The sequence below is a fragment of the Pantoea sp. S62 genome (assembly GCF_016658625.1).
Lineage (GTDB): Bacteria > Pseudomonadota > Gammaproteobacteria > Enterobacterales > Enterobacteriaceae > Pantoea > Pantoea vagans.
Genome location: NZ_JACVVI010000008.1, coordinates 1 through 57,671 on the forward strand (window position 1 = coordinate 1; position 57,671 = coordinate 57,671).

Consider the following 57,671-nt stretch of genomic DNA (forward strand, 5'->3'; position numbering starts at 1 on the left):
GCTTTCCTCCTGCAGAGTCAACCTCTTTCTCAGAAGTTTTTCTCCGGCGGCCCAGTCTCCTGTGCCTCTCAACCCGTTTCCCGTTGCCGGTTTGCCGTGTCAGTGGAGGCGCATTATAGGGAACGGCTCAGATAGCGCAAGTGCAAATTGAGACTTTTTTGCTGTTCGTCTGAAATTTGCACAAAAGCGCCGTTTTAGCCGTGTTTAATGCGTGCTGGCAGCTCTGCGAGGCTATTAATCACCCAGTCTGCTGCAGCTTCACCTTCAGCCGTGACGGGTTTACCGCTACGCACCAGCACTTTGGTGCCAACACCGGCAGCCTTTCCTGCCAGCATATCTTCCAGCTTGTCGCCCACCATATAAGAAGCAGCCATGTCAATATGCAGCTCTTCCTGTGCGGTCAGCAGCATGCCTGGCTGTGGCTTACGGCAGTCACATTCCTGACGGAACTCTTCTACTGTTGCTTCGGGATGGTGAGGACAGAAATAGATGCCATCAAGGTCGACGTCGCGATCGGCCAGCGACCAGTCCATCCACTCTGTCAGACGCATAAAGGTATCTTCGGTAAACATACCGCGCGCTATGCCAGACTGATTGGTCACGACCACCAGCGCATATCCCATTGCCTTCAGTTGCTGCAGCGCTTCAATTGTGCCGTCAATAAACTGGAAGTCATCGATCTCATGAACATAGCCACTGTCGACATTAAGGGTGCCATCACGATCAAGAAAAATAGCGGGGACTTTATTCGCCACGTAGAAACTCCTGCTGTAAAAATTGCCGATCAGTATCGCATGATTGCTATAAAAGGGAGAATGTCAGATTGAATCACTTCCATTGATTCAGACGTCTGGATGCCTTAACATCCATCCAGCTTTTATAGCGATTAAAAGTGACGAGGCTTCCCACACCACGGACAACGCAACACGATAATTAATAACATAATGATTAAACTAGAAAATATTACTAAGGTGTTTCAGCAGGGCTCGCGGACTATTCCAGCATTAACGGATGTCAGCCTGCACGTGCCTGCCGGACAGATTTATGGCGTTATCGGCGCTTCCGGTGCCGGTAAAAGTACATTGATTCGTTGTGTGAATCTGCTGGAGCGCCCCACTTCAGGCCGCGTACTGGTCGACGGAGCCGATCTGACTGCACTTAATGAGCGTCAGTTAACCCAGGCGCGCCGCCAGATTGGCATGATCTTCCAGCACTTTAACCTGATGAACTCACGCACTGTCGCGGGCAACGTTTCTCTGCCACTGGAACTCGGTAATCTCTCCCGCGCCCAGATCAACGCTCGCGTTACTGAGCTGCTGGAACTGGTGGGATTGTCCGATAAACATGATGCCTGGCCTGCCAATCTCTCGGGCGGTCAGAAGCAGCGTGTCGCGATTGCCCGTGCGCTGGCCAGCAATCCTAAGGTTCTGCTGTGTGATGAAGCCACCAGCGCACTGGATCCCGCAACAACCCGCTCTATTCTGGAATTGCTGAAAGATATCAACCGCCGGCTTGGACTGACGATTCTCCTGATCACGCATGAGATGGATGTGGTGAAACGCATCTGCGATCAGGTTGCGGTCATCAGTCACGGTGAGCTGATCGAGAAAGATAGCGTCAGTGAAGTGTTCTCACACCCTAAGACGCCGTTAGCACAGCAGTTTATTCAGTCGACTCTGCATCTGGATATTCCGGATGATTACCAGCAGCGTCTTTCAGCCACGGCCGCTGAAGGCACCGTGCCCCTGCTGCGACTGGAGTTCACCGGTAAATCAGTTGATGCGCCGCTGCTTTCCGAAGCGGCCCGCCGTTACAACGTGAATAACAACATTATCAGTGCCCAGATGGATTACGCCGGTGGTGTGAAGTTCGGCATTATGCTGGCCGAAATGCACGGCGCAGAAAGCGATACGCGCGAGGCGATAGCCTGGCTGAAAGAGAATCATGTGAAAGTAGAGGTGCTAGGTTATGTCTGAAGCGATGATGTGGTTGCTGGGACGGGGCGTATGGGAAACGCTGATGATGACCTTCGTCTCAGGCTTTTTCGGTTTTGTACTGGGCCTGCCGGTCGGCGTTTTACTTTATGTCACCCGTCCAGGGCAGATTCTACAGAATCAGGGGCTGTACCGCGTGCTCTCCGCGCTGGTGAATATCTTCCGCTCCATTCCTTTCATTATTTTACTGGTCTGGATGATTCCTTTTACCCGCGTTATCGTTGGCACCTCCATCGGACTGCAGGCAGCCATCGTGCCGCTGACCGTTGGCGCTGCACCGTTTATTGCGCGTATGGTTGAAAATGCCTTGCTGGAACTGCCTACCGGTCTGATTGAAGCATCACGTGCCATGGGCGCTACGCCAATGCAGATCGTCCGTAAGGTCCTGCTGCCGGAAGCGATGCCGGGCCTGGTGAATGCAGCCACCATTACCCTGATTACGCTGGTCGGTTACTCTGCCATGGGTGGCGCAGTGGGTGCCGGTGGTCTGGGTCAGATCGGCTATCAGTATGGTTATATCGGATACAACGCCACGGTGATGAATACGGTATTGGTGTTGTTAGTGGTTTTGGTGTATCTCATTCAATTCTGTGGCGACCGCATCGTGCGTGCAGTGTCCCATAAGTAAGCCAGCAATCTCACATTATTAAGAAGGAAAGGATATGTCTTTCAGATTCAAAAAAATTGCCGCTGTGGGTGCACTGATTGGCGCGATTGCGCTGGCAGGATGCGATCAAAAAGAGAAAGACGCAAACCACATTAAAGTGGGCGTCATTGTCGGTGCTGAGCAGCAGGTTGCTGAAGCCGCACAGAAAGTGGCTAAAGAGAAGTATGGTCTGGACGTTGAGCTGGTCACGTTTAACGACTACGTGCTGCCGAATGAAGCGCTGAGTAAAGGCGATATCGACGTCAACGCCTTCCAGCACAAACCGTATCTGGATCAGCAGATCAAAGATCGTGGTTACAAGCTGGTTTCAGTGGGTAACTCTTTCGTCTACCCAATCGCGGGCTATTCGAAGAAGATCAAGTCACTGGATGAGCTGCAGGATGGCGCACAGGTTGCCATTCCGAATGACCCGACCAACCTGGGTCGTACGCTGCTGCTGCTGCAGAAAGTGGGGCTGATCAAACTGAAAGATGGCGTGGGCTTGCTGCCAACCTCACTGGATATCACTGAGAATCCTAAGCATCTGAAAATCGTTGAGCTGGAAGCACCACAGCTGCCGCGCTCATTAGACGATCAGCAGATCGCACTGGCCGTAATCAATACCACTTACGCCAGCCAGATTGGCCTGACCCCGGCTAAAGATGGCATTTTCGTCGAAGATAAAGATTCACCTTACGTGAACCTGATTGTTGCCCGCGAAGATAATAAAGATGCGGAAAACGTGAAGAAGTTCGTTCAGGCTTACCAGTCTGACGAAGTGAACGAAGCCGCTAACAAAGTCTTTAACGGCGGCGCGGTTAAAGGCTGGTAATTCAGCTATTCATCTCCTTAAGGGCGACGCTATGTCGCCCTTTCTGTTATTGGGTACCCTGCCCGACTTGTTATTTATTCCCGTCCTTGTTTCAATAACGCCACTTTTTGAAACCTGAGGATGTTGCCATGCGTTTTTTACCGCTCTGCTTGTTAGCATTGATGCTGACAGGGTGTGTTCATGAGTATCACCCGATAAGCAGCGCACCGTCCCGGCCGCAGCAATCCAGCCAACCGACCCGCAAACCCGTGGTACGACCGGCCCCGGTTAAGCTCTATACCGATGCCGCCGATCTGGTCAGCAAACCGTTCCGCGATCTGGGTGAAGTCTCCGCTGAAGATTGCCAGATCAGTAATCAGAACTCCCCGGCCAACATCGCCACAGCACGTAAACGTCTGCAGATCAAAGCCTCACAGATGAAAGCCAATGCGGTGCTGCTGCATCAGTGTGAAATCGTCACCGGCACGCCGGGCTGCTATCGTCAGGCCGTCTGCCAGGGTTCAGCGCTGAAAGTCAGCAATCAATGAGTGAATTCGCCTTTGCGCAAATTGGGGTAATCCGTTCACCGTGGAAAGAGAAGTTTGCCGTGCCGCGCCAGCCAGGTCTGGTGCAGGATGGCGGCGGCGAACTTCACCTGCTGCCCCCCTACAATCAGCCGGAAGCCGTTCGCGGGCTGGAAGACTTCAGTCACCTCTGGCTGCTGTTTGTCTTCCATCAGACGATGGCGGGCGGCTGGCGTCCTACGGTTCGCCCTCCCCGGTTGGGCGGCAATGCGCGCATGGGTGTTTTTGCGACACGTTCAACGTTCCGTCCTAACCCGATTGGTATGTCGCTGGTTGAACTGAAAGGGATCAGGATTGAAAAACAGCAGGTAATCCTGCAGCTTGGCAGTCTGGATCTGGTCGATGGCACGCCGGTGGTAGATATCAAACCTTATCTGCCCTTTGCTGAAGCGCTGCCTCATGCGCAGGCCGGGTTTGCTCAGACGGCACCGGCGGCGGATATGCCGGTTCGCTTCTCCGCGCTGGCCCAGCAACAGCTTCAGCAGCAGTCGCGCTACCCCAATCTCGCACGCTTTATCAGTGAGGTGCTGGCACAGGACCCTCGTCCCGCTTACCGTCAGGGTGAAACGCAGGAGCGGGAATATGCGGCCTTGCTGATGGATTTTAATGTACGCTGGCGCATTGACGATGCCGGTACTGAAGTGATCGCTATCGACCCGCGTTAAAACCCGCTTTTGAGCCGGTGATCTCGCTGGTACACTAGCCGCCAGCAAAATTCTGTCTGTGACTTTCCGATCAACTGGAACCGTAATCAATGCGTACTACTCAATATCTGCTCTCTACTCAGAAAGAGACGCCTTCCGACGCTGAAGTGATCAGCCACCAGCTGATGCTGCGCGCCGGTATGATCCGCAAACTGGCTTCTGGCTTGTACACCTGGTTACCGACCGGTGTTCGCGTGCTGAAGAAAGTCGAAAATATCGTGCGCGAAGAGATGAACAACGCGGGCGCGGTTGAGATTTTAATGCCGGTTGTGCAGCCCGCCGACCTGTGGCAGGAGAGCGGTCGCTGGGAGGAGTATGGCCCGGAACTGTTACGTATTGCCGATCGCCACGAGCGTCCTTTCGTGCTGGGTCCGACGCATGAAGAAGTAGTCACTGACCTGATCCGCAATGAGCTGAGCTCTTATAAGCAACTGCCGCTCAACCTGTATCAGATTCAGACCAAATTCCGTGATGAAGTGCGTCCACGCTTTGGCGTGATGCGTTCACGCGAGTTCATCATGAAAGATGCTTACTCATTCCACGTTTCACAGGAGTCGCTGCAGGAAACGTATGATGCGATGTATCGCGCCTATAGCCAGATCTTCAGCCGTATGGGCCTGGATTTCCGTGCCGTGCAGGCCGACACCGGCTCTATCGGCGGCAGCGCATCACATGAGTTCCAGGTGCTGGCGCAGAGCGGTGAAGATGATGTGATCTTCTCTACCGATTCTGATTACGCCGCCAACATTGAGCTGGCCGAAGCTGTCGCCCCCGCCGGTGAACGTGCCGCGCCGTCGCAGGAGATGCAGCTGGTCGAGACGCCAGACGCAAAAACCATCGCGGAGCTGGTTGAGCAATTCAGTGTGCCTGTTGAAAAGACAGTGAAAACGCTGATTGTTAAAGGTGCTGAAGAGAGCGGTCATGCACTGGTTGCCCTGCTGGTTCGCGGCGATCATCAGCTGAATGAGATCAAAGCAGAGAAATCAGCTATCGTTGCATCACCGCTGGTGTTCGCGACGGAAGAAGAGATTCGTGCTGCTGTAGGAGCTGGTCCGGGTTCCATTGGACCGGTAGGTCTGCAGATGCCAATCATTGCTGACCGTACCGTGGCGAAGATGAGCGACTTCAGCGCCGGTGCCAACGTCGATGGTAAGCATTATTTCGGCATTAACTGGGAGCGCGATCTGCCGCTGGCGAGCGTGGCGGATATCCGTAACGTGGTCGAAGGCGATTTAAGCCCGGATGGCAAAGGTACACTGCAGATTAAACGCGGCATCGAAGTGGGTCACATCTTCCAGCTCGGCACTAAGTATTCTGACGCGCTGAAAGCCTCCGTTCAGGGTGAAGATGGCCGTAATCAGGTGATGAGCATGGGCTGCTACGGCATCGGCATCACCCGCGTGGTTGCCGCAGCCATTGAGCAGAACCATGACGATCGCGGCATCATCTGGCCAGATGCACTGGCACCGTTCGAGGTGGCGATTCTGCCGATGAATATGCAGAAATCGTTCCGCGTTAAAGAGCTGGCGGAAGAGCTGTATGCCACCCTGCGTGCTAAAGGCGTTGAAGTTATCCTGGATGACCGTAAAGAGCGTCCGGGCGTGATGTTCGCAGATATGGAACTGATCGGTGTGCCACACACCATCGTCATCGGCGACCGCAATCTCGACAATCAGGAGATTGAATATAAATCACGTCGCGCCGGTGAGAAGCAGATGATTAAGCAGGATGAAATCGTTGATTTCCTGCTGAAGGCTCTGAATAAGTAAGCTTTGAAGGAACGGTCAGATGCCTCTCCTGAGGGGCGTCTGATAGCTGAAGAGTTTGCCCGGTTGCTTTGAGACCGGGCCTGCCCAGGAAACAAACGCTCCGCCTGCGGGGCGTTTTTTATTGCACCCTGCCGCGCATCGCTTTCGTCGAACTGCGTCGCGCTTTTCCTTCCAGACGCCGCTCTTTCGAGGCGCGGGTCGGGCGCGTGGCGCGCCGGGCTTTTTCGACAGTGCTCAACTCCTGGATCAGATTGACCAGACGCTGCAATGCCGCTTCACGATTCATTTCCTGACTACGATACTCCTGCGCCTTGATCACCACCACGCCCTCACCGGTAATCAGATGATGGCTGGCGGTGAGCAGCCGCTCTTTATAAAACGCAGGCAGTGAAGAGGCCGCAATATCGAAGCGCAGATGAATGGCGGTACTGGCTTTGTTGACATGTTGTCCGCCCGCCCCCTGGGCACGAATCGCCGTCAGCTCGATCTCACTCTCCGGAATCTCAACCGAACGGGATAGCATAATCATTAGCGCGCTCCCCACACCTTAATCACGTTGACCTCCGATAACCTGTTCATCAAATTAACCTTTTGTGCTCTGATTCATTCCGTCTCAGACAGCGGAATCTGTCACTTTAGCAGTGATTCGCGCACTGATCCTGCTTTACGCAGGCTGATTTCCTCTAAATGGCTATGATATAGTCGCCAGTTAACCAGAGTATTTACGCTCTGCTGAGGAGGGCCACGTGCAAAATTATTGTGAGTTAGTTCGCCGGAAATATGCCGAAATCGGCAGCGGGGATTTAGGTTACATACCGGATGCGATTGGCTGCGCATTAAAGGCGCTTAATGATATTGCCGCAAATACTGAGCTAAACTCTTCTGTCAGGGAACAGGCGGCTTACGCCGCTGCTAACTTATTGGTGAGCGACTATGTTGATAAATGAAGCGTACCAACCTATCAATTGCGATGATTACGATAATCTGGAGCTCGCCTGCCAGAACCAATGGATGCTGTCGCTGGAAATGAAAGATGGCGAGCAGCTCAAGGCAAAGGCTAAAGAGATCTTCTCACGCAAGAATGTGGAATATCTGGCTATCGATCTTTCCGGTGAGCATCGCGAATTACGTCTCGACCATATCGCCAGCTTTACCCATCCCGAACTGGGTACGGTCGTGGTCAGCGCAGAGTAATCCACGTATTCCGGGCGGGACCTTCCCGCCCTGTTAAACGTCAGGGCTGTAACGAACCGTAGTATGCCGCCAGATCCGCCATATCACTATCGCTTAATCCCGCCACAAACGCCTTCATGACCTCAGCCTGACCGCCACTGCGTTCGCCCTTTTTGTACGCCTGCAGCGCATGCTCCAGATAAGGGGCGTGTTGTCCTGCCAGGTTTGGGTAGAGCGGCACCGCCGCTTTGCCCGCTGCGCCATGACACGCCATGCAACTGGCCGCTTTTTCTGCGCCGCGCTGCGCATCACCCGCCGCCCATGCCGGTAATACGGCGGCCACTAAACAGACGATAAGCCATTGCTTCATTGTTATTGCTCTCCTGAGCGGGATGCCCTGTCCCAAATTATCTGCCAGCCCTGCTGATCACTGGTCGCGCCCGCGTGTGTGACAAAGAGATTCGGCACATAGACCAGCGTCTGGTTATAAAAAATTAACGGCAGCCGTTCTCGCTGCCACGGCGGTATCTGTAACTCCTGCCACAGCTTTTTCATTTCTCTTCCGCCATTGCGGCCCACCAGATGGACCTGACCCTGCGCATGGAACCGCACGCTGATCTGCTCATCCGGCAGAGGATAGCGCAACAGGCTCTGCGACATGCTGGCACGCAGCGTACCGAGGTTCTGCGGTAATGACAGCGGCTGGCGGATATCGGGCCATGCCAGCTCGGTGTCGCGCAGCGATGTGAATAACGGCAGCCAGTAGAGTTGCTGACGGAAACGACGCAATTCAGCCTGGCCGAAGCGTAGCCGGGGCTGTGCATCTTCCCGGCTCGCCATCACTTCATCGCGAATACGCTTCAGCGCATCCCGCGATGGCATCGCTCCACCCTGTCCGGCGATCCAGCGGCGCAATAACGCGTTAGCGCGCAGCGTGCTCATGTTCATTAAAGGTGGAAAATAGAGGCTGCCGTCAGGCTGGATCAGCTCGGCCAGTTGCCCGGCAAGCAGCTCATCCAGTAACTGCTCCTGCTCACTGCACAATGCCGCACTTCGGGCAGTTGCCTCAGCAAAATGGGGCCAGCGCTGATTAAGCTCAGGCAGCAGCCGCTGGCGGAGGAAGTTACGATCGTAGCGAAGATCCTGATTACTTTCGTCATCTATCCACACCAGCTGATGGACGTCGGCATAAGCTTCCAGCGACTGTCGCGACTGATTCAGCAGCGGACGCACCAGCTGATGCGTACCCAGCATGCGCGATAAAGGCATTGCTGCCAGCCCGGCCGGACCACTGCCGCGCTTCAGCGCCAGCAGAAAGGTTTCACACTGATCGTCGAGGTGCTGCGCGGTAAGCAATATCTCGCCCGGCTTGAGCGCGGCGCTCAGCGCCTGATAACGGGCGGTGCGGGCAGCTGCTTCAATCCCATTTTCCCTGCCATCCACCGTCACGCGCAGCACGTCACATCTCAGCTGCCACTGTTCGCATATCGTCTGGCAATGGGCGGCCCATGCATCGGCATTTGGGCTGAGACCGTGATGTACATGCAACGCCCGCAGGTGCGACTGAGGATGCTGCTGCTGCCAGCCGAGAAGCTGATGCAGCAACACCGTTGAATCGAGTCCGCCACTGAATGCGACTACCAGCGCGGCATCAGGTTGCAACAGGGCGTCAAAAGCGGGCAAAGGCATGGCAGAATCCGGATAATCGGGCGACCGAATGTCGCCCGCTGAGCGCGCTATTTTACGCCTGATAAAGCTCCAGCGGCAAACCATCCGGATCGGCAAAGAACGTGCATTGTTTACCGGTCAGTTCATCAATGCGAATCGGCTCGCAGACAACGCCTTTATCGGCCAGCGTCGCAACGGCAGCGGCCACATCGGGCACGGTAAAGGCCAGATGACGCAGGCCACACGCCTCGGGATGACTGACGCGTGCTGGCGGCGCGGGAAAAGAGAACAGCTCAATGGTATAGCGATCCTGTAAGGCCAGATCCCCTTTCCAGGAGTCACGCGCCTCGCGGTAAACTTCGCCCATCAGACGAAAGCCCAGCACGTCGCAATAGAACGCTTTGCTGCGCTGATAGTCGGAGGCGATGATGGCGATGTGGTGAATAGCGGTTAACTGCAACATAGTGAATTTCCTGATTGGGGCAGGCTGTCCGCAGACCGCCCGCCACTGATAGTCATTTAAAGGGTTACGCGAGGTCGTTTTTCAGTACGCGGACGCGATACTCGCCCTCTTCCGTCAGGCTGGCACCGTGAATATCGGTTTCGAATCCCGGGTAGTGCCGGCCGATGCTACACAGCATCAGCAGAAAATCGAGCACCGCACGGCTCTTTTCGGTAATCATCTCGCCCGGCATTACCAGAGGAACGCCCGGCGGATAAGGCAGGATCATGTTGGCCGACACCCGCCCGACCAGTTCGCTGAGGTCCACCGTTTCGATGTTGCCCTTCACCTGCTGCTGAAACGCCTGATGCGGCGTCATCTTCATTTCGGGCAGGACATCAAATGCCTGCAGCATCAGACGCGGCAGATCGTGATGGCGGATCAGCTGATGGATCCCCTGCGCCAGCGTCTGAATGCGCATATTGCGATAGAAGTCGGGATCTTCAGCGTAGAGATCCGGCAGCATGTTTTTCACGCGCAGATTGAGATCATAGGCGCGTTTAAACTCAGTCAGACCGCGCAGCACGCTCATCGCTTTGGTTTTGTCAATGCCGATGCTGAACAGGAACAGCAGGTTATAGGGGCCGGTTTTCTCCACTACAATGCCGCGCTCATCGAGAAACTTCGCTACCAGCGCGGCCGGGATCCCTTCTTCTGCCATCTCACCCAGTTCGCTCATGCCTGGCGTCAGGATAGTGACTTTGATCGGATCGAGGTACATGTGATCGCGATCGGCCTGCGTAAATCCATGCCACTCTTCTTCGCCGGGCTGGATCGCCCAGCATTGTGCTTCGTCAATCTGTTCCGGCTGCCAGATATCGAAGAACCAGCTGTCAGACTCTTCGCGCAGGCGCTGGATTTCCCGACGGAAGTGCAAGGCACGTTCCACCGAGCGATTGATCAACCGCTTACCGGGGTTACCGCGCAGCATGGCGGCGGCAGTTTCAATGGAGGAGACAATAGCGTAATTGGGTGAGGTGGTGGTGTGCATCATGTAGGCTTCGTTAAACGTCTGTTCGTCGTAGTCGCCTTTAATGTGAATCATGGAGGCCTGCGAGAACGCCGCCAGCAGTTTGTGGGTCGATTGCGTCTCATATACCACCTTGCCCGGAATACGATCGCCACTCATGCCGCTTTTACCGGCATAAATCGGATGGAAATTGGTATATGGCACCCAGGCCGAATCGAAATGAATCGACGGCACATCCAGCGTCTCTTTAATGTACTGGGTGTTGTAGAGCAGCCCATCGTAAGTGGAGTTGGTGATCACCGCATGCGCTGGCCAGGTAGCGCGATCGGTGGTCGCGATCTTCTGCGTAATGCTCTCGCGGGTGAACTCGTGCTTCGGGATACCGCCGAGAATCCCCAGCGCATTGCGGGTCGGCTTCAGCCAGATGGGGACCAGATCGCTCATCATCAGCAGATGAGTGAGAGACTTGTGGCAGTTGCGATCGATCAATACGGTGCTGCCCGCCGGTGCCGCATACATGCCGACAATTTTATTCGAGGTCGAGGTGCCATTGGTCACCATGTAACTCTGCTCGGCGCCAAACGTGCGTGCGATGTACTCTTCCGCTTCAAGGTGCGGGCCGGTGTGATCCAGCAGCGAACCCAGCTCGGTCACTGAAATAGAGATGTCCGACTTCAGCGTATTGGCCCCGAAGAAGTCGTAGAACAAACAGCCTACCGGGCTTTTCTGAAATGCGGTACCCGCCATATGGCCCGGCGTGCAGAAGGTGTACTTGCCCTCTTTCACATAGGTGAAAAGTGCTTTGGTCAGCGGTGGGGTAATGTGGTCGAGATAGTCATCGGTATACTGCCGGATATGCAGCGCGATATCGTCGGCGGCATTCAGCGCATATTCAAAAAAGTGCAGTGGCATGCGCATCTCATTGATGCTGATGTCCATCTGCGAGTGGGTATTGATAAAGGCATACAGCGGCAGGTATTCATTGAGCTGATTAATCTCGCCGCAAAGTTCCGGACTGTTGTGCGCGTCCCAGTCGAAGATCACGCCACTGATACGCGGATTGTGTTCGATCAGCTTCAGCAGATCGTCACTGTTTTTCGGGTAAAGCAGCTGGAAGCCTTGCAGATTTAACGCCGCGTCGAGTTCGCGTAACGGTTCATCTTTATAAAACACGCCGTGCGCGCCCATGATCGCCAGAATATTCAATGCCCCTCTCCCTGATTGTTGTGGAACCGGACAAGCATAACCGCTAACTCAGGGAAGGTGTAGCAAGGGGACGATCAGATGAGGCTGAAAGGCGTCAGACCGCGTGCGGGGGCTGAACTGGCGGCATAAAAAAAGCGGACCGGAGTCCGCTTTTATGGATGAGCTAAAATCAGGCGTAGCCGTAGCTCATCAGACGCTGATAACGACGATCCAGCAGCTCTTCGGTGGTTAATCCATCGAGGTCGGCCAGGTCAGCCAGCAGCTGCTGCTTGAGTGACTGCGCCATATCCACCGGACGGCGATGTGCGCCACCCAGCGGCTCAGGGATCACGGAGTCAATCAGCTTCAGCTCTTTCAGACGATGCGCGGTAATGCCCATCGCTTCGGCGGCCAGCGGCGCTTTGTCAGCGCTTTTCCACAGAATGGAGGCGCAACCTTCTGGTGAGATCACTGAATAGGTGCTGTACTGCAGCATATTCACTTTATCACCCACGCCAATCGCCAGCGCGCCACCTGAACCGCCTTCACCGATGACCGTACAGATCACCGGCACTTTCAGGCCAGACATTTCACGCAGGTTGCGGGCAATCGCTTCAGACTGCCCACGCTCTTCCGCGCCCACGCCCGGATAAGCACCCGGTGTGTCGATGAAGGTGATGATTGGCATTTTGAAACGTTCAGCCATCTCCATCAGGCGCAGCGCTTTACGATAGCCTTCCGGTGCAGGCATGCCGAAGTTACGGCGAATCTTCTCTTTAGTTTCACGGCCTTTCTGGTGCCCGATGATCATCACCGGACGTCCATCAAGACGCGCAATCCCGCCGACAATCGCTTTGTCATCCGCATAAGCACGGTCGCCCGCCAGCTCATCGAAATCGTCGAAAGCGTTGCGAACGTAGTCAAAGGTGTAAGGACGTAAAGGATGGCGTGCCAGTTGAGCAATCTGCCATGCGCCCAAATCGGCGAAGATTTTACGGGTCAGCTCAACGCTTTTCTCACGCAGACGCTGAACTTCTTCATCCAGATTAACGTGTTTATCATCCTGACGACCAATTGAGGTCAGCGAATCAATCTTCGCTTCCAGTTCTGCAATTGGCTGTTCAAAATCCAGGTAATTAAGACTCATAATGTTCCTGTTCTAGTCAAACTCCAGTTCCACCTGCTCCGATCCAATCAACGAGCGCAGATCGTTAAGTAAACGATCGCTGGGCGAAATACGCCACGCTGCACCAAAGCGCAGCTTCGCTCGCGCGTCGGCTCTCTCATAATAGAGATGCACCGGAATAGTCCCTGATCGATGGGGTTCCAGGGACTGACGGAGTCGGTTTAATAGCTGGTCATCAATTTGCCTGTCCGTCAGCGAGATAGCAAGTCCGCGCGCGTATTTTTCGCGAGCTTCGTCGATGTCCATGACTTCACGCGCGGTCATTTTAAGCCCACCACTGAAGTCATCAAAGCTGACCTGTCCGCTGACGATCAGGATTCGGTCTTTCTCCAGCAACTGCTGGTATTTATCTAACGCATCGGTAAATAACATCACCTCAAGACGACCGGAGCGATCGTCCAGAGTACAGATACCAATTCGGTTGCCGCGTTTGGTCACCATTACCCGCGCGGCGATCACCAGACCGGCCGCCACGGTAATTTTACCCCGATCGGTAGGATGCATATCTTTCAGCCGCACCCCGCCAACGTAACGCTCAATTTCTTTCAGATACTGATTAATCGGGTGGCCGGTCAGGTATAACCCCAGCGTTTCCCGTTCACCATCCAGCTGCACCTGCTCAGGCCACGGCGTGACGCTGGCGTATGATTTCTCCACCTGCTCTGGCTCTTCTGCCAGCACGCCAAACATATCCGCCTGACCAATCGCTTCCGCTTTCGCGTGCTGATCGGCCGCTTTCAGCGCGTCGCTGAGTGCACTCATCAGCGCGGCGCGGTGCGGTCCGAGGCGATCAAAGGCTCCGGACATGATCAGTTTCTCCATCACCCGACGGTTGATCTTTTTGGTGTCGGTACGGGCGCAGAGATCAAACAGTTCGCGGAAATAGCCGCCTTCGTTACGGGCGTCGATGATCGCTTCGATCGGACCTTCGCCCACGCCTTTGATCGCGCCTATGCCGTACACGATCTCGCCCGCTTCGTTAACGTGGAACGGATAGAGACCGGAGTTAATATCGGGCGGCAGGACCTTCAGCCCCATCCGCCAGCACTCATCGACCAGGCCGACCACTTTCTCGGTGTTATCCATATCGGCGGTCATCACCGCCGCCATAAACTCAGCCGGATAGTGCGCTTTCAGCCACAGCGTCTGATAGGAGACCAGTGCGTAGGCCGCAGAGTGTGACTTGTTAAAGCCATAACCTGCAAATTTTTCCACCAGATCGAAGATCTTCATCGACAGTTCGCCGTCGATGCCCATGCTTTCGGCACCGTCGCGGAAAACTGAACGCTGCTTAGCCATCTCCTCGGGTTTCTTTTTACCCATGGCGCGACGCAGCATATCTGCACCGCCCAGAGTGTAACCGGACAGGACCTGGGCGATCTGCATCACCTGTTCCTGATAGAGGATGATGCCGTACGTTGGCTCCAGCACTGGCTTCAGGCTCTCGTGCTGCCACTGGATATCGGGATAGGAGATCGCTTCACGGCCATGCTTACGGTCGATGAAGTTATCTACCATGCCGGACTGCAGAGGACCAGGGCGGAACAGCGCTACCAGTGCGATCATATCTTCGAAGCAGTCGGGCTTAAGACGCTTAATCAGATCTTTCATGCCGCGCGATTCAAGCTGGAATACCGCGGTGGTTTCCGAGCGCTGCAGCATATCGAAGCTTTTCTTGTCATCCAGCGGGATCGCGGCGATATCGATCGGCTCCAGTCCCTCTTTTTCCCGGCGCGGGTTGATCATCTTCAGTGCCCAGTCGATGATGGTCAGCGTTCGCAGTCCCAGGAAGTCGAACTTCACCAGGCCGGCATATTCCACATCATTTTTATCGAACTGGGTGACCGGGAACTGGCCGTGCTCATCGCAATAGAGCGGCGCAAAATCGGTGATCTTCGTTGGCGCAATGACCACGCCACCCGCATGCTTACCGGCGTTACGCGTAACCCCTTCCAGCTTGCGCGCCATGTCGATCAGCGCTTTAACCTCTTCATCTGCGTCATACATCGCAGGAAGTTGTGGTTCAGCAATAAACGCTTTTTCCAGCGTCATGCCGGGATCGGGCGGGATCAGTTTTGAAATACGGTCAACAAAGCCGTAAGGATGCCCCAGCACGCGACCCACATCGCGGATAACCGCTTTCGCCGCCATGGTACCGAAGGTAATAATCTGGGAAACTGCTTCACGACCGTACATATCGGCGACGTGTTCAATCACCTGATCGCGTTTCTCCATGCAGAAGTCGACGTCAAAGTCGGGCATCGAAACACGTTCCGGGTTCAGGAAGCGTTCAAACAGCAGGTCAAATTCCAGCGGATCGATATCGGTGATTTTCAGCGCATAGGCCACCAGCGAACCCGCACCCGAACCACGGCCCGGTCCGACCGGCACGCCGTTATCTTTGGACCACTGGATGAACTCCATTACGATCAGGAAGTAGCCGGGGAATCCCATCTGGTTGATAACGTTGAGTTCAATTTCCAGACGCTCATCATATTCCGGGCGTTTTTCCGCGCGCTCAGCCTCGTCCGGGAAGAGGAACACCAGACGTTCTTCCAGTCCCTCACGGGATTTCACCACCAGATAATCTTCAGTGGTCATATCGCCGGTCGGGAACTGCGGCAGGAAGTACTCACCGAGCCGCACAGTCACGTTACAACGCTTAGCAATCTCTACGCTGTTTTCCAGCGCTTCCGGGATGTCCGAGAATAGCTCGCACATCTCCTCTTCGCTGCGCATATATTGCTGAGGACTGTAGTTGCGCGGGCGCTTGGGATCGTCCAGCGTATAGCCGTCGTGAATGGCAACGCGAATTTCGTGCGCATCGAAATCTTCTGCGTTGATAAAGCAGACTTCATTGGTGGCGACGACCGGAATGCCCTCGGCAATCGCCAGTTCAACGGCGGCATGCAGATAGCTCTCTTCGTCCTGACGACCGGTGCGGATCAGTTCCAGATAGTAGCGATCGGGGAAATGCTGCTGGTAAAACGACAGACACTGCGAAACCAGGGCATTGTTGCCACGCAACAGGCTGCGGCCCACGTCGCCACGTCGCCCGCCCGACAGCAGAATTAACCCTTCCTGCAGTTCAATCAGCCAGTCGCGATCGATGATCGGTCCGTCCACACCATAACCACGCTGATAAGCGCGGGAGATCAACAGCGTCAGGTTCTGGTATCCGGTATCACTGGACGCCAGCACGGTCAGCTGGGTCAGCTCATCTCCCATCAGCTCACTGGCAACGTTAAAATCGGCACCAATGACCGGCTTTATCCCTGCGCTGTGTGCGCCACCGTAAAATTTCACCAGACCACACAGGTTAGTGAAGTCGGTAATCGCGATAGCAGGCATGCCAAGGGCAGCCGCCTTCTTGATCAACGGCCCGGTTTTCGCCAGGCCATCAACCATCGAATAGTCACTATGGACACGCAGATGTATAAAACGGGGTTCAGCCATATCAGTTTCCGGTTAAAACAGCGTCAGGCTATTAAAGCGTAAGGATCTGGCGGGCAGCCAGTACTTCAGCGTCGAGCAGCGCGTTGCGTACAGGCGCAAAACTGCGACGGTGGTGCGGCGTGGCGCCATACTGCGTCAGTTTTTCCATATGCAGCGCCGTCGGATAACCTTTGTGCTGCGCAAAACCATACTGCGGGAACAGCAGATCCAGCTCGGCCATTTCACGATCGCGCGACACTTTGGCGATGATGGAGGCTGCACTGATTTCGGCCACCAGGCTATCCCCTTTCACCACGGCCTGTGAAGGCATTGGCAACGCCGGACAACGATTACCATCAATCAGCACATAGTCGGGCTGAATACTCAGGCCAGCAACGGCGCGCTGCATCGCCAGCATAGTGGCGTGCAGAATGTTGAGCTGATCAATCTCTTCCGGCTCTGCACGTCCCAGACTCCAGGCCAGCGCCTTCTCTTTGATTTCGTCATACAATGACAGGCGGCGCTTTTCCGACAATTTCTTGGAGTCAGCCAAACCGGTAATCGGATTAGCCGGGTCGAGGATGACGGCAGCAGTGACCACCGCGCCGACCAGCGGACCACGCCCCACTTCGTCCACACCGGCAATCAGTCTGGCGACAGGATAGATAAAATCAGGCATTCACCAGCTCCAGTACCGCATCCGCTGCCTGCTCATCGGCGTTCCAGCGGATCTGTTGATGTAATTCATGAAACGTCTGCAGCAGGGTTTCGCGCTCAGGCCCGGCATGCAGCAGCGGATCTAACGCCGCGGCCAGGGCTTCTGGCTGACACTCATCCTGCAGTAGCTCTTTGACCAGCTCACGCCCGGCCAGCAGATTCGGCAGAGAGACATAAGGCGTCTTTACCAGCCGTTTCGCCAGCCAGAACGTGGCCGGCTTCATGCGATAACCGACGACCATAGGGCATTTTGCCAGCATGCACTCCAGTGCGGCAGTACCTGACGCCAGGAGTGCGGCATCGCTCGCAATCATCGCTTCACGTCCCTGACCATTCAGCAGATGCATCGGCAGCTCAGGAGCGACGTCAGCTTTAATTTTTTCAAACTGTTCGCGGCGACGGGCATTAACCAGCGGCACCACGATTTCCAGTGCCGGATAGTGACGACGCAACAATTGCGCTGTTTTCAGGAAATCAGCGCTGAGCATTTCCACTTCTGCGCCTCTGCTGCCGGGCAGCAAAGCCAGACAGAGTGCATCATCGGCAATGCCGAGATGACGGCGCGCAGCCTGCTTATCAGGTTGCAGCGGCATGGCATCTGCCATGGTGTGGCCGATAAAGCGACAGGGAACGTTATAGCGATCGTAGAAAGCTTTTTCAAACGGCAGGAAGGCCAGCACCAGATTGGTGTTACGACCAATTTTAAACACGCGCTTTTGCCGCCATGCCCACACCGAGGGACTGACATAGTGGATCGTGCGAATGCCCGTGCGTTTAAGGTTGCCTTCCAGCGTGATATTGAAATCGGGCGCATCAATCCCGACAAAGACATCGGGTCTGAGTTCGGTAAAACGCCGGGTGAGATCGCGGCGGATTGTCAGCAGACGTCGCAGGCGGCCCAGCACCTCAACAATGCCCATCACCGCCAGCTCTTCCATCTCATACCAGGCTTCGCACCCTTCCGCCTGCATCAGTGGTCCCGCCACGCCGACAAAGCGTGCATCAGGATGACGGGCTTTCAGGGCACGAATGAGACCTGCACCAAGAATATCGCCGGAGGTTTCTCCGGCGACCAGGGCAATCGTTAAAGGACGCGCTGACATGGATTAACGAATTAATCCACGGGTTGAACGGGTGAAGAAGTCGTAGAAAGGCTGCACTTCGCTGTGCTGCTGCGCGATGGCTTCGATTTCTGGCTTCACTTCTTCCAGCGTTCTGCCGCTGCGATAGAGCAGCTTGTAGGCGTTGCGAATCGCGTGCAACGACTCTTTGCTGAAGCCACGGCGCTTAAGACCTTCGATATTGATCCCGAACGGCGTCGCGTGGTTGCCCTGCGCAATAACGTAAGGCGGCACATCCTGCGCCACGCCGGAACAGCCACCTACCATCACGTGAGCACCGATGATGCACCACTGATGTACCGCTGTCATGCCGCCAATAATGGCGAAATCATCGACCGTCACGTGACCACCCAGGGTGGCGTTGTTGGCGAAGATACAGCGGTTACCAATCACGCAGTCATGCGCAATATGGACATTGACCATCAGCAGATTATCGCTGCCCACCGTGGTGACATGGCCACCCTGCGTGGTGCCGCGATGAATCGTCACGCTTTCACGGATGCGGTTGCGATCGCCGATCTCAACCCGTGTTGGCTCACCGGCATATTTCAGATCCTGATTCACTTCACCAATCGAGGCAAACTGATAGATCTGATTATCTTTACCGATACGCGTGTGGCCGTTCACCACAACGTGTGACTTCAGTACCGTTCCTTCACCGATTTCAACATTCGCGCCAATAAAGCAAAACGGGCCAATGTGAACGCGGGCGCCAATAACAGCGCCCTCTTCAATGACAGAACTGGGATGGATAGTGGCGGTTGGATCAATCACGAATTATGCCTCCCGGCTGCGGGCACACATCATGGTCGCTTCACAAACGATTTTACCATCGACAGTCGCCACGCCTTTAAAGCGGGTCAGACCACGGCGGGTTTTCTCGAAAGTGACTTCCATGATCATCTGGTCGCCTGGTACCACAGGGCGCTTGAAGCGGGCACTGTCGATACCGGCAAAGTAATAGAGTTCACCTGGTTCCAGTTTACCTACGCTTTTAAACGCCAGAATACCGGTGGCCTGCGCCATCGCTTCCAGGATCAGAACGCCAGGAAAAATCGGTTTACCAGGGAAATGCCCCTGGAAAAACGGTTCATTAACAGAAACGTTCTTCACTGCACGCAGGTATTTGTGCTCTTCAAATTCCAGCACGCGGTCTACCAGCAGAAACGGATAGCGGTGCGGCAGCAGCTCTAAAATCTCTTCAATTTTCAGAGTATGAGTTTCAGTAGTCAAAATACTCTTCCTGTCCTAAAAATCTGATGACATCAATAACACGGCCTGCACAGATCAAAATGATCTTCCGCAGGCCGCAAATAGGTTCTGTGGCGCCGGGCTTCCCTGCTTAACATTTTTATTATGAAAGCCGGTCAGTTTTGGGATGGCGGTTAGTCGTCTTTGCCGACCTTGCGCTCGATGGCTTTTAAGCGTTTGCTCATGTCATCGATGTTCATCACCAGCGCTGCAGTTTTGCGCCAGGTTTTGTTGGGTTGCAGCGGAATGCCTGACGAATAGACACCAGGCTCTGTGATAGGACGCATGACCATACCCATACCGGTCACCGTTACTTTGTCACAGATTTCCATATGGCCGTTAATGACGCTGGCACCGCCAATCATACAGTAACGCCCAATTTTCAAACTACCCGCCATGATCACACCGCCTGCAACCGCAGTATTGTCGCCAATAACTACGTTGTGAGCGATCTGGCACTGGTTGTCTATGATAACACCATTGCCGATCAGAGTGTTATCAAGCGCACCGCGATCGATGGTGGTGCAGGCACCTATTTCGACGCGATCGCCGATAATTACCGCGCCTAACTGCGGGATTTTCACCCAGTTACCGCGATCGTTGGCATAGCCGAAACCATCAGAACCGATGACGGTACCTGACTGAATCAGACAATCCTGGCCGATTTCGATCTCGTGATACACAGAGACGTTGGCCCAGAGGCGGGTTCCGCTGCCGATACGGGTTTTTTTGCCCACAAAGCATCCCGCACCAATGACTACGTTATCACCCAGCTCAACGTCCGCTTCGATCACTGCATTGGCACCAATGGCAACGTTATTGCCAAGTCGGGCTGAGGGATCGATAACTGCGCTGGGGGCGATATTCTGCGCCGGCTGTGGCGTGGTATCGAGTATTTGTGCCATACGCGCATAGGTCAGGTAGGGATTTTTGACTACCAGCGCTGCGGTTTTGCACCACTCCAGATCCGCTTCCGTCAGCACCACGGCTGAGGCCTTTATCAGGGCGAGTTGCTCGCGGTAACGGCTGTTTGCAAGAAAAGTGATTTGGCCAGTTGTGGCGGATTGCATAGAAGCAATGCCGGAGATGACGATATCGCCATCTCCGTGCAATTCTGCATCCAACTGCTGGGCTAAATCAGCCAGTCGAATAGATGACATGAATTATTTAACCTGTTTCAGCACGTCAGCAGTGATGTCTTTTGCGTTTGATGCATAAGCCACCGCGTTAGCGTCGATCACGACGTCGTAACCATCGCTGTCAGCGACTTTCTTCACGGCATCCTGAATACGGCTCAGCAGCTTGTTACGCTCTTCCATCTGACGACGGCGATTGTCCTGCTCAAAAGCCTGCGCTTTTGAAGAGAAAGCTTCACGCTGTGACATGACATCTTTTTCCATACGGCTGCGTTCGCTGGCCTTCATGGTAGAACCGTCACGCTGCAGACGCTGCATTTTGGTTTGCAGATCGCGCTCCTGGCTCTGCAACTCAGTTGCACGGCCTTTGAACTCGTTTTCCAGCTGTTTAGCAACAGTCGCACGTTGCGGTAACTGTTGGAAAATGCTGGACACGTTTACCACTGCAATTTTGTCAGCAGCCTGAACACCAGCGGAGACCGCTAAAGCAAGACCCAGACCTGCGGCACACAACAACTTTTTCACTATAAACTCCTTACCATCAACGTTTGTGTCAGCGACACAGTGTTTGCCCCGGAACAGCAACAAGTGCTGCCCGGCAGCAAGACTTCAGCTATGCATCCATGCTCAGAACATTACCAGGTTTTACCAATGTTAAACTGGAACTGCTCTGACTTGTCTCCATCGACTTTCTTAATCGGCTGGGCATACGAGAACACCAGCGGGCCGAGCGGTGACATCCACTGCAGCGCCACACCGCTTGATACGCGGATATTGTTTGGATCGCTGTAGTCAGGAATACCCGCAGCACGTGTTTCAGCGGTGTTTTCCCAGTGGGTATCCCACGCAGTACCGGTATCAACAAACACCGAGGTACGCACCGAGTTAGCATACTTCTCGCTCAGGAACGGCGTTGGCGTAATCAGCTCAAGGCTGGCAATCGCCATGGCGTTACCGCCCACCGCATCGTCAGACTTACAGACTCCATTTGGATCGGCAATGCGGCAGTTCGACGAGTTGTTATTGTAGTAAGCCGCTTTCGGTCCAATGGTGTTGGACTGGAAGCCACGCACGGTGCTCGAGCCACCGGCGTAGAAGTTCTCATAGAACGGCATCTCTTTGCCGCCGAGACCATCGCCATAGCCAACACGACCACGGCCCAGCAGCACCCAGGTACGATCCTGGTTAATCGGCACATACTGCTGGGTGTCCAGCGTGGCCTTATAGAAGCTGTTATCTGAGCCTGGAATCGTTACCTTACCGTTCAGGTTGGTACGGTTACCAGATGTCGGGAAGAAGCCACGGTCCAGCGTGTTGTATGTCCAGCCGTAGTTAAAGGTGAAGTCATCGGCTGAGAATTCGCCTTTGTCATTTAACTGCTGCGGCTTGCCGACTGAATCCAGATAACGCCACATCGCAACCTGCGGCTGCATGTTTGACAGGTCATTGTGGACATAGCCCAGACCGACACGCAGGGTGTTGTTTTCGTTAACCGGGAAGCCAAGCGTGCCATCCAGACCATAACTTCGGTTGGTATAGTCAGACAGATCCGCATTGTCCGCTTTGAAGTCGTTATAGAACAGACGACCACCCAGACTCACACCATCAACGGTGAAGTAAGGGTCAGTAAGCGAGAATTCAGCATAGGTCTGGTAGTCATTTTTGGTGCCGCTGATGCCCACGGTATTACCGGTGCCCAGCCAGTTATCCTGCGTTACCCCGACCTGGAAGCTCACACCACTTTCGGTGCCGTAGCCGACGCCGAAGTTAAAGGTACCGGTGTTACGCTCTTTAACCTTGTAGACCACATCAACCTGGTCCGGCGAACCAGGCACACGCTGCGTATCCACATCCACGGTTTCAAAGTAACCGGTACGGTTCAGACGCTCTTTACCCTGCTCAACCAGATCGCTGCCCAGCCATGCGCCTTCCATCTGACGCATTTCGCGACGTAACACCGAGTCTTTAGAGGTGTCATTGCCTTCGAAACGGACGTTACGCACGTAGTAGCGGTTACCCGCATCGACGTTGATATGCAGTTTTACGGTTTTATCGGCGTCGTTGATTTCAGGCTGTGTGGCGACACGCGGATAGGCATAGCCGTAGCGGCCCAGCAGTTTCTTGATGTCATCTTCCATTTTCGTGACTTTGGCGCCGTTATAAAGCTCGCCTGCAGGAATTTTGGTCAGATGCTCAATTTCTGCTGAATGGCCCGCCATGCTGCCATTGACGATCACACCAGCAATTTTGTACTGGTCACCTTCGGTGATATTCACCGTGATGTAGATGCCTTTTTTATCTGGCGTCAGGCTGACCTGAGTCGAATCGATGTTGAAGCGGGCATAACCGCGATCCAGATAGAAGCTGCGCAGGGTCTCAAGGTCGCCCGCCAGTTTCTGCTTCTGGTATTTACGATCGCCGACCACGTTCCACCATGGCACTTCATCGCGCAGCTGGAAACGGGAGATCAGTTCATCGGAGCTGAAGGCTTTATTACCGACGATGTTGATCTGCTGAATTTTGGCAGAGACACCTTCCGTAAAGACCAGTTTCAGATCAACGCGGTTACGCGGCAGTGGCGTGACCACGGCTTTCACGTTGGCGGTATATTTACCGACGCTGTAATAGAAGTCTTCAAGTCCCTTCTCGATAGAAGAGATGGTAGTACGGTCCAGCGCTTCGCCGACACGGACACCTGAAGCTTCCAGATTTTGTTTGAGCTGATCCTCTTTCACCGCTTTGTTACCGGTGAAGGTAATGCTGGCAATGGTAGGACGTTCTTTGACCTGGACAATCAGCGTTGTACCGTCTCGCAGGACCTGAACATCCTCAAAGTTGCCAGTAGCGAACAGCGAGCGAATGGTATTTCTGACATCATCGTCATTCACCGTATCGCCAACCCGTACTGGCATGCTCAGCAGAGCCGCGCCGACGGCGACTCGCTGCAGCCCTTCGAAATGAATATCCTTCACCACGAAATCGTCTGCACCGTAAACGGTGGCGCTGCTAAACAGCAGCGACGCTATGAGCAACTTTTTCATCGCCATCGTTGTTATGCGTTTTCCTAACACATCCCTCGAATGTTCGCGTTCCAGCGGTTACAAACGTGAGAAATCATTGAAAAGTGCAAGCCCCATTAACAGCACCAGCAGAATTGAGCCGATGCGATAACTAAAGTCCTGAACTCGCTCGGACACCGGTCCACCTTTGATCTTTTCGATCGCCAGGAACAGCAGGTGCCCACCATCTAAAACCGGCAAAGGGAACAGGTTGATAATGCCCAGGTTGACGCTAATCAACGCCAGGAACATTAGGTAGTAAATCAACCCATACTCCGCTGACAACCCTGCACCCTGCGCAATCGAGATTGGCCCGCTCAGGTTGTTCAGCTTCACATCACCGGTTATTAACTTGCCCAGCATGGAAACGGTGAGCTTCATCAGTTGCCAGGTTTTTACACTGGCCTCACCGATAGCCGCAAACGCGCCATACTGCCTTACCGTCTTGTACTCTTCGGGCAGCGGAACAATGCGCGGAATCACACCCGCAAAGCCCGCTGTCGTGCCAGCTTTCGCTTCTGGCGTCATCGTCAGCGCAATTGATTCACCGCCGCGATCCACCTCAAGCGCCAGGCTTTTGCCGGGATTGTCCCGGACCTGGGTAACAAACGTCTGCCACTGCGATAATGGCTGACCATCGACTTTAACGATCCTGTCGCCTGCTTGCAAACCGGCTTCACTGGCTGGCGAATTCGCCTGAACTTCTGCCAGTGTGGTCTCAATTTGCGGACCGCGAGGCTGAATGCCTAACGCGACGACCGGATCCTGCTTATCAGGCTCAAACTGCCAGTTACGCAAATCCAGCTGCTTCTGCTGAGTTGCGTCCTCGCCAAATCGTGCCACCGTTAACGTGGTGCTGCTGTCGCCGATTTTACCCACCAGCGCCATACGCACAGCATCCCAGTCAGGCGTTTCGATACCGTCAACGGCCTTAAGTTCCATGCCGGGCGCAATTTGCGCTTCCGCAGCGACCGAACCGTTTAAAATTTCACCGATTACCGGGCGCACACCAGGCACGCCGTGAATAAACACAACCCAGTAGGCAAAGATGGCAAAGAGGAAGTTAGCGACAGGACCTGCCGCAATGATGGAGGCACGTTGCCAGACGGCTTTATTATTAAAAGCCTGATGACGCAGCTCGGCTGGCACGCTTTCGACACGTTCGTCGAGCATTTTCACGTAGCCACCAAGGGGAATCAGCGCGATGACAAATTCCGTGCCGTGGCGGTCACGGCGCTGCCAGAGCGACTTACCAAACCCAATGGAAAAACGCTCAACCTTGACGCCACAGCGACGAGCGACCCAGAAATGGCCAAACTCATGAACGGTAATCAACACGCCCAGCGCAACGATAAAGGCGAAGAAACTCCAGATTATGCTCAACATCTTTGCCTGTCCTTAAAGGGTGCGGAACACCAGCAGCAATAAACAGGCAAACACCGGCACCGCCGCAGTCAGACTATCAATGCGATCAAGAATGCCGCCGTGACCCGGTATCAGATTGCCACTGTCTTTGATACCCGCTTCACGTTTAAACATACTCTCAGTGAGGTCGCCCAGCACGGAGGCCAGCGTTGCGATAACCGCGCAAATCACCAGCGTACCGGTAGAGACCGTCAGCGGCGCCAGCGAGGCAAACAGCAGCGCAATCAGCGCAGAGGAGACCAGGCCGCCCAGGAAGCCTTCCCAGGTTTTACCTGGCGAGACCTTCGGTGCCAGCTTGTGCTTGCCGAACATTTTGCCAAACATATAGGCACCTGAATCCGCACCCCACACCAGCAGCAACACAAACAGCAGCCACCAGGCACCGGCGAAGTGATCGGTTTCGTAGTGATACTGCCGCAGCGCCACCATGCCCCAGAAAAAAGGCACCAGCGTTAACACGCCAAACAGTAAGCGGAGCGGGCGCGAATGACGCCAGAAGGCCGCAGATGCGGGATAGGAGAGGACCAGCAGCAGTGCAACGACCCACCACACCAGCGACGCCCAAAGCGATGTCGCGACCTGGGGCAGATGCACCGTGTGTTGATAAGGCGGCAGCGTAAACTGCATCAGCGCCAGCAGCAGACCACAAAGTACAGCCAGCCAGACGCGCTGTTGCCGTGATGCCATCCCTGCAAACTGACCCCATTCCCAGGCGGCCAGCATGCAGATAACGATGGTTGTAAGGGCAAAGCCCACAGGTGGTAACCAGAACAGTGCAGCTATTACCAGCGGAATTAATATCAACGCGGTAATCAGACGAGACTTCAGCAAAGGTTACCCCCAGATTGCTCAGGCGCCGCCTGGTGCAGCGCCGCCAAAACGACGCTCCCGCAGAGAGAATGCATTCAGTGCACCTTCAAAAACGTGTTCATCGAAATCCGGCCAGAGCACATCGGTAAAATAGAATTCAGCATAGGCAATCTGCCACAGCAGGAAGTTGCTAATCCGATGCTCTCCCCCGGTCCTTATCACTAAATCCACTGGCGCCAGCTCCTGCATACAGAGCTGCGACGTCAGGCTCTCTTCGGTAATCTGGTCAGGACGCAGTAATCCTTCCTGCACCTGCTCAGCCAGTTTTTTCACGCCTTCGATAATATCCCAACGGCCGCCATAGTTGGCAGCAATGTTGAGCGTCAGGCCACTATTATTTGCGGTCAGCGTCTCAGAACGGCGAATACGTTCCTGAATACGCGGGCTGAAACGGCTGGTATCGCCAATGACGCGTAAGCGAACATTGTGTTTGTGCAGGCTTTTCACTTCGCTGTCGAGCGCCCAGACAAACAGTTCCATTAACGCGGTGACTTCCTGCGCCGGACGGCTCCAGTTTTCACTGCTGAAGGCGTAAAGCGTCAGGGCTTCAAGATTGTTGCTGACCGCAAAGCTGACGGCGCGGCGCACCGATTTAACGCCCGCTTTGTGGCCTGAAATACGCAATTTTCCCTGATTTTTGGCCCAGCGACCGTTGCCATCCATGATGATAGCGACGTGGCGCGGACCGTTTCCCTGCTGGTCATCAGTGTTGTTGTGATTGTTAGACGACATAACGCTTAACCAATTCCTTTCATCAGAAATGCTGTGGTTTCTGAATACATTGCGCCCGATTCAAATCCCGACACGCTTTTGGTGCCGGGCCACACCGAATTCGGTGACAGACCGTGAAACGCGAGCCAGCGACTATACCATTTTCACCTGAAGCGAACAAATGGCCTCATAACGATCGGCTTCACGACGTGAAGCGCGGCAACATTTCTGCCGCCAGCGCGCGCGCGGAGCGATCAATTTCAAGGACAGCGTCCACCGAATCAGGCTCCGGACACACCTGTGCTGCCATCACCGCGCTATTAAGCGCTGCGATGTCGGTGAAGCGGATCTGGTGGTTCAGGAAAGCCGCGACGGCAACCTCGTTGGCTGCATTCAGCGTGGTGGTCGCCGCCTGCCCTGCATCACAGGCATCAATGGCCAGTTTCAGGCAGGGGTAGCGACTAAAATCAGGTTCTGCAAAGCTCAGCGCCGACATGCGGGTAAAATCCAGCGGCGTCACGCCTGCTTTGATGCGCGAAGGCCAGGCCATGCTATGGGCAATGGGCGTACGCATATCGGGAGAACCTAACTGAGCCAGCACGCTGCCATCGCAGTATCGCACCATAGAGTGAATCACCGACTGTGGGTGAAGGATCACTTCCATCTGCGCTGCGCTGGCATTAAACAACCAACGGGCTTCAATGTACTCAAGACCTTTATTCATCATGGTGGCCGAATCGACAGAGATTTTTCTCCCCATCGACCAGTTCGGATGTGCACAGGCCTGATCAGGCGACATGGCGCTGAGATCCGCTAAATCTGTGTCACGAAAAGGACCACCCGATCCCGTAAGGATAATTGACTCAATGCCATTATCCCGCAGGTCAGCGTAACCTAACTGATGCTGGATGGTAGCCGGTAAACTCTGAAAAATGGCGTTATGTTCGCTGTCGACCGGTAGTAACTGCGCGTTATGATGACGCACCGCCTCCATAAACAAACGGCCGCAGGTGACAAGCGATTCTTTGTTGGCCAGCAATACCGTTTTACCGGCGCGAATGGCGGCCAGCGTTGGCAGCAAACCTGACGCACCGACAATGGCCGCCATCACCTGATCCACCTCATCCAGCGCGGCCAGCTCACAGGCTGCCTGAACGCCGGAGAGCACTTCAGTATTGACCCTGATTGCTCTCAGTCGCTCACGCAGCGCAGCGGCAGAAGTTTCGTCTGCCATGCAGGCGTAGCGTGGCGTAAAGGCCGCACACTGTTCGGCCATCAGCGCCACGTTATGGCCGGCAACCAGCGCCGTAATCTGATAAAGCTCTGGGTTGGCGCGAACCACCGCCAGCGTACTGGTGCCGATCGAGCCGGTGGATCCCAGCAGAGTTAATCGCTTCATGAGGCTATCCGTGTGAAGTCAGCGTGCCCGCAGGCACAATGTAAAACGCCGCCAGATGTCGCATTCATACGAATACCTCTCTGTACGGCGTTTTGTCCGGCAGTGATGGAATCAGAAATCCATCAGCTCCGTTTCTTTTTCTGACAGTGCAGCATCAACTTTCTTGATGTACGCATCGGTCATTTTTTGCACTTCGTCCTGCGCACGACGTTCGTCGTCTTCGCTGATTTCTTTATCTTTCAGCAGCGCTTTGATTTTATCGTTGGCATCGCGACGGACGTTTCGTACCGACACACGGCCCTGCTCGGCTTCGCCGCGCACGATTTTAATCAGATCTTTACGACGCTCTTCTGTCAGCGCTGGCAGCGGAACACGGATGTCAGTACCGGCTGAACTTGGGTTCAGACCGAGATCGGACTTCATGATCGCTTTTTCGACTGCCTGGCTTAGTGAACGATCAAACACGTTGATTTTCAGCGTGCGTGAATCTTCCACAGTGACAGAAGCCAGCTGACGCAGTGGCGTCGGCGTGCCGTAATATTCGACGACGATGCCGTCGAGCAGCGAAGGTGACGCACGACCGGTACGCACTTTGCTGATGGTAGTTTTGAATGCTTCAACGCATTTTTCCATGCGCGTGTCAGCATCTTTTTTGATGTCGTTAATCACGTTGAAACCCTTGGATTCGGTTTGACCTGGCCAGTTCCGGCATAACCGGAAGCGGGATCGATAATCATCGATAATCCTGACTGGTGCGCGATGCGTTCTCATCGCGCTGACAGAATATACCTTATTTTATCTCGCCTCGGGTATTAATGCGTAATCAGGGTGCCTTCTTTTTCACCCATCACTACGCGACGCAGTGCGCCAGGTTTATTCATGTTGAAAACACGGATAGGTAATTTGTGGTCACGTGCCAGGGTAAAGGCCGCCAGATCCATCACTTTCAGCTCTTTATCCAGGACTTCGGCATAGGTCAGTTGATCATACAGCGTCGCGTCCGGGCTTTTCACCGGATCGGCAGAGTAAACGCCGTCAACTTTGGTCGCCTTCAGTACCACGTCCGCTTCAATCTCAATGCCGCGCAGACACGCCGCAGAGTCGGTGGTAAAGAACGGATTGCCGGTACCGGCGGAGAAGATGACGACGCGGTTGTTACGCAGCAGGCTGATCGCTTCTGCCCAGCTGTAGTTGTCACAGACGCCATTCAGTGGAATCGCTGACATCAGGCGTGCATTCACATAGGCGCGGTGCAGTGCATCACGCATCGCCAGGCCGTTCATCACGGTCGCCAGCATACCCATGTGGTCACCTACGACGCGGTTCATACCTGCCTGCTGCAGGCTCGCGCCGCGGAACAGGTTCCCTCCGCCAATTACCACGCCAACCTGGATGCCCAGCTCAACCAGCTCTTTTACCTCTTGTGCCATGCGGTCAAGCACACTCGCGTCGATACCAAAACCTTCAGCGCCTTGCAGAGCTTCGCCGCTGAGTTTAAGCAGGATACGTTGATAAACAGGTTTTGCGTTGGTCGCCATGGTCAGTTCTTCCTGGAAGATTGGGTGTAAAGGAGAAGTAAATTCTGATCGATCATCCGCTTACCGCAAAGAAAATGCTATTGGGATGAAACTGAAAACGTGTCTGTTGCGATTCACAGACAAAAAAGAACCGCCATCTGGCGGTTCTTTCAGAGCATTAAGACTGTTTGGACATTGCTGCAACTTCTGCAGCGAAGTCTGATTCAACTTTCTCGATGCCTTCACCCACTTCGAAGCGGATGAAGTTGATCACGTCAGCGCCATGCTCTTTCAGAGCCTGGCCAACGGTTTTGCTTGGGTCGATAACGAAAGCCTGACCCGTCAGAGAGACTTCGCCGGTGAATTTCTTCATACGGCCTTCAACCATCTTCTCTGCGATCTCTTTTGGCTTGCCAGACTGCATCGCGATGTCCAGCTGAACCTGGTACTCTTTATCTACCACGTCAGCAGAAACGTCTTCTGGCTTAACGAATTCAGGCTTGCTCGCTGCAACGTGCATCGCGATCTGTTTGATCAGATCTTCGTTAGCGCCTTTCGCTGAAACCAGAACGCCGATACGCGCGCCGTGCAGGTAGCTGCCCAGCTCTGCGCCTTCCAGGATTGCAACGCGACGGATGTTGATGTTCTCACCGATTTTAGCAACCAGTGCAACGCGCTCTTCTTCGAACTGCGCTTTCAGGACTTCAACGTCAGTAACACGATCAGCGGCAGCCGCATCCAGAACTTTGTCTGCGAACGCCTGGAAACCGCCATCTTTTGCTACGAAGTCAGTCTGGCAGTTAACTTCCAGAATCACGCCGTAGTCGCCAACGATTTTGGTTTTGATTACGCCATCAGCAGCAACGTTGCCTGCTTTTTTCGCTGCTTTGATTGCGCCAGACTTACGCATGTTCTCAATCGCCAGCTCAATGTCGCCGTTCGCTTCAGTCAGCGCTTTTTTGCAATCCATCATGCCAGCGCCAGTACGCTCGCGCAGTTCTTTTACCAATGCAGCGGTAATGTCAGCCATTCCAGAATCCTCGGTTCGTGCCTGTGTACATACGTACATGCAGACACTTATTTGCGGAAAATTTACTCTGTCCCGCCGTCCGGTTGGGGGCGTAACAGACTTAGATAAATAAAGGGGCCACTATAGGCCCCTTACAGATCACATCTGAATGCTAAGGGCTCTTATGCAGAGCAAACCTTAATTAAGCGTTTTCTAAAGACGCTTCTTCAGCTTGCTCAGCCAGGTCCTGAGAGCGGCCTTCGCGAACGGTGGTCGCAACGGCAGTCAGGTACAGGTTTACAGCACGGATCGCATCGTCGTTACCTGGGATAACGAAATCAACGCCATCTGGATCTGAGTTGGTATCAACGATAGCAAATACCGGGATACCCAGGTTGTTTGCTTCTTTGATTGCGATGTGTTCGTGGTCAGCATCAACAACAAACAGCGCGTCTGGCAGACCGCCCATGTCTTTGATACCGCCCAGGCTGTTTTCCAGCTTGGCCAGCTCACGCGCACGCATCAGCGCTTCTTTTTTGGTCAGTTTGTCGAAAGTACCATCCTGAGACTGAATCTCCAGATCTTTCAGACGCTTGATTGACTGACGCACGGTTTTCCAGTTAGTCAGCATGCCACCCAACCAGCGGTGGTTTACGAAGAACTGGTCGCAGCTCAGTGCAGACTCTTTTACCGCTTCAGCAGCAGCGCGCTTAGTACCTACGATCAGGATCTTACCTTTACGGGAAGAGATCTTGTTCAGTTCAGCCAGAGCTTCGTTGAACATAGGTACAGTTTTTTCCAGGTTGATGATGTGAACCTTGTTACGTGCACCAAAGATGAATGGCTTCATTTTTGGGTTCCAGTAACGGGTCTGGTGACCGAAGTGAACACCAGCCTGGAGCATGTCGCGCATGGAAACAGTTGCCATGATAAAACCTCTAAAGTTTGATTGGGGTTGGGCCTCCATGTATCCCATACGACCGACCTCTTTCAAGGCACCCCGGCGTATGTGTCGATACATGTGTGTTTTAGTACACATAATGAGAGTTATGCGTTTCCTGCTGACCGAAACGGCCATACAGAGAATCGTCGGCGCGCTTTATATCACAACCAGCCCAGTGACGCCAATAAATCATCGCTGACAGAGGCCAGCGCGTTCTCTATTTGGCAGCCCATTTGCTGGCTGCTAACATGACAGCACAGAACTTATTATTGTCGAAAATTTCGACAAATGCGGATTAATTTAATGGCAATTTCAATTAAAACTCCTGAAGAAATCGAAAAAATGCGCGTCGCAGGCCGACTGGCCGCCGAAGTGCTGGAGATGATCGAACCTTACGTGAAACCGGGTGTGACCACCGGTGAGCTGGACCGCATCTGCCACGAGCACATTACTCAAAAGCAACAGGCGGTCTCTGCCTGCCTCGGCTATCACGGCTTTCCGAAGTCGGTCTGCATCTCCGTCAACGAAGTGGTGTGCCACGGCATTCCCAGCGATGACCGCCCGTTAAAAGATGGCGATATCGTCAATATTGATGTCACCGTGATTAAAGATGAGTACCACGGCGATACCTCAAAGATGTTTATCGTTGGTAAACCGACCATTCAGGGTGAGCGCCTGTGCCGCGTCACGCAGGAGAGCCTCTATCTTTCCCTGCGTCTGATTAAGCCCGGTATTCGTCTGCGCGAACTGGGCCGGGCTATCCAGAAGTATGTGGAAGCGAACGACTTCTCTGTTGTGCGCGAATATTGCGGTCACGGCATCGGCAAGGGCTTCCACGAAGAGCCGCAGGTGCTGCATTACGATGCCGATGATAGCGGCGTTGTACTGCAGGCGGGCATGACCTTTACGGTAGAACCGATGGTCAATGCCGGTGATTACCGCATCCGCACCATGAAAGATGGCTGGACGGTAAAAACCAAAGATCGCAGCTTGTCCGCACAGTATGAGCATACTATTGTGGTGACGGAAAACGGCTGTGAGATTTTAACCCTGCGTAAAGATGACACGATCCCTGCCGTGCTCGTTGCTGAAGGGTAATTTTCTTCACGCAGATCAAGCCGGCGATGAGCCGGCTTTTTTTTGGCTAAAAAAGAGAAGAGCTGCATGAGCGTGAGTCTGTCGGAAGAGGTAAAAAACGGTCTGGTCGATTCGCCAGCCGAATGGGGTGACGACCAGTTGACCCGCGACATTCTGAAGCCGCGGCTGGAGCAGTTTCAGCAGCATCTGGCTGCCGCATTTGATGCCGGTGAAGCCGTTGAGCCGCTGATAGATGCCCGCACGCTGTTTATCGATCGGCTGCTGCGTCGCCTGTGGCGCTTCTATGGCTTTGATGCGATGCCCTCTATCGCGCTGGTCGCCGTGGGCGGCTATGGCCGTGCCGAACTGCATCCGCTCTCTGATATTGATGTCCTGATCCTCAGCCGCCAGCCGCTGAATGAACAGGCTGCACAGCGTACCAGCGATCTGCTGACGCTGATGTGGGACCTCAAGCTGGAAGTGGGCCATAGCGTGCGCACTTTGGAAGAGTGTCTGCTGGAGGGGCTGTCTGACCTGACCGTTGCCACTAACCTGATTGAATCACGGATGCTGACCGGCGACGTGGCGCTGTTTCTGGAACTGCAGAAAAACATTTTCAGCGATGGTTTCTGGCCCTCATCCACCTTCTTTGCGGCCAAAATCGAAGAACAGCAGGAACGCCACAAGCGTTACCACGGCACCAGCTATAACCTTGAGCCGGACATCAAGAGCAGTCCGGGTGGCCTGCGCGACATCCACACGCTGCAATGGGTTGCCCGACGCCATTTTGGCGCCACCACGCTGGATGAGATGGTTGGCTTTGGTTTCCTCACCGACGCGGAACGCAGCGAACTCAACGAATGCCAGGAATTTCTCTGGCGCATCCGTTTTGCCCTGCACCTCTCCCTGCCCCGCTACGATAATCGCCTGCTGTTCGATCGCCAGCTCAGCGTGGCGCAGCGCCTGAATTACCAGGGCGAAGGCAATGAGCCGGTCGAGCGGATGATGAAAGATTTCTATCGCGTCACGCGGCGCATCGGCGAACTGAATCAGATGCTGCTGCAGCTGTTTGATGAGGCGATTCTGGCGCTCTCTACCAGCGAAAAACCGAGACCTGTCGATGACGATTTCCAGCTGCGTGGCAATTTGATCGACCTGCGCGACGAAACGCTGTTTACCCGCGAACCGCAGGCAATTCTGCGTATGTTCTATGTCATGGTGCGTAACGACAGCATCAAGGGGATCTACTCCACTACCCTCCGTCATCTGCGCCATGCGCGTCGTCATCTTAAACAGCCGCTGTGCCAGATTCCGGAAGCGCGACGTACCTTTATGTCGATTCTGCGTCATCCCGGCGCGGTCAGCCGGGCACTGGTGCCGATGCACCGTCACAGCGTGTTATGGGCTTACACGCCGCTGTGGGGCCATATTGTCGGGCAGATGCAGTTCGACCTGTTCCACGCCTACACCGTGGATGAGCACACTATCCGCGTGTTGCAGAAGCTGGAAAGCTTTGCCAATGAAACCACCCGGCCGCAGCATCCGCTGTGCGTAGAGTTATGGCCGCGCCTGCCGCAGCAGGAGCTGCTGCTGATGGCCGCACTGCTGCATGACATTGCCAAAGGGCGCGGCGGCGATCACTCTATTCTCGGCGCACAGGATGCACTCGATTTCGCTGAAATGCATGGCCTTAACTCGCGTGAAACGCAGCTGGTGGCCTGGCTGGTTCGCCATCATCTGCTGATGTCAGTGACGGCGCAACGGCGCGATATTCAGGACCCGACGGTGATCCAGCAGTTCGCTGAGGTGATGCAGAATGAGAACCGGCTGCGCTATCTGGTTTGCCTGACCGTCGCCGATATCTGCGCCACCAACGAAAGCCTGTGGAATAGCTGGAAGCAGAGCCTGCTGCGTGAGCTCTTTTTCGCCACCGAGAAGCAGTTGCGACGCGGCATGGAAAACAGTCCGGACCTGCGTGAGCGGGTGCGTCACCATCGCCTGCAGGCGCTGGCGCTGCTGCGGATGGACAACATCGATGAAGAGCGTCTGCACCAGATCTGGAATCGCTGCCGCGCAGATTATTTCCTGCGCCATACGCCTAATCAGATTGCCTGGCATGCCCGCCACTTACTGGTTCACGACCTGAAGAAACCATTAGTGCTGGTCAGCCCGCAGGCCACACGCGGCGGAACCGAAATTTTCATCTGGAGTCCCGATCGCCCACACCTGTTTGCCGCCGTCGCCGGAGAACTCGACCGCCGCAACCTCAGCGTCCACGACGCGCAAATCTTTACCAGCCGCGACGGCATGGCCATGGATACCTTTATTGTGCTGGAACCGGATGGCAGCCCGCTGTCGCCGGACCGCCATCCGATGATCATTCAGGCGCTGGAGCAGGCGATCACCCAGTCTGACTGGGTGGCGCCACGAACCCGTCGTCCGTCGGCCAAACTGCGGCATTTCAGCGTGGATACCGAGGTCAATTTCCTGCCGACGCACACCGACCGTCGCAGCTACCTTGAACTGGTGGCGCTGGATCAGCCTGGCCTGCTGGCGCGCGTGGGTGAAGTCTTTGCCGATCTCGGTGTCTCACTGCACGGCGCACGCATCAGCACCATTGGCGAGCGGGTCGAAGATTTGTTTATTCTGGCCAACAGTGAACGTCAGGCGCTGGACGAAGAAATGCGCAAAGCGTTGCAACAACGGTTGACAGAGGCCCTTAATCCAAACGATAAAGTGTGACCAGACTCGATTTGTAAACATTAATCTCTTTACTTGTGTCGGGTTATTGCCCGGCATCGCACATGACAGATCAGGAAAAAAATATGCAACAGTTACAGAGCGTTATTGAATCCGCCTTCGAACGTCGCGCTGACATCACACCTGCCAGCGTTGACAGAGAAACCCGTGATGCCATTAACCAGGTGATCTCTTTGCTGGACAGCGGTGAGCTGCGCGTTTCTGAGAAGATCGACGGCGAGTGGGTAACGCATCAGTGGCTGAAGAAAGCAGTGCTGCTCTCTTTCCGCATCAATGACAACCAGGTGATGGAAGGTTCGGAAACCCGCTTTTACGACAAAGTGCCGATGAAATTTGCCGGCTGGGATGAAGCGCGTTTCAAAGCAGCAGGCTTCCGCGTCGTGCCGCCTGCGGCTGTGCGTCAGGGTGCCTATATCGCCCGCAACACGGTGCTGATGCCTTCTTACGTCAACATCGGTGCATTTGTGGATGAAGGCACCATGGTAGACACCTGGGCGACCGTCGGCTCCTGTGCACAGATTGGTAAAAACGTTCACCTTTCTGGCGGCGTGGGTATCGGTGGCGTGCTGGAACCGCTGCAGGCCAACCCGACCATTATCGAAGACAACTGCTTCATTGGCGCACGCTCTGAAATCGTTGAAGGCGTGATTGTTGAAGAAGGCTCAGTGATCTCAATGGGTGTTTACATCGGTCAGAGCACCAAAATTTATGACCGTGAAACAGGCGAAGTACATTATGGTCGTGTGCCTGCCGGCTCCGTCGTGGTTTCAGGTAACCTGCCGTCCAAAGATGGCAGCTACAGCCTCTATTGTGCCGTGATCGTGAAGAAAGTGGATGCGAAAACGCTGGGCAAAACCGGTATCAACGAACTGCTGCGCACCATCGACTGATTTCACTGACGGGCTGGAAATCAGCCCGTCATCTTTTCTTTACAGTCATTATCAAATAACATGCTTCGCGCCGCGAATTAACTGGTGCGTTTAGTTTTTATCCAGGTCATAATCCGCGCCAGTTAAATCCTGTCGCGCAATGTTCATCCCGCTTATTTATGTCTACAGTTGACGGACGTCATGAACAAGTCTGCGCGCTTCTCACTTTTGATGGAAACAACGCTATGTATGACAATCTGAAAAGCTTAGGTATCAGTAACCCGGACGACATTGACCGCTACAGCCTGCGTCAGGAAGCCAATAACGACATTCTGAAGATCTACTTCCGCAAAGATAAAGGCGAGTTTTTCGCGAAGAGCGTTAAATTCAAATATCCGCGCCAGCGCAAAACTGTCGTTGCCGATCACGCGACGCAGGGCTACAAAGAAGTTCAGGAAATCAGCCCGAATCTGCGTTATGTCATCGATGAACTGGACCAGATTTGCCAGCGCGATCAGGTTGAAGTGGATCTGAAACGCAAAATTCTGGATGACCTGCGTCACCTGGAAAGCGTGGTCGCCCACAAGATCTCGGAAATTGAATCGGACCTGGAAAAATTAACCCGTAACAGCCGTTAATTTCCTGTCCGACAAGAGACAAGAGAGGCCAGCTTTGCTGGCCTTTTTTATGCCGCAAACCTGCCCCTACCCCTGCTCATCCAGTTGCAAAGCCACATAGAGCAACAGCCTGTCGTCAAAATGACCCAGATTCAGTCCCGTCAGTTCAGAAATCCGGTTCAGGCGGTACTCCAGCGTATTGCGATGAATGAATAGTGCACGTGCGGTAGCGCTCGGCTGGACGTTATGGGTGAACCAGGCGATTAGCGTACGGCGCAGCAAGCCGTTGTTATCCATGCTCTTGAGCTTCGCCAGCGGCCGGGCGAGCTCATTGGCCTGCCAGCCGCCTCGCAAGCTGTCGAGCAGCACCGGCAGCACCAGATCCTGATAAAAATAGCTGCGCACTTCGGGCATACGCTGTTTGCCTACCATCATGGTGGTGCGCGCCGTCCGGTAAGAGCGTGCAATGCTGCCCGGCCCGGTAAAGAAGTTACCCAGCGCGATACGCATCCGGAGATGGCCACTCTCTTTCATCCGCTGCAGCAACTGCTCGACGCGGCGGCGATGATCATCCTGATCGTAACGTCCATGCCCGTTCAGGGCTGGTTTCAGCACCACCATTTCGGTCAGTGAGACAATGGCGATCAGATTATCGCGCTCCGGTGTGGTCAGCAGCGTTTGCAGCTGTTGTAACTCTGACATCGCGCTGTCGACGCCAAGCTGACCGCTATCCACCTCCAGAACGGCCACCACACGCGGTTGATTGAGATCGATGCCGAGCCGCTGAGCCCATTCAGTTAGCTGTGGCGACAGGGTATCGCTGCGGATGAGATTCAGCACCAGCTCTTCACGTAGACGGCTGTCCTGTGCCAGCATATGCAGAAGCCGCGCCTGCTCCAGCATCATCTCTGCGGTCATGCAGACCAGCTCGCCGTAGTGCCGCAATGCCAGCGGCTCGCCGGTCAGGCCAATCACCCCGACGATGTCACCATCAATGCGCAGCGGCAGGTTAATGCCGGGGCGTACGCCATGAAGATGTTTAGCCACCGCTTCATCAATGTCGACTACGCGACCCTGTGAAAGCACCAGCAGCGCACCTTCGTGCAACTCCCCAATGCGTTCCCGGTCACCGCTGCCGATAATGCGGCCCCGCGCATCCATCACATTGACATTGCTGTCAATAATTTTCATAGTGCGCGCCACGATATCCTGTGCCAGCCGGGCATCAAGGTGATAGGTAGCCATCCATTACTCCTGAAAAAGAGGGGGAGAAACAGAATACGCATGGAAAGCAGGCAGAACATTGTGCATTTGCACAGAGCCAGGCGGTCATTTGCCGAATTTGCGGTGAGCATCACACTCTGCCAGGGCAAATGCCGGACATAAAAAAGGCGGACCGCAGTCCGCCTCTTCATCAGTGGTCGTTCCGTTACTGCATCAGCAGGTAGATGCTGCTATCGCCGCGCTTCACATTCAGCGCCAGAACGGCTGGCTTGGTATCAAGGACTTTGCGCAACTCGCCGAGGTTGGTTACCGGCTGCTGGTTAACGCCCTGAATCACGTCCCCCTTCTTCAGGCCGATACGCGCTGCGGCACTGCCCGCTTTCACATTATCAACGCGAACGCCTTTATCACCGGTTTCAACATTGCTAAGGTCAGCCCCTTCAATGCCGTTGTAGATGGTGGCGGACTGCACTTTCGCCTGGCTGCTCTGCTGCAACTGAACAGATACATCGACCGGTTTGCCGTCACGCAGCAGGCCCAGTTTCAGGGTGGTGCCAACCGGCAGTGAACCCACTTCTGCACGCAGTGAAGCAAAGCTGCTCAGCGGTTTGCCGTTCATGGAGACAATCACGTCACCCGCTTTGATGCCCGCTTTTGCGGCAGCAGAGTCTGGCAGTACCTGGCTGACAAATGCACCACGCTGTGCGTCGACTTTCATCGCTTTTGCCAGTTCGGAGTTCAGTTCCGTGCCCTGCACACCCAGCTCGCCGCGTTTAACCTGTCCAAACTCAACCATCTGCGCCGTCAGGTTTTTCACCATGTTGCTCGGAATAGCAAAGCCGATACCGATGTTACCGCCATCCGGCGCCAGAATAGCGGTGTTGATCCCAATCAGTTCACCGTTGAGGTTAACCAGCGCACCACCGGAGTTGCCCCGGTTAATCGCCGCATCCGTCTGGATAAAGTTTTCGTAATTTTCTACATTCAGGCCGCTGCGTCCCAGTGCCGAGACGATACCGGATGTCACGGTTTCACCCAGTCCATACGGGTTACCGATTGCCACGGTGTAATCACCGACGCGCAGATTGTCAGAGTCAGCAATTTTCACGGCGGTCAGATTTTTAGCTTCCTGCAACTGAATCAGTGCAATGTCAGAGCTGGGATCTTTACCGATGACTTTTGCGTCATAGCGACGACCGTCGCTGAGCTGCACCTGAATTTTGGTGGCATTATTCACCACGTGGTTGTTGGTCACCACATAGCCTTTTTCGGCGTTGATAATCACGCCCGATCCCAGTGCACGGAATTTTTCCTGCTGGGTATCAGGGGCGGGTGCGCCACCATTACCACCTTCACCGCCACCGTTCTGGCACATGGGTGAGCCCTGGAACGGGGAACCGTCCTGACAGAATGGCGAATTGTCGCCAAAGAATTGCTGAAACTGCTGCGGCATGCGTGGGGTTTTTACTGTGGTGGTGCCCTCAACGCTGATACTGACCACAGACGGCATCACCTTCTCCAGCATCGGAGCCAGGCTTGGCAGTTGCTGGCTTTCGGAAGAGGCCGTTTGCGCAGCAGAAACAGTAACAGGGGCGAGCGCCATGCTCAGGCTCAACGCCAGCGCACTTAACACTAAAGTCTTTTTTTTCATTTTTCGTTTCTCAATAAGATTACTGTTCAGACCATTGCTGTGGTCGAAAGGTGAGATAAATGTTTTAGCGCGAAGTTCCTTTAAAAGTTTAAGCCAAAGGTAAAAATTTATTCGCGCTCTTTACAATCGGCGGCTTATTCTACTGCCATCAGCCGCCGGTACTCATCCCAGGCATAGAGATCGGTCATGCCGCTAATATAATCCTGAATAAGCCGGAAGCGATAATAACGCTCCCACAACAGCCGCTGATATTTATGCTCCACAACCAGATTACGCATCTTGTGCAAATAGGCTTTGCGGTGTTTCCCGGAGAGCTTATGAAAAAGCCGCGTTTCAATCGGGTGCTGGCGTAAAAAATCCTCATTCATCAGCGTGGTAAAAGCTTCATAATTAAGGCGCATCAGCGGCTGATAGATCTCCAGCAGCCCTTTAATCACGCGGTAACCCTGCAGCTCCAGCTGTTCAACTTCGGAGTGATTAAACACCTGCTGGCGCGCAACGGTCTTAAACAGTTGCAGCAAACGGCCCTCTTCACCCTCATCTTCCAGCAGCGCATGGTTAAAACTTCCCTCGAATATTGCAGGAAGATTATCAACAAAACGTTTCACCGCGTAACTGACCAGCACGCTCTGAACATTTACGCGTAATGACATAAAAAATTGATCGCTGCGGCTGCGGCGTTTTTTACTACAGGCTTCACGCCATGCTTCGCCAATAGTCCGGCTAAAGGCGTCATTATTTTTTACCGGCCCCCAGGCTTTATTGAGAAATTCAAACAAACTCTCAACATTAAAGATATCTTTTTCTACAGCGTCGTCCAAATCGGCAATACAATAGGAGATATCATCCGCCGCTTCCATTATATAGGTGAGCGGAAAGCGGTGGTGTTCTTCCATATTGGTGGCAGCACGCAGGTCGGCAATATAATCCTGCTCGGAGAGATAAAAACCGGGTTTCTTCATTAACACGCTAAATTCGGCGGGCTTTTCACCCTGCCACCAGGCAGGAGCAGTATATTTGAGGATACAGGCGACCTGAGAGTAGCTGAGATTGAGCTGCAGCAGGGTGTGAACCATACGGATAGCCTGCGCGTTGCCCTCAAAATGGCAGAGATCCTGGCGTATCATGGCATTCAGCTCATCAAAGGCTTTACGCTGCGCATCCCCTTCAACGCCTGCCACCAGCGGATCGACCAGTTCGGCAGCCAGGTTCTCTTCAAACCAGTCGTTAATGGCTGCCTCACCAAAATGACCAAACGGCGGATTACCCACGTCATGCAGCAGACACGCCATTTCGATCAGGCTTTCAAATGCGCCTTCAAGCTCATCCAGACCATACTGCGCCAGCCCGCCCTGCATCTTCAGGGTTTGCAGGATCTCTTTGGTGATGTAGCGTCCGGTCTGCTGCACCTCCAGCGAGTGTGTCAGTCGGGAACGGACGGCGGCATTGCGCTCCAGCGGAAAGACCTGCGTTTTCTGCTGCAGTCGCCGGATGGCAGCGGAGTTGATAATCCGTCCACGGTCACTCTCAAAATGGCGGGTAATGTAATATTCGCCTTCCGGATCTTTTCGACTGGTATAAGGGCGCGAGAAGCTGATCTTCTTCCTGAAATTGATCGCCGACATGAATTACCCCTGACTTTTTCGTGAATTAATCCCCTGGATGCCATGGTAGACTATGCCCTAAATTTTGATTCTTTACATTAGCGGAACTCACTATGAAAGCAGGCATTATTGGCGCGATGGAGCAGGAAGTCACACTGCTGCGCGACAAAATTGAAAACCGTCAAACGCTGTCGCTGGCGGGTTGTGAAATCTATACCGGCACCCTGCAGGGCGTTGAGGTGGCACTGCTGAAATCGGGCATTGGTAAAACCTCTGCGGCGCTGGGCACCACGCTGCTGCTGCAGCTCTGCAAACCCGATGTGGTGATCAACACCGGTTCGGCGGGCGGTTTAGCGCCGTCGCTCAGCGTCGGCGATATCGTGGTGTCAGACGAAGTGCGTTATCACGATGCTGATGTCACCGCTTTTGGTTATGAGCCGGGTCAGATGGCGGGTTGTCCGGCCGCGTTTGTGGCAGACAGCAAGCTGATTGCTGCGGCAGAAGCCTGCATTAAGCAGTTGGATCTGAATGCCGTACGCGGTCTGGTGGTAAGCGGCGATGCCTTTATCAATGGTGCCGAACCGCTGGCGCGCATTCGCAACCTGTTCCCGCAGGCGATTGCCGTTGAGATGGAAGCGACTGCCATCGGTCACGTCTGTCATCAGTTCCAGGTACCGTTTGTGGTGGTCCGTGCGATTTCCGACGTGGCCGATAAGGAATCTCACCTCAGCTTTGATGAATTCTTAAGCGTAGCGGCGAAGCAATCTTCGCTGTTGGTGGAGAACCTGCTGGCGCATCTGGCGCGTGGCTAAAACGCTGCTTTTCTGCTGGCTGCTGCTGTTAAGCGGCAGCCAGCTTGCCTCACCGCCCCGTGTTATCACCCTCGCTCCCCACCTTACCGAACTCGCCTTTGCTGCCGGGATTACGCCGATTGCGGTCAGTGCATGGTCTGACTATCCGCCGCAGGCAAAACAGCTTGAGCAGGTTGCCAACTGGCAGGGCATCAAAGCCGAACGCATTCTGCAGCTCAAACCAGACCTGGTTTTAGCCTGGCGCGGCGGTAATCCGCAGCGGCAGATCGATCAGTTGCAACAGCTCGGCGTACCGGTTAAATGGATTGATCCGCAGACGCTGGATGAGATGTTCACGGCGCTAGCCGATCTGGGCCGCTGGAGTCCCAGCCCGGAGCAGGCTAGCAGAGCAGCCCAGGCGTTACGGCAGCAGGAAGCCGCACTGCGTCAGCGCTATACTCACCTGACTGCGGTTCCGCTTTTTTTGCAGTTTGGACAGCAGCCGCTTTTTACCGCCGCCAGAGCCACGCTGCAGAATGAGATTATTACATTATGTGGTGGCAGGAATATCTTTGCCGACAGCCGCGTCAGCTGGCCACAGGTCAGCCGCGAGCAGGTACTGATGCGCCATCCTCAGGCCGTGGTAACAGCGGGCAGTGCACAGCAGGCGGAGAACATCCGTGCCTTCTGGCGGCCACAGCTCACTGTGCCGGTGATTGCCATCAGCGAGGACTGGCTGAGCCGGCCAGGCCCACGACTGCTGCTGGCGGCGCAGCAACTCTGTGTGGCCCTGCATCCCGCTGAATAAATCGGCGAAATGATTAAAGTTGCTGCACTTTTTGCCGTTAATCAATACCAGAGACGAGCCGGCCACGTATGCTTGCCGTCCTTTTAGCGCCACGGCGCTTTTTTAAAACACCAGGAACCATCTATGACCAGAGCACTGCTGCTGGCCATAGGGCTATCGCTCGCCGGATCTGCATTTGCGGGATCGATTAATGGCTCTATAGGCGCCAGGCTTGTCATCTATTCACGCTGTGAAATCAACACGGCTAACGGTCAGCCCGCGCCGCAGGTGAACTGCGGCAGACAGGCAAGCGCGCAGCCACGCGTAACCCATAGTCAGATTCAGTCGCAGGGAAGTGTGAAACAGAGTAACCGGCTGGTCACAATAGAGTGGTAAACGAGGCCGTCGCGATGACGGCCTTCGTTATCAGATACTGAAGGAAGAGCCACAGCCACAGGTGGTTTTGGCATTCGGATTGGTCACGATAAAGCGTGAGCCTTCCAGACCTTCGGTGTAATCCACCGAACCGCCCACCAGATATTGCAGGCTCATCGGGTCAACCACCAGCGAGACGCCCTGCTTTTCGATCGTCATGTCGCCATCATTCAGCTGATCATCAAAGGTGAAGCCGTACTGGAAACCACTGCAACCGCCACCGGTGATGTAGACGCGAAGTTTCAGCGCCGGGTTCTCTTCATCGGCAATCAGGTTCTTCACCTTGGTGGCTGCGGCGTCGGTAAACTGCAACGGCAGTGCTACTACTTCATCACTCATGTTTTACTCCGGTAAACGCCCAGGTCAGAAAACGACCTTAATAACGCTATTATCAGCCAGCACCTCAGCGCAATCAAGCTCTGCCCTTCGCACTCTGTGCCGCTTTCACCTCCGTTAAGGGCGCGGCGAGTGAATCCGCCTTTCGTCTGCTGCCCCTCTTCCGTAGAATGGTGCAATATTTTTTATGAACCGCTGGAGCCGAAAATGAGTAAGTCCGAACAACTGTTTGCCGAGGCACAACGCCTGATCCCGGGCGGGGTAAACTCGCCAGTACGCGCATTTACCGGTGTGGGCGGCGTTCCGCTGTTTATTGAACATGCTGATGGCGCGTATCTCTATGACGCCGATGGCAAAGCCTATATCGACTATGTCGGCTCATGGGGCCCGATGGTGCTGGGTCATAACAATGCGGCGATCCGCAATGCCGTGATCGAAGCGGCCCAGCGCGGCCTGAGCTTTGGCGCACCGACCGAAATGGAAGTGACCATGGCGCAGCTGGTGTGTGAACTGGTGCCTTCCATGGAGATGGTGCGTATGGTCAACTCCGGCACCGAAGCGACCATGAGCGCGATTCGTCTGGCGCGTGGCTTTACCGGCCGCGATAAAATTATCAAGTTTGAAGGCTGCTATCACGGTCACGCCGATCATCTGCTGGTGAAAGCCGGTTCTGGTGCCCTGACGCTGGGTCAGCCAAACTCGCCGGGCGTACCGGCTGATTTCGCTAAACACACCCTGACCTGCACCTTTAACGATCTCGACTCAGTGCGCAGCGCCTTCGAGCAATATCCTGATGCCATCGCGGCCATCATCGTCGAGCCGGTTGCCGGCAACATGAACTGCATTCCGCCGCAGCCGGAATTCCTGCCAGGCCTGCGTGCGCTCTGTGATGAGTTCGGCGCACTGCTGATTATTGATGAAGTGATGACCGGTTTCCGCGTTGCACTGGGCGGCGCGCAGGCTCACTACAATGTGCGTCCTGACCTGACCTGCCTTGGAAAGATTATCGGTGGCGGGATGCCGGTTGGCGCATTCGGTGGCCGCCGCGATGTGATGGCCGCGCTGGCCCCGACCGGCCCGGTCTATCAGGCGGGGACGCTCTCCGGTAACCCGATCGCAATGGCCGCCGGTTTTGCCTGCCTGACGCAGATCGCGCAGCCTGGTACGCACGAAAAGCTGGATGCTCTGACCCGCCAGCTGGCTGAGGGTCTGCGCGAGGCAGCCCAACAGCAAAATATCCCGCTGGTGATCAACCATGTTGGCGGGATGTTTGGCCTGTTCTTCACCGAGGCTGACAGCGTGACCTGTTATGCCGATGTGACCCGCTGCGATGTAGAGCGCTTTAAAACTTTCTTCCATCTGATGCTGGAGGAAGGCGTTTACTTTGCGCCATCAGCTTATGAAGCGGGCTTTATGTCGCTGGCGCACAGCGAAGAGGATATTCAGCGCACGGTTGACGCCGCGCGTCGTTGTTTCGCGAAGCTGTAATTTCGGCAGCGTTAAAGACAAAGACCGGCAGCAGCCGGTCTTTTGTTATTGATGAGGTTTGCCCCGCTCTGTTGTGGGAGGGTGCATGCACAGGAAACAGGGTCAGATCGGAAAGGCGCGAAAGCCGTCATCCATGACTCGCTCGGCCCGCGCCGTCCATGGCGCGGGACGCTTTCCTCCTCTGCCCCCATTCCCTGCGCATTGAGCTTCTTCGTTGTTGTCAGATTCACCCTACTTTGGATCTGGCCGCGGTCTGAAACCAGCCTGCTTTTTCCTCTTAACCTGAACGCCGTAGCAGCCAGATAAAGTACGGCGCACCTAAAAACGTCGCCATCAGTCCGGCAGGGATTTGATCAGGGAAGGCCAGCATTCGCCCGCACCAGTCAGCCAGCATCATCAATCCGCCTCCCAGCAATCCCGATAGCAACAGTTGTGGCAAAGCCCGCCGGAATCCCAGCATCCGCGCCATATGCGGAGCCATCAACCCGACAAAACTCAGCGGACCGATAGTCAGCGTCGCGCTGGCGGTCAGTGCTGCCGCCAGCAGCAGCAGACTCAGCCGTGCAGGCGTCAATGCCATACCCGCCGAGCGCGCGGTCGCACTTCCCAGCGGCAGCAGCGTCAGCCAGCGGCTCGCCAGCGGAGCCAGCGACACCAGCACCAGCGCGCAGATTGCGCTCTGAACTGCCTGACTGCCGCTGATGTTATAGGTCGAGCCGGAGATCCAGCTCAGCAACCCGTCCATGCGCGGATCGCCGCTGGCCAGCAGCAGCATCAGCAGGGTGACAAAGGCGCTGTTAAGCGCCATACCCGCCAGCAGCATCCGCTCCGGCGAGAAGCCGCCACGGCTGGCTACCGCCATAATCACCAGCAGCGTCAGCGCGGCCCCCACCGCACCGGCGGGCAGCAGCCAGGCCATCGCATCGCCCGGCACAAAGAACATCATGACCACTACGCCGCAGGCGGCCCCGGAACTGATGCCCAGTACTTCCGGGCTGGCCATAGGATTGCCGGTCAGCCGCTGAATCAGACTTCCCGCCACGCCCAGCATCAGACCGGTTACCAGCGCTGCCAGCACGCGCGGTGCGCGCCACGGCAGCAGTGATTGCAGCATCTCGCCTGCGGACCCGCTCCAGCCCTGCGCATCACGCCCAAACGCGAGCGCCCCCCACCCCAGCAGCGCCAGAACAGCGAGACCGATCAACGCCCAGCGCAGCAGGTTCTGTCGCTCGGCGGGCACATTGTCACCCTGATTCAGCGCGGGCGGCACTGAACCGGTGCGCAGTCGCGGCAGCAGCCACAGCAGAATCGGTACGCCAAGCAGGGCCGTGGCCGTGCCGGTCGGGATATCGCGCCAGTGCGTGCTGAGCCATAATACGCAGCTGTCTGCCAGCCACAGCAGCAGCGCGCCAGTCAGCGGTGCCAGCAACATCCGGGTGAGGAGCCGTCGTCCACCCAGCAGCTTCGCCAGCAGCGGTGCAAACAGCCCGATAAAGCCGATGATACCGGCGACATTGACCAGCTGCGCACTGAGCAGAATCGCCAGTCCAAGGCCGCCCATCCGCGCCACAGAGAGCGCCAGACCCAGGTTTTTCGCGACACCATCATCCAGTCCCATCAGCGTCAGCGGACGCAGCAGCGCCAGCGCCAGCACAAACGCCAGCAGCAGGCGCGGCCAGAGCTGCTGCACATTTTCCCAGCTCATCTGATTCAGCGCGCCGGTGCTCCACAGAAACATGTTCTGCAGCTGATCGTGATTGAAGATAGCGAAGATTTGATTTACCGCGCCGCTGTACAGGCTCAGTACCAGCCCGGCCAGAATCAGCGTCACTGGCGACAGACGTTTGCCCCAGGCCACACCAAACACCAGCGCGCCCACCAGCAGCGCACCGCTAAGCGCAGCAAACTGCTGTGTCAGCGCCCCGCCCGGCAGATGCCACAGCGTCGCGACGGTAATGCCCAGCTGCGCGCCGGAAGAGACGCCCAGCGTGGTCGGCTCCGCCAGCGGGTTGCGTAAGATCTGCTGAAACAGCAGACCGGCTAACCCCAGTCCGGCTCCCACCAGTAGCGCCAGCGCCGTGCGCGGCAGCAGGCTGTAGTGAAACACCATCTGCGGCAGGCTATTGACGGCCGGTGACCAGAATGCCTGCCACCATTCAGCCTGTGGCAAGGCGTGGTGCAGATTAATCAGTGTCAGGCTGAGTGAGAGCAGAAACAGCAGGCTGAGAAGGCCTGCGGGAAACAGAGCATGGCGCATCAGTGCGTCTCCAGCGCGCGTTCCAGCACGCGAACAAAGTGCAGCGCCGAGAGCGTTGCACCGTAATACCAGACCGCCGGGACGCGCTGAAAGCGTCCGGTGCGGACAAACGGCATGGCCTGCCACAGCGGACTACGCATCAGCTGCTGCATCTCCACGTCGTTGTCGTGATCGAAACAGATAACATCCACCTCCCCGGCCTGCGCCAGCTGTTCGATGCCGATCACTGCGCTGCCCCAGAAATTGGTTTCACCCTGCCAGCCATTTTTCAGGCCCAGCAGGGTCATCACTTCCAGGAACAGGCTGTTTTTACCGAAGGTAATGGCGTGACGACTGTCGAGCAGCGACATCAGCAGAAGCGTGCGTCCGGCATAGGGTGCCAGCCGCTCACGCGCCGCCGCCAGCTGACCATCGACCTCACGCAGATGCTGTTCCGCCCGATCGCTTAATCCCAGGCGCGCCGCCAGCTGACGCAGCGATGCGCGCGCGGCGGTGAAGGGTTTTCCGTCGCCGCTGTGAAGGTCGAAACCCATGATGGGTGCGATGCGCGTCAGTTTCTCTTTGGGCGGGCCATAGCCATTGGAGCAGAGGATCAGCGACGGCTGCATTTGCGCCATCAGCTCAAGATTGGGTTCGGTGCGCAGACCGACGTCGATCACGTCTGCAGGCAGTTTCGGCTCACCTACCCAGATGTTGTAGTTGTGCAGATCGGCCACGCCAAAGGGAGTAACGCCCAGCGCGATCAGCAGTTCGGTGGGTAACCACTCCAGTGCAATAATCCGACCCGGATTCGGCGTGGCAGCACGCAGAGGAAGCGCACAAAACAGCGGCGAGGCCGCCAGTGCCAGCAACAGTCGGCGGCGATAAAGATCGGGCATCATCCTTTCCTTAACAGACAAAACTAACCGGCGCGCCGCCCTGCGGGTGCGGTAAAATGCCCATCGGAATGCCATAAATTGCACCGAGCACCTCAGGCTGCATAATCGCTCCGGCGTCACCTTCGGCAATCATCGCGCCCTGACGCAGCGCCACCAGATGATCGCAGTAGCGTGCCGCCATATTGATATCGTGCAGCACCGCAATCACTGTCAGGCCGCGCTGCTGGCTCAGATCTTTGATCAGCGCCAGTACCTCAACCTGATGGGCAATATCCAGCGCCGAGGTCGGTTCATCCAGCAGCAGACAGCGGCTGTTCTGCGCCACCATCATCGCCAGCCAGGCGCGCTGACGCTCACCGCCTGACAGACTGTCCACCAGCCGACCGGCAAAGGGCTTTAGCCCGACCTGGGCAACCGCATCCTCTACCCTGTCGCGATCCTCCTGACCAAAGCGCCCCAGCGCCCCGTGCCAGGGATAGCGGCCAATCGCCACCAGCTCACGCACCGTCATCCCTTCGGCTGCCGGTAACTGCTGCGGCAGATAGGCCACCTCGCGGGCAAAGGCTTTACTGTTCCAGCGCCCGACCGGCTGCTGATTCAGCAAAACCTCTCCGCTGCTGGCCGCATGATGACGGCCCAGCATTTTCAGCAGCGTCGATTTGCCCGAGCCGTTGTGACCAATCAGCGCGGTCATTTTACCCGGTGGAAAAGTCAGCGACAGGGGCTGGAGGAGAGTGCGGCCGGGCACCTCGAAACTGGCGTTTTCCAGCGTAAAGGTCGCCTCTTCTGCGTGCGGATGCGGCATGATTATCCCTGTGAACGGGCGCCGGAGCGCCCGGTTAAATCAGAATCTGAAGGTCGCGGTGCCGACAATCTGGCGTTCCGCACCCCAGTAGCAGGCGTATTCACGATAGCAACTGGCGACATACTCGCGGTTGAACAGATTGTTAACGTTGACACCTACCGTCGAGCCTGGCAGGCCGAAGCGACCCAGATCATACTTCAGCGCCGCATCCACCGTGGTGTAACCGGCTACCTTAAAGTTCTGGTTCGAGAGTCCAGCAGAGGTGTTAGTTGGGGTTTCAGCATACAGCCCCTGGCTTTCACCCACGTAACGGACCCCAGCGCCGATCGTCACCCCTGACAAAGCAGTCTCGTGGAAGGTGTAGTCGGTCCATAGTGAGGCCATATGTTTCGGCACCTGCACCGGCGTTTTGCCTTTAAGCGACGTGTCTTCAGTATATTCCGCATCGGTGTAGGTGTAGGAGGCCGTCAGGTTAACGTTGGCATTCAGCGCCGCTTTAGCTTCCAGCTCTACGCCCCGTGACCGGATTTCACCGCTCTGAACGCTGAAAAAAGCTCTGTCTGGATTGGGATCGGCAGTCAGGTTTTTGGTTTTGGTCAGCTGGTAAAGCGCGGCGGTGAGCACCACCGGACGATCTTTCGGTACATACTTCACGCCCGCTTCATACTGCTTAGCGCGTGACGGATCAAATGCCTGACCGTCATAGGTTGAACCCGCATTCGGAATAAAGGCTTCGCTGTAACTAAAGTAAGGCGCGATGCCGTTATCAAACACATAGTTCAGACCACCACGCCAGGTAAAGGCCTGATCGTTCTGGCGATCAACACTGTCTGCCACCCGATCGTAAACGGAGTTCATGGCATAGTCGTAGCGGCCACCTAGCGTCAGCACCCAGCGGTTCCACTCCATCTGATCCTGTGCATAGAGGCCGGTCTGACGCTGCTTATTCAGATGCTGATAAGGATCGGCAAACGGCGTCACACTATCATCGCCATATTGCGGGTTAACCGCATTCAGGCTGGAGGCCGAGCCAAACTGTGCGTCGATATCATTACGCGTACGCTGGAAGTCCACGCCCAGCAGCAGCGTATGATCGACCTGGCCGGTGGCGAATTTCGCCTGCGCCTGAGTATCCACGGCAAACTGGTTCAGCGTCTCGCTGGAGACCGCTGAACCACGGGTAATCTCCTGAGTTGCTGTATTGAAACCATTGCCATAGATACTGCGGTAATCGGTGCGCAGGTCGGCATAACGCAGGTTCTGGCGCAGCGTCCAGGTGTCGTTGAGGCTGTGCTCGGCGTTATAGCCCACCATTTTGGTGGTGCGCGAAATCTTATTGCTCTGCTCACCTTCGTCGAAGTCGGTCGGCAGTTTGTACTGGCTGCCATCGGCACGGGTGATCGGCACCACGGTGCCCTGACGCGGCAGCCAGCCGTAATAGCCGGTTTCTGGCTCGTTCTGGAAATAGGTCAGCAGATCAATGCGGGTGCGATCGTCGGGACGCCAGCTGAATGACGGGGCAATGGTGTAGCGCTTCTCTTTGTTCATCGACTGCTGCGCATCCTGACTGCGCGCCTGACCGGTCAGGCGATAGCTGTAGACGCCGTTATCATCCAGCGCACCGCCAAAGTCAAAGCCGGTCGAGAAGAGATTGTCATTGCCCATCTGGAACTGCACTTCGCGCAGGGTTTCCTGGGTCGGACGCTTGCTCACCAGTGAGACGACACCGCCCGGATTGCTTTTACCATAGAGCACAGAGACCGGACCGCGCAGCAGTTCAGCGCGCTCCAGGAAGTAGGGATCGATGGCAAACTCAGAGTAGTTATCTCCCTGCAGTTTCAGGCCATCCAGATACTGGTTGGTATTGGTTTCGCTGAAGCCGCGAATCGAAAGCGCATCAATCACATCTGAGCTGCCACGGTTACCGGTCAGCACGCCAGGCGTATAGTTAAACGCCCCTTTCACGCTGGTCACATTGCGCATTTCCATCTCTTCGCGGGTGACCACGGAGACAGACTGCGGATTTTTTTCAATCGGGGTATCGGTTTTGGTGCCGGTGGCGCTGTGTTTTGCTGCCACCGTCGGTGCCGGCCCCCAGGCGCTTTCCGCCTCGACGCCGTTGCCGCCATCCGCCGAGACCACCATGGTCTCTGGCTGCGCGGCGTAAAGCGAGGAGCTCAGGCTCAGTGAGATCATGACGCCCAGAAGCGGCCGGGAAAATGTTTTTTTGGTGTTGTCTGCAAAAGTCGTTCGCGCATTCATAAAAAGGTGTCTCTTAAAATAGGCTCAGGCGAGCGAATCGAAACGATAATGATTATTATAACGGATTAGATAATATGCGAACTGCCGCGGACACTGCAAGCAGAAATCCCAGTAGTGACGCCGTTTGCAGGGCGATTTATCCGTATTGATCACAAACAAAAAAAGGGCGCCGAAGCGCCCTTTTTAACCTGTCTGACTGATTTATTTGCCAAACATATCTTTTATCCACCCTGCTACGCCGTCGCTGTCTTTCTGCTCCTGCGGTTGCTGGGCTGGTTGCTGTTGCGGCTGTTGCTGCTGCTGTTGCTGGTCAAACAGCTGTTGCTGCTGCTGAACCTGCTGCTGCTGTTGCTGACACAGCGCATTCGGATCCAGCGCCCACACCGGCAGAGAACGCCAGGTGCTGCTGCCCGTGCCACAGACAAAGTTACCGGCCGAATCGACATTCATCATCGACACATCTTCCGGCGGCGTCAGCTGCAACGGCATCGGTGCCTGATTGTCGAGGTAGCGACGATAAAGCTGCATCGCACCGCTGGCACCATAGAGTTTGGTCGGCTGGTTGTTATCACGGCCCACCCAGGTGATCGCCACTTCTTTACCATCAATACCGGCAAACCAGCTGTCGATCAGATCGTTAGTGGTACCGGTTTTCCCGGCCAGATGGGCATTCGGGAAACGCGCCCCCAGCGCACGGGCGGTACCGTGGTCAGCGACCTGCTGCATGGTATAGAGCGTCAGATAAGCCGCCTGCGCCGGTTCCACACGCTGCGCCTGCGGATAGCTCTGATAGAGCACGCTGCCATCTTCTGCAATCACTGAACGCACCGCAGATAGTGACGCGCGGTTACCGCCGCTGGCGATCGACTGGAACGCCTGCGCCACTTCAACCGGCGTCAGGTTCAGGGCACCCAGCAGCATCGCCGGCACCGGATGCAGCTGCTCTTTCGGCACGCCCAGCTTGTTCCAGGTATCGACTACCGCATCCAGCCCCAGCGTCATACCGAGGTTAACCGTCGGCACGTTCATGGAGTTGGTCAGCGCATCCACCAGCATCACTTTGCCGCTGAAGCGACGATCGTCGTTCATCGGTTTCCAGATGGTGCCATTTGGCTGCTTCAGCGCAATCGGCTCATCGGCGATCCAGCTGTTCAGGCGGTAGCTGTTTGGCTGGCTCAGCGCGGTGAGGTAGGTCGCCGGTTTTGCCAGTGAACCGATAGAGCGACGCGCCTGCAGCGCACGGTTGTAACCGGCGTACTGCGGATCGGCACCGCCGACCATGGCACGGACTTCGCCGCTGAAGCGGTCAACCACCACCATCGCGGTTTCCAGATCTTTCAGGCCGCGCTGTTTTTTCAGCGTCGGAATGCCATCAACCACCGCTTTTTCAGCTGCATCCTGCGACACCGGGTCCAGCGTGGTGAAGATTTTCACGCCGGAGAGATCTTTAATCTTGTCGCCCAGTTTGGCCTGAAGCTCGTTACGCACCATCTGCATAAAGGCAGGCTGCGGCGTAATCACGCCCCCTTTCGGCTGCACGCCCAGCGGACGAGCCGACAGCATGTCATACAGCTCCTGGTCGATCACTTTCTGCTGCTGCAACAGGCGCAGCACCAGGTTGCGGCGTTCCAGCGCCAGTTTCGGGTTGCGCCACGGGTTATAGAGCGACGCCCCTTTCACCATGCCAACCAGCATCGCCTGCTGATCCAGACTCAGTTCATCTACCGGACGGCCAAAGTAGTAGAGGCTCGCCAGCGGGAAACCGCGGATCTGATCGCTGCCCGCCTGACCGAGATAGACTTCGTTCAGGTAGAGCTCCAGGATGCGATCTTTGCTGTAGCGCGCATCCATGATCACCGCCATATAGGCTTCACGCGCTTTACGCCACAGCGAACGCTCATTGGTCAGGAACAGGTTCTTCACCAGTTGCTGCGTCAGCGTACTGCCGCCCTGCACCGCTTTTCCTGCCGTGATGTTCGCCAGGAAAGCGCGACCAATGGAGTACGGGCTGATACCATCATGCTCATAGAAATGGCGATCTTCAGTGGCGATCAGCGTATCGACCAGCAGATCCGGGAAACCGGTGCGCGGCACGAAGAGTCGCTGTTCACCATTCGGCGACTGCAGCATGGTGATCAGGCGCGGATCGAGGCGGAAAAAGCCAAAATCACGGCCGGTTTCGAGGTTTTTAATCTCGCTCAGCTCATCTTTCGTGAAGCTCATACGCGCGTGGATCTGCCCCTCTTTACTGTCGGGGAAATCAAACGGGCGACGCAGCAGATCAATGGTGTTGCCCTTCACCGAAAACTCGCCGGGGCGGGTGATACGGGAGACTTCGCGATACTGAGTCCCTTCCAGCAGCGCCACCATTTCACTTTTGTTGTAGGCCATGCCCGGTTCCAGGCTGACCATGCGGCCATAGACGGTGGCGGGCAGTTGCCATACCTTACCGTCAATGCGACTGCGAATCTCCGAGTCGAGGTAGATGCCCCACGCGGCCATAACCACCACAAACACCAGGAACAGTTTAATTATCCATCCCAGCCAACGGCGTTTGCCGCGCGGCGGTTTTCCACCTTTACCTTTACGTGGCACCGGCGCTTCCTCCTCGTCATCATTAAAATCGTCCTGATCGATATCCTGTTCGATATCCCTGCGTCGTCCCCGGCCCGCACTGCTGCGCGGCGGCAACGGTTTACCTTTGCGCCCTATTGGTTCGCGATCGTTCCCAGACATTACTTTTCTTCTCCAGGCAGTGCTTACGGCAGCGCCGCTACTCTAACTGCTTTCTCGCGTGCCGCATGGCAGAACCCTCTGAATTCGATCCAGCGGACTCAACCCTGCGGGGACATTTTTTTGGTTCGCCTTGTTGGCAAGGCGGTGGCCGGATCCTCTGGCCAGAGGTGTTTCGGATAGCGTCCCTTCATCTCTTTCCTGACCTCCGGCCAGGCACCGCGCCAGAACGCCGCCAGATCGCGGGTGATCTGCAACGGTCGCTGGGCGGGCGATAGCAGCTCCAGCACCAGCGGAATACGTCCTTCCGCCACGGTGGGATTCTGCGCTTCGCCAAACATCTCCTGAATCCTTACCGCCAGCGCGGGCGGCTTATCCGCATCGTAGCGAATCGGCAGCCGGCTTCCGGTCGGCACAGTGTAATGAGTTGGCAGCACACTATCCAGCCGCTGACGTTGTGACCATGTGAGTAAATGTAAGAGCGCCGTGGTCAGGTTTACCGCCTGCAGGCTGCGCAGATCGCGTACCGCTGACATCTGCGGCAACAGCCACTGCGGCAGGCTCTCAAGCAACGTCTGATCGTCCATAGCGGGCCAGCTCTCTTCCGGCAGCCACTGTGCCGCACACTGGATGCGCAGGCGCAACTGTTCGGCATCCGGCGTCCAGCCCAATACCGACAGACCTTTTTCGGCGATCCAGCGCAGTATGGCGGCGTGCAGCACGTCCGGCTCCGGACGCGCCATCGGCTGGGTCTTCAGGATCAGCGCGCCAATCTGCTCACGTCTGAACGCACGCAGCGTGCCCTTCTCTTCGTCCCATTCCACTTCAGTCCGGCGCTCAATCAGTGCGGGCTGCTGCTGGCACAGCGTTTCAATGTCGACCGGCAGTGCCAGCAGCATCCGGGCATCCGGCGTCGCACTGCCCTGCAACAGGGCGGGTGCAATCAGCCATTCGTTGCGCGTCAGGCCATCCTGCTCATCGAGTCTGGCCCCCAGCCCGTTGGCCAATTGATAGCGACCGCTCTGATCGCGACGCCGCGCCAGCCGATCGCCAAACCCCACCGCCAGCAGGCCCGCGAAGCGATCTTCATCGATCCGTCCGCCAAGAATTTTGAGTCGCTGCTGCCACTGCTGCGCCCGCCGCTGCCATTGAGCCTGAGGCCGATGCAGCGCATCCCTCAGATCGGCACTGCCGCTGCGCGGAGGATCTTCCAGAATCGCCACCAGCAGCGCCGCGCTGGCGACCGCATCCGGCTCATTGCCCGCGGCACAGAGCATAGCAGCAAGTCGCGGATCGCAACCCAGCTGTGCCATACGCCGTCCCAGTGTGTTAAGCAGGCCGTTGCTGTCCAGTGCACCCAGACGGGTCAGCTGCTGTTGTGCCGCGTCCAGATTTCTGGCGGGCGGCAGATCCAGCCACTGCAGCTGTTGCGGCCCGGTACAGCCCCACTGCAGCAGGTCCAGCCACAGCGACGAGAGATCGCTGTTCACGATTTCCGGTTCGCTCTGCGCTGCTGCACGTGACGCCTGCTCCTGCGGCAGCAGATGCAGACAAATTCCCGGCATCAGTCGCCCGGCGCGACCTGCGCGCTGAATCATTGAGGCCTGGCTGATGCGCTGGGTCTGCAGCCGCGTCACGCCGCTGCGAGCGTCAAACAGGGCGCTGCGCTCCAGCGCACTGTCGACTACCAGGCGAATCCCCTCAATGGTCAGGCTGGTCTCGGCGATATTGGTGGCGAGCACCACTTTGCGACGTCCGGCGGCGGCGGGCAGGATCGCCCGTCGCTGCGCCGCCAGCGGCAGTGCGCCATAGAGTGGTGTCAGATCCACATCGTCACTGATGCGTGGTTCCAGCTCACGTTTCACCCGTTCAATTTCCGCCACGCCCGGCAGAAACAGCAGCAGCGAGCCCGCTTCGTCGCGCAGCAGCTGTGCGACTTCACGCGCGACCGCCTCTTCAAAACGCACGTGCTGATTCAGCGACGCGTACCGCCGCTCAACCGGATAGCTGCGCCCTTCTGAGACGATCAGTGGCGCATCCGGCAGCAGCGCCGCCAGCCGGGCATTGTCGAGCGTGGCGGACATCAGCATGATTTTAAGGTCGTCGCGTAATCCCTGCTGCACATCGAGCAGCAACGCCAGCGCCAGATCGGCCTGCAGGCTGCGCTCGTGAAACTCATCGAGGATCACCAGCGACACGCCCTCCAGCATCGGATCGTGCTGAAGCATGCGCGTGAGCATCCCTTCGGTAACGACTTCCAGCCGGGTTTCTGGCCCGACGCAGCTTTCGCCACGCATCCGGAATCCCACCGTGGCTCCCGGCTGTTCGCCGAGCTGCTCCGCCAGCCGCTGCGCCACATTACGTGCCGCCAGCCGGCGTGGCTCCAGCATAATGATGCGACCTGGCAGCGCCGCCTGCTGCAACAACTGCAGCGGGAGCCAGGTCGATTTGCCCGCGCCGGTAGGGGCGGCCAGCAGGATTTGAGAGGCGTCACGCAGCGCCGCCAGGATGTCTGGCAGCACCGCGCTGACTGGTAAATCGCTCACAGCAAACTCCGCTTCTGCCTGTGCTAAGATGGCGCGCATTGTAGCACGTGATATTTGCCGGAGAGCGCCATGGCGACACAACGCTTATTTTTTGCCATCAGCCTGCCTGACGAAATGCAGCAACAGCTGGTGCGCTGGCGGGCCGACACCTTTCCTGCAGAGGCAGGCACGCCTGTGGTCGCAGCGAATCTGCACCTGACGCTGGCGTTTCTGGGTGAGGTCGCACCGGAAACCTCACAGCGCCTGCAGACGCTGGCTTCCCGCATCGTCCAGCCCGGTTTCGATCTCGATCTGGATGATGCCGGGCACTGGCCGCGTCCCGGCGTGGTCTGGCTCGGCTGCCAGCGCGCGCCTCGCGGCCTGCTGCAGCTCGCCAGCCTGCTGCGGGCGCAGGCTGCCCGGCATGGCTGTTATCAAAGCCCGCAGCCGTTTCATCCGCACATCACGCTGTTACGCCAAGCCACCCAGCCGGTTGCATTGCCACCACGCGGCTTTCACTGGCGTTTTCGCGTCTCCACCTTTTCACTGTTCGCCTCTGACTATGCCCGGGGCCGCACCCGCTACCGCGCGCTGGCCAGCTGGCCATTAACGTCTCAGGATCCGCATGCACTTCTCTCCGCCCCTTAAATCCGCCCGCCTGATCACCCGTTACAAACGTTTCCTGGCCGATGTCGAGACGCCAGAAGGCGAAGTGCTGACGATTCATTGCGCCAACACCGGTGCCATGACCGGCTGCGCCACGCCGGGCGATACAGTCTGGTATTCC

The 57,671-nt window shown here is 55.9% G+C and carries 51 protein-coding genes (1 of these 51 running past the window's edge); 18 read left to right on the forward strand and 33 right to left on the reverse strand.

From position 1 onward, the window contains the following. Nucleotides 1–194: 194 nt before the first annotated feature. Nucleotides 195–755 (reverse strand): D-glycero-beta-D-manno-heptose 1,7-bisphosphate 7-phosphatase, encoded by a 561-nt coding sequence (gene gmhB / locus IBT54_RS12995; RefSeq protein WP_033781943.1) that lies wholly within the window; start codon nt 753–755, stop codon nt 195–197. Nucleotides 756–944: 189 nt separating this feature from the next. Here gmhB and metN point away from each other — a divergent pair, with 189 nt between their 5' ends. From metN to proS, 6 genes are all read left to right on the forward strand, one after another. Further along, nucleotides 945–1,976, forward strand: coding sequence for a methionine ABC transporter ATP-binding protein MetN (gene metN, locus IBT54_RS13000; RefSeq protein ID WP_033731647.1), 1,032 nt, complete (start codon nt 945–947; stop codon nt 1,974–1,976). After that, entirely contained in the window at nt 1,969–2,622 is a 654-nt protein-coding gene (locus IBT54_RS13005) for a methionine ABC transporter permease MetI (protein ID WP_009091958.1), read from the forward strand. The genes metN and IBT54_RS13005 overlap by 8 nt, the downstream gene beginning before the upstream one ends. A 34-nt stretch (nt 2,623–2,656) precedes the next feature. Continuing rightward, the gene (locus IBT54_RS13010) at nt 2,657–3,472 is read left to right on the forward strand and encodes a MetQ/NlpA family lipoprotein (RefSeq protein WP_013356861.1); all 816 of its coding nucleotides are present in this window, start codon (nt 2,657–2,659) and stop codon (nt 3,470–3,472) included. Between the two features lie 128 nt (nt 3,473–3,600). Next, the gene (rcsF, locus tag IBT54_RS13015) at nt 3,601–3,999 is read left to right on the forward strand and encodes an Rcs stress response system protein RcsF (protein ID WP_013356860.1); all 399 of its coding nucleotides are present in this window, start codon (nt 3,601–3,603) and stop codon (nt 3,997–3,999) included. Beyond that, the gene (gene tsaA, locus IBT54_RS13020) at nt 3,996–4,700 is read left to right on the forward strand and encodes a tRNA (N6-threonylcarbamoyladenosine(37)-N6)-methyltransferase TrmO (RefSeq protein WP_061061669.1); all 705 of its coding nucleotides are present in this window, start codon (nt 3,996–3,998) and stop codon (nt 4,698–4,700) included. Before rcsF ends, tsaA begins: the two co-directional genes overlap by 4 nt. Before the next feature lie 89 nt (nt 4,701–4,789). Then, nucleotides 4,790–6,508, forward strand: a complete 1,719-nt coding sequence (gene proS / locus IBT54_RS13025; protein ID WP_013356858.1) for a proline--tRNA ligase — start codon at nt 4,790–4,792, stop codon at nt 6,506–6,508. Nucleotides 6,509–6,626: 118 nt separating this feature from the next. On the opposite strand, the gene arfB is transcribed toward proS, so the two are convergent. Next, a complete protein-coding gene (gene arfB / locus IBT54_RS13030; protein ID WP_095707659.1) occupies nt 6,627–7,037 on the reverse strand; it encodes an alternative ribosome rescue aminoacyl-tRNA hydrolase ArfB in 411 nt (136 codons plus the stop codon). Between the two features lie 217 nt (nt 7,038–7,254). Here arfB and IBT54_RS13035 point away from each other — a divergent pair, with 217 nt between their 5' ends. Together IBT54_RS13035 and rof are read left to right on the forward strand one after the other, a co-directional pair. Next, the gene (locus IBT54_RS13035) at nt 7,255–7,455 is read left to right on the forward strand and encodes a YaeP family protein (RefSeq protein WP_003852623.1); all 201 of its coding nucleotides are present in this window, start codon (nt 7,255–7,257) and stop codon (nt 7,453–7,455) included. After that, entirely contained in the window at nt 7,442–7,702 is a 261-nt protein-coding gene (rof, locus tag IBT54_RS13040; protein ID WP_013356856.1) for a Rho-binding antiterminator, read from the forward strand. The genes IBT54_RS13035 and rof overlap by 14 nt, the downstream gene beginning before the upstream one ends. A 40-nt stretch (nt 7,703–7,742) precedes the next feature. On the opposite strand, the gene IBT54_RS13045 is transcribed toward rof, so the two are convergent. From IBT54_RS13045 to rpsB, 21 genes are all read right to left on the reverse strand, one after another. Further along, on the reverse strand, nt 7,743–8,051 hold the full coding sequence (locus tag IBT54_RS13045; protein WP_013356855.1) for a cytochrome c: 309 nt from the start codon (nt 8,049–8,051) through the stop codon (nt 7,743–7,745). 2 nt (nt 8,052–8,053) lie between these two features. Beyond that, nucleotides 8,054–9,370 carry a tRNA lysidine(34) synthetase TilS gene (gene tilS, locus IBT54_RS13050; RefSeq protein ID WP_201252266.1) on the reverse strand — a complete coding sequence of 439 codons (1,317 nt, stop codon included), beginning with the start codon at nt 9,368–9,370 and terminating at the stop codon, nt 8,054–8,056. A gap of 52 nt (nt 9,371–9,422) precedes the next feature. Next, nucleotides 9,423–9,812 carry a VOC family protein gene (locus IBT54_RS13055; RefSeq protein ID WP_013356853.1) on the reverse strand — a complete coding sequence of 130 codons (390 nt, stop codon included), beginning with the start codon at nt 9,810–9,812 and terminating at the stop codon, nt 9,423–9,425. Between the two features lie 64 nt (nt 9,813–9,876). After that, nucleotides 9,877–12,027: a lysine decarboxylase LdcC gene (locus IBT54_RS13060; RefSeq protein ID WP_201252267.1), complete on the reverse strand. Its 2,151-nt coding sequence runs from the start codon at nt 12,025–12,027 to the stop codon at nt 9,877–9,879. Nucleotides 12,028–12,196: 169 nt separating this feature from the next. Continuing rightward, complete coding sequence (gene accA, locus IBT54_RS13065) at nt 12,197–13,153, reverse strand: acetyl-CoA carboxylase carboxyl transferase subunit alpha (RefSeq protein WP_013356851.1); 957 nt, start codon at nt 13,151–13,153, stop codon at nt 12,197–12,199. Nucleotides 13,154–13,165: 12 nt separating this feature from the next. Next, nucleotides 13,166–16,648: a DNA polymerase III subunit alpha gene (gene dnaE / locus IBT54_RS13070; RefSeq protein ID WP_201252268.1), complete on the reverse strand. Its 3,483-nt coding sequence runs from the start codon at nt 16,646–16,648 to the stop codon at nt 13,166–13,168. 31 nt (nt 16,649–16,679) lie between these two features. Next, nucleotides 16,680–17,306 carry a ribonuclease HII gene (gene rnhB / locus IBT54_RS13075; protein ID WP_013356849.1) on the reverse strand — a complete coding sequence of 209 codons (627 nt, stop codon included), beginning with the start codon at nt 17,304–17,306 and terminating at the stop codon, nt 16,680–16,682. Continuing rightward, nucleotides 17,299–18,447 carry a lipid-A-disaccharide synthase gene (lpxB, locus tag IBT54_RS13080; protein WP_201252269.1) on the reverse strand — a complete coding sequence of 383 codons (1,149 nt, stop codon included), beginning with the start codon at nt 18,445–18,447 and terminating at the stop codon, nt 17,299–17,301. The genes rnhB and lpxB overlap by 8 nt, the downstream gene beginning before the upstream one ends. 3 nt (nt 18,448–18,450) lie before the next feature. Then, entirely contained in the window at nt 18,451–19,239 is a 789-nt protein-coding gene (lpxA, locus tag IBT54_RS13085; protein ID WP_013356847.1) for an acyl-ACP--UDP-N-acetylglucosamine O-acyltransferase, read from the reverse strand. Nucleotides 19,240–19,242: 3 nt separating this feature from the next. Continuing rightward, nucleotides 19,243–19,698: a 3-hydroxyacyl-ACP dehydratase FabZ gene (gene fabZ / locus IBT54_RS13090; RefSeq protein WP_003852639.1), complete on the reverse strand. Its 456-nt coding sequence runs from the start codon at nt 19,696–19,698 to the stop codon at nt 19,243–19,245. A gap of 152 nt (nt 19,699–19,850) precedes the next feature. Continuing rightward, a complete protein-coding gene (gene lpxD / locus IBT54_RS13095; RefSeq protein WP_013356846.1) occupies nt 19,851–20,876 on the reverse strand; it encodes a UDP-3-O-(3-hydroxymyristoyl)glucosamine N-acyltransferase in 1,026 nt (341 codons plus the stop codon). Between the two features lie 3 nt (nt 20,877–20,879). Beyond that, nucleotides 20,880–21,377 (reverse strand): molecular chaperone Skp, encoded by a 498-nt coding sequence (gene skp / locus IBT54_RS13100; RefSeq protein ID WP_003852644.1) that lies wholly within the window; start codon nt 21,375–21,377, stop codon nt 20,880–20,882. 110 nt (nt 21,378–21,487) lie between these two features. After that, the gene (bamA, locus tag IBT54_RS13105; protein WP_013356845.1) at nt 21,488–23,899 is read right to left on the reverse strand and encodes an outer membrane protein assembly factor BamA; all 2,412 of its coding nucleotides are present in this window, start codon (nt 23,897–23,899) and stop codon (nt 21,488–21,490) included. A 51-nt stretch (nt 23,900–23,950) separates the two neighbouring features. Then, complete coding sequence (gene rseP, locus IBT54_RS13110) at nt 23,951–25,297, reverse strand: sigma E protease regulator RseP (RefSeq protein WP_201252270.1); 1,347 nt, start codon at nt 25,295–25,297, stop codon at nt 23,951–23,953. A 12-nt stretch (nt 25,298–25,309) separates the two neighbouring features. Next, a complete protein-coding gene (gene cdsA, locus IBT54_RS13115) occupies nt 25,310–26,167 on the reverse strand; it encodes a phosphatidate cytidylyltransferase (protein ID WP_013356843.1) in 858 nt (285 codons plus the stop codon). Between the two features lie 18 nt (nt 26,168–26,185). Next, nucleotides 26,186–26,938: a (2E,6E)-farnesyl-diphosphate-specific ditrans,polycis-undecaprenyl-diphosphate synthase gene (gene ispU / locus IBT54_RS13120; protein WP_009091989.1), complete on the reverse strand. Its 753-nt coding sequence runs from the start codon at nt 26,936–26,938 to the stop codon at nt 26,186–26,188. Nucleotides 26,939–27,119: 181 nt separating this feature from the next. Further along, entirely contained in the window at nt 27,120–28,316 is a 1,197-nt protein-coding gene (gene ispC / locus IBT54_RS13125; RefSeq protein WP_033731633.1) for a 1-deoxy-D-xylulose-5-phosphate reductoisomerase, read from the reverse strand. Nucleotides 28,317–28,427: 111 nt separating this feature from the next. Next, nucleotides 28,428–28,985, reverse strand: coding sequence for a ribosome recycling factor (frr, locus tag IBT54_RS13130; protein ID WP_033731632.1), 558 nt, complete (start codon nt 28,983–28,985; stop codon nt 28,428–28,430). Between the two features lie 143 nt (nt 28,986–29,128). After that, the gene (gene pyrH, locus IBT54_RS13135) at nt 29,129–29,854 is read right to left on the reverse strand and encodes a UMP kinase (protein ID WP_013356840.1); all 726 of its coding nucleotides are present in this window, start codon (nt 29,852–29,854) and stop codon (nt 29,129–29,131) included. Between the two features lie 157 nt (nt 29,855–30,011). Beyond that, the gene (tsf, locus tag IBT54_RS13140; protein ID WP_201252271.1) at nt 30,012–30,863 is read right to left on the reverse strand and encodes a translation elongation factor Ts; all 852 of its coding nucleotides are present in this window, start codon (nt 30,861–30,863) and stop codon (nt 30,012–30,014) included. A 181-nt stretch (nt 30,864–31,044) separates the two neighbouring features. Further along, nucleotides 31,045–31,770, reverse strand: a complete 726-nt coding sequence (gene rpsB / locus IBT54_RS13145) for a 30S ribosomal protein S2 (protein WP_033731630.1) — start codon at nt 31,768–31,770, stop codon at nt 31,045–31,047. Nucleotides 31,771–32,088: 318 nt separating this feature from the next. Here rpsB and map point away from each other — a divergent pair, with 318 nt between their 5' ends. The 4 genes from map (at nt 32,089) to IBT54_RS13165 (ending at nt 37,129) form a co-directional block, all read left to right on the forward strand. Next, a complete protein-coding gene (gene map, locus IBT54_RS13150; RefSeq protein WP_041456646.1) occupies nt 32,089–32,883 on the forward strand; it encodes a type I methionyl aminopeptidase in 795 nt (264 codons plus the stop codon). A gap of 66 nt (nt 32,884–32,949) precedes the next feature. Continuing rightward, nucleotides 32,950–35,604 (forward strand): bifunctional uridylyltransferase/uridylyl-removing protein GlnD, encoded by a 2,655-nt coding sequence (glnD, locus tag IBT54_RS13155; RefSeq protein ID WP_110331394.1) that lies wholly within the window; start codon nt 32,950–32,952, stop codon nt 35,602–35,604. Between the two features lie 83 nt (nt 35,605–35,687). Further along, complete coding sequence (gene dapD, locus IBT54_RS13160; protein WP_201252272.1) at nt 35,688–36,512, forward strand: 2,3,4,5-tetrahydropyridine-2,6-dicarboxylate N-succinyltransferase; 825 nt, start codon at nt 35,688–35,690, stop codon at nt 36,510–36,512. 224 nt (nt 36,513–36,736) lie between these two features. Then, nucleotides 36,737–37,129: a DUF3461 family protein gene (locus tag IBT54_RS13165; RefSeq protein WP_033731626.1), complete on the forward strand. Its 393-nt coding sequence runs from the start codon at nt 36,737–36,739 to the stop codon at nt 37,127–37,129. Nucleotides 37,130–37,195: 66 nt separating this feature from the next. Here IBT54_RS13165 and IBT54_RS13170 read toward each other — a convergent pair whose 3' ends face one another. The 3 genes from IBT54_RS13170 to dgt all read right to left on the reverse strand — a co-directional run bounded on the left by IBT54_RS13170 (nt 37,196) and on the right by dgt (nt 41,608). Continuing rightward, nucleotides 37,196–38,353, reverse strand: a complete 1,158-nt coding sequence (locus tag IBT54_RS13170; protein ID WP_013356833.1) for a CdaR family transcriptional regulator — start codon at nt 38,351–38,353, stop codon at nt 37,196–37,198. A 184-nt stretch (nt 38,354–38,537) separates the two neighbouring features. Next, complete coding sequence (gene degP, locus IBT54_RS13175; RefSeq protein WP_095706168.1) at nt 38,538–39,983, reverse strand: serine endoprotease DegP; 1,446 nt, start codon at nt 39,981–39,983, stop codon at nt 38,538–38,540. A gap of 134 nt (nt 39,984–40,117) precedes the next feature. Further along, on the reverse strand, nt 40,118–41,608 hold the full coding sequence (gene dgt, locus IBT54_RS13180; RefSeq protein WP_013356831.1) for a dGTPase: 1,491 nt from the start codon (nt 41,606–41,608) through the stop codon (nt 40,118–40,120). Nucleotides 41,609–41,700: 92 nt separating this feature from the next. Between dgt and mtnN the strand changes: the two genes are divergently transcribed. The 3 genes from mtnN to IBT54_RS13195 all read left to right on the forward strand — a co-directional run bounded on the left by mtnN (nt 41,701) and on the right by IBT54_RS13195 (nt 43,561). Continuing rightward, nucleotides 41,701–42,399: a 5'-methylthioadenosine/S-adenosylhomocysteine nucleosidase gene (gene mtnN / locus IBT54_RS13185; protein WP_013356830.1), complete on the forward strand. Its 699-nt coding sequence runs from the start codon at nt 41,701–41,703 to the stop codon at nt 42,397–42,399. Further along, on the forward strand, nt 42,392–43,186 hold the full coding sequence (btuF, locus tag IBT54_RS13190; RefSeq protein WP_201252273.1) for a vitamin B12 ABC transporter substrate-binding protein BtuF: 795 nt from the start codon (nt 42,392–42,394) through the stop codon (nt 43,184–43,186). The genes mtnN and btuF overlap by 8 nt, the downstream gene beginning before the upstream one ends. Before the next feature lie 123 nt (nt 43,187–43,309). Then, complete coding sequence (locus IBT54_RS13195) at nt 43,310–43,561, forward strand: hypothetical protein (protein WP_033781925.1); 252 nt, start codon at nt 43,310–43,312, stop codon at nt 43,559–43,561. Between the two features lie 30 nt (nt 43,562–43,591). On the opposite strand, the gene erpA is transcribed toward IBT54_RS13195, so the two are convergent. Beyond that, the gene (erpA, locus tag IBT54_RS13200) at nt 43,592–43,939 is read right to left on the reverse strand and encodes an iron-sulfur cluster insertion protein ErpA (RefSeq protein ID WP_008925625.1); all 348 of its coding nucleotides are present in this window, start codon (nt 43,937–43,939) and stop codon (nt 43,592–43,594) included. 204 nt (nt 43,940–44,143) lie between these two features. Between erpA and hemL the strand changes: the two genes are divergently transcribed. After that, the gene (gene hemL, locus IBT54_RS13205) at nt 44,144–45,424 is read left to right on the forward strand and encodes a glutamate-1-semialdehyde 2,1-aminomutase (RefSeq protein WP_195857330.1); all 1,281 of its coding nucleotides are present in this window, start codon (nt 44,144–44,146) and stop codon (nt 45,422–45,424) included. 277 nt (nt 45,425–45,701) lie between these two features. Here hemL and fhuB read toward each other — a convergent pair whose 3' ends face one another. The 6 genes from fhuB to hrpB all read right to left on the reverse strand — a co-directional run bounded on the left by fhuB (nt 45,702) and on the right by hrpB (nt 56,944). Further along, nucleotides 45,702–47,681, reverse strand: a complete 1,980-nt coding sequence (gene fhuB, locus IBT54_RS13210) for a Fe(3+)-hydroxamate ABC transporter permease FhuB (RefSeq protein ID WP_201252274.1) — start codon at nt 47,679–47,681, stop codon at nt 45,702–45,704. Next, nucleotides 47,681–48,559: a Fe(3+)-hydroxamate ABC transporter substrate-binding protein FhuD gene (gene fhuD, locus IBT54_RS13215; RefSeq protein WP_147789436.1), complete on the reverse strand. Its 879-nt coding sequence runs from the start codon at nt 48,557–48,559 to the stop codon at nt 47,681–47,683. Before fhuD ends, fhuB begins: the two co-directional genes overlap by 1 nt. A 10-nt stretch (nt 48,560–48,569) precedes the next feature. Next, nucleotides 48,570–49,364: a Fe3+-hydroxamate ABC transporter ATP-binding protein FhuC gene (fhuC, locus tag IBT54_RS13220; protein WP_201252275.1), complete on the reverse strand. Its 795-nt coding sequence runs from the start codon at nt 49,362–49,364 to the stop codon at nt 48,570–48,572. Nucleotides 49,365–49,403: 39 nt separating this feature from the next. Next, a complete protein-coding gene (gene fhuA / locus IBT54_RS13225; protein WP_201252276.1) occupies nt 49,404–51,626 on the reverse strand; it encodes a ferrichrome porin FhuA in 2,223 nt (740 codons plus the stop codon). 201 nt (nt 51,627–51,827) lie between these two features. Beyond that, a complete protein-coding gene (gene mrcB, locus IBT54_RS13230; RefSeq protein WP_095706176.1) occupies nt 51,828–54,362 on the reverse strand; it encodes a bifunctional glycosyl transferase/transpeptidase in 2,535 nt (844 codons plus the stop codon). Nucleotides 54,363–54,460: 98 nt separating this feature from the next. Next, nucleotides 54,461–56,944, reverse strand: coding sequence for an ATP-dependent helicase HrpB (gene hrpB, locus IBT54_RS13235; protein WP_201252277.1), 2,484 nt, complete (start codon nt 56,942–56,944; stop codon nt 54,461–54,463). A 30-nt stretch (nt 56,945–56,974) separates the two neighbouring features. On the opposite strand from hrpB, the gene thpR reads away from it, so the two are divergent. Beyond that, nucleotides 56,975–57,532, forward strand: coding sequence for an RNA 2',3'-cyclic phosphodiesterase (gene thpR, locus IBT54_RS13240; protein WP_147789407.1), 558 nt, complete (start codon nt 56,975–56,977; stop codon nt 57,530–57,532). After that, a protein-coding gene (gene sfsA / locus IBT54_RS13245) for a DNA/RNA nuclease SfsA (RefSeq protein ID WP_095706178.1) crosses the window boundary here: on the forward strand, nt 57,510–57,671 show its 5' portion. The gene runs 543 nt beyond the window's last position; the window shows 162 of its 705 coding nt (coding positions 1–162); the start codon lies at nt 57,510–57,512; its stop codon lies off the right edge, out of view. Before thpR ends, sfsA begins: the two co-directional genes overlap by 23 nt.

What these genes read in the sequence shown, in the direction of transcription:
- bamA (WP_013356845.1), bottom strand. Translation starts at nt 23,899, where the DNA reads ATGGCGATGAAAAAGTTGCTCATAGCGTCGCTGCTGTTTAGCAGCGCC.
- fhuD (WP_147789436.1), bottom strand. Translation starts at nt 48,559, where the DNA reads ATGCCCGATCTTTATCGCCGCCGACTGTTGCTGGCACTGGCGGCCTCG.
- fhuA (WP_201252276.1), bottom strand. Translation starts at nt 51,626, where the DNA reads ATGAATGCGCGAACGACTTTTGCAGACAACACCAAAAAAACATTTTCC.
- fhuB (WP_201252274.1), bottom strand. Translation starts at nt 47,681, where the DNA reads ATGCGCCATGCTCTGTTTCCCGCAGGCCTTCTCAGCCTGCTGTTTCTG.
- dapD (WP_201252272.1), top strand. Translation starts at nt 35,688, where the DNA reads ATGCAACAGTTACAGAGCGTTATTGAATCCGCCTTCGAACGTCGCGCT.
- fhuC (WP_201252275.1), bottom strand. Translation starts at nt 49,364, where the DNA reads ATGCCGCATCCGCACGCAGAAGAGGCGACCTTTACGCTGGAAAACGCC.
- lpxD (WP_013356846.1), bottom strand. Translation starts at nt 20,876, where the DNA reads ATGTCATCTATTCGACTGGCTGATTTAGCCCAGCAGTTGGATGCAGAA.
- hrpB (WP_201252277.1), bottom strand. Translation starts at nt 56,944, where the DNA reads ATGCGCGCCATCTTAGCACAGGCAGAAGCGGAGTTTGCTGTGAGCGAT.
- rcsF (WP_013356860.1), top strand. Translation starts at nt 3,601, where the DNA reads ATGCGTTTTTTACCGCTCTGCTTGTTAGCATTGATGCTGACAGGGTGT.
- thpR (WP_147789407.1), top strand. Translation starts at nt 56,975, where the DNA reads ATGGCGACACAACGCTTATTTTTTGCCATCAGCCTGCCTGACGAAATG.
- rnhB (WP_013356849.1), bottom strand. Translation starts at nt 17,306, where the DNA reads ATGCCTGATTTTATCTATCCTGTCGCCAGACTGATTGCCGGTGTGGAC.
- IBT54_RS13055 (WP_013356853.1), bottom strand. Translation starts at nt 9,812, where the DNA reads ATGTTGCAGTTAACCGCTATTCACCACATCGCCATCATCGCCTCCGAC.
- mrcB (WP_095706176.1), bottom strand. Translation starts at nt 54,362, where the DNA reads ATGTCTGGGAACGATCGCGAACCAATAGGGCGCAAAGGTAAACCGTTG.
- IBT54_RS13195 (WP_033781925.1), top strand. Translation starts at nt 43,310, where the DNA reads ATGACCAGAGCACTGCTGCTGGCCATAGGGCTATCGCTCGCCGGATCT.
- pyrH (WP_013356840.1), bottom strand. Translation starts at nt 29,854, where the DNA reads ATGGCGACCAACGCAAAACCTGTTTATCAACGTATCCTGCTTAAACTC.
- rseP (WP_201252270.1), bottom strand. Translation starts at nt 25,297, where the DNA reads ATGTTGAGCATAATCTGGAGTTTCTTCGCCTTTATCGTTGCGCTGGGC.
- rpsB (WP_033731630.1), bottom strand. Translation starts at nt 31,770, where the DNA reads ATGGCAACTGTTTCCATGCGCGACATGCTCCAGGCTGGTGTTCACTTC.
- accA (WP_013356851.1), bottom strand. Translation starts at nt 13,153, where the DNA reads ATGAGTCTTAATTACCTGGATTTTGAACAGCCAATTGCAGAACTGGAA.
- tsaA (WP_061061669.1), top strand. Translation starts at nt 3,996, where the DNA reads ATGAGTGAATTCGCCTTTGCGCAAATTGGGGTAATCCGTTCACCGTGG.
- tsf (WP_201252271.1), bottom strand. Translation starts at nt 30,863, where the DNA reads ATGGCTGACATTACCGCTGCATTGGTAAAAGAACTGCGCGAGCGTACT.
- rof (WP_013356856.1), top strand. Translation starts at nt 7,442, where the DNA reads ATGTTGATAAATGAAGCGTACCAACCTATCAATTGCGATGATTACGAT.
- IBT54_RS13170 (WP_013356833.1), bottom strand. Translation starts at nt 38,353, where the DNA reads ATGGCTACCTATCACCTTGATGCCCGGCTGGCACAGGATATCGTGGCG.
- ispU (WP_009091989.1), bottom strand. Translation starts at nt 26,938, where the DNA reads ATGTCGTCTAACAATCACAACAACACTGATGACCAGCAGGGAAACGGT.
- IBT54_RS13005 (WP_009091958.1), top strand. Translation starts at nt 1,969, where the DNA reads ATGTCTGAAGCGATGATGTGGTTGCTGGGACGGGGCGTATGGGAAACG.
- proS (WP_013356858.1), top strand. Translation starts at nt 4,790, where the DNA reads ATGCGTACTACTCAATATCTGCTCTCTACTCAGAAAGAGACGCCTTCC.
- metN (WP_033731647.1), top strand. Translation starts at nt 945, where the DNA reads ATGATTAAACTAGAAAATATTACTAAGGTGTTTCAGCAGGGCTCGCGG.
- dgt (WP_013356831.1), bottom strand. Translation starts at nt 41,608, where the DNA reads ATGTCGGCGATCAATTTCAGGAAGAAGATCAGCTTCTCGCGCCCTTAT.
- IBT54_RS13010 (WP_013356861.1), top strand. Translation starts at nt 2,657, where the DNA reads ATGTCTTTCAGATTCAAAAAAATTGCCGCTGTGGGTGCACTGATTGGC.
- IBT54_RS13165 (WP_033731626.1), top strand. Translation starts at nt 36,737, where the DNA reads ATGTATGACAATCTGAAAAGCTTAGGTATCAGTAACCCGGACGACATT.
- glnD (WP_110331394.1), top strand. Translation starts at nt 32,950, where the DNA reads ATGAGCGTGAGTCTGTCGGAAGAGGTAAAAAACGGTCTGGTCGATTCG.
- hemL (WP_195857330.1), top strand. Translation starts at nt 44,144, where the DNA reads ATGAGTAAGTCCGAACAACTGTTTGCCGAGGCACAACGCCTGATCCCG.
- ispC (WP_033731633.1), bottom strand. Translation starts at nt 28,316, where the DNA reads ATGAAGCGATTAACTCTGCTGGGATCCACCGGCTCGATCGGCACCAGT.
- tilS (WP_201252266.1), bottom strand. Translation starts at nt 9,370, where the DNA reads ATGCCTTTGCCCGCTTTTGACGCCCTGTTGCAACCTGATGCCGCGCTG.
- mtnN (WP_013356830.1), top strand. Translation starts at nt 41,701, where the DNA reads ATGAAAGCAGGCATTATTGGCGCGATGGAGCAGGAAGTCACACTGCTG.
- erpA (WP_008925625.1), bottom strand. Translation starts at nt 43,939, where the DNA reads ATGAGTGATGAAGTAGTAGCACTGCCGTTGCAGTTTACCGACGCCGCA.
- IBT54_RS13045 (WP_013356855.1), bottom strand. Translation starts at nt 8,051, where the DNA reads ATGAAGCAATGGCTTATCGTCTGTTTAGTGGCCGCCGTATTACCGGCA.
- degP (WP_095706168.1), bottom strand. Translation starts at nt 39,983, where the DNA reads ATGAAAAAAAAGACTTTAGTGTTAAGTGCGCTGGCGTTGAGCCTGAGC.
- dnaE (WP_201252268.1), bottom strand. Translation starts at nt 16,648, where the DNA reads ATGGCTGAACCCCGTTTTATACATCTGCGTGTCCATAGTGACTATTCG.
- map (WP_041456646.1), top strand. Translation starts at nt 32,089, where the DNA reads ATGGCAATTTCAATTAAAACTCCTGAAGAAATCGAAAAAATGCGCGTC.
- lpxB (WP_201252269.1), bottom strand. Translation starts at nt 18,447, where the DNA reads ATGTCAGCGCGTCCTTTAACGATTGCCCTGGTCGCCGGAGAAACCTCC.
- arfB (WP_095707659.1), bottom strand. Translation starts at nt 7,037, where the DNA reads ATGATTATGCTATCCCGTTCGGTTGAGATTCCGGAGAGTGAGATCGAG.